At 59.0% G+C, this 57,671-nt stretch carries 52 protein-coding genes and 1 pseudogene (2 of these 53 running past the window's edge); 34 read left to right on the top strand and 19 right to left on the bottom strand.

From position 1 onward, the window contains the following. Window positions 1-192 carry the 5' portion of a hypothetical protein gene (locus G9C83_RS15370; RefSeq protein WP_167247530.1) on the bottom strand. The gene continues 174 nt to the left of window position 1, outside the view, so the window shows 192 of its 366 coding nt (coding positions 1-192); the start codon lies at window positions 190-192; its stop codon lies beyond the left edge, outside the window. A 230-nt stretch (window positions 193-422) separates the two neighbouring features. Here G9C83_RS15370 and G9C83_RS15365 point away from each other — a divergent pair, with 230 nt between their 5' ends. From G9C83_RS15365 to G9C83_RS15335, 7 genes are all read left to right on the top strand, one after another. Next, on the top strand, window positions 423-1,328 hold the full coding sequence (locus G9C83_RS15365; RefSeq protein WP_167247528.1) for a phosphatase PAP2 family protein: 906 nt from the start codon (window positions 423-425) through the stop codon (window positions 1,326-1,328). Window positions 1,329-1,514: 186 nt separating this feature from the next. After that, window positions 1,515-1,781: a hypothetical protein gene (locus G9C83_RS15360; RefSeq protein ID WP_167247526.1), complete on the top strand. Its 267-nt coding sequence runs from the start codon at window positions 1,515-1,517 to the stop codon at window positions 1,779-1,781. Between the two features lie 279 nt (window positions 1,782-2,060). After that, window positions 2,061-2,648 carry a universal stress protein gene (locus G9C83_RS15355; RefSeq protein ID WP_167247524.1) on the top strand — a complete coding sequence of 196 codons (588 nt, stop codon included), beginning with the start codon at window positions 2,061-2,063 and terminating at the stop codon, window positions 2,646-2,648. Window positions 2,649-2,866: 218 nt separating this feature from the next. Then, on the top strand, window positions 2,867-4,246 hold the full coding sequence (locus G9C83_RS15350; protein ID WP_167247522.1) for an MEDS domain-containing protein: 1,380 nt from the start codon (window positions 2,867-2,869) through the stop codon (window positions 4,244-4,246). 360 nt (window positions 4,247-4,606) lie between these two features. Next, window positions 4,607-4,993 (top strand): hypothetical protein, encoded by a 387-nt coding sequence (locus tag G9C83_RS15345; RefSeq protein ID WP_167247520.1) that lies wholly within the window; start codon window positions 4,607-4,609, stop codon window positions 4,991-4,993. A gap of 83 nt (window positions 4,994-5,076) precedes the next feature. Continuing rightward, window positions 5,077-5,604 carry a hypothetical protein gene (locus G9C83_RS15340; RefSeq protein WP_167247518.1) on the top strand — a complete coding sequence of 176 codons (528 nt, stop codon included), beginning with the start codon at window positions 5,077-5,079 and terminating at the stop codon, window positions 5,602-5,604. Between the two features lie 336 nt (window positions 5,605-5,940). Continuing rightward, complete coding sequence (locus tag G9C83_RS15335) at window positions 5,941-6,210, top strand: hypothetical protein (protein ID WP_167247516.1); 270 nt, start codon at window positions 5,941-5,943, stop codon at window positions 6,208-6,210. A 187-nt stretch (window positions 6,211-6,397) separates the two neighbouring features. On the opposite strand, the gene G9C83_RS15330 is transcribed toward G9C83_RS15335, so the two are convergent. Further along, window positions 6,398-6,715 (bottom strand): hypothetical protein, encoded by a 318-nt coding sequence (locus tag G9C83_RS15330; protein ID WP_167247514.1) that lies wholly within the window; start codon window positions 6,713-6,715, stop codon window positions 6,398-6,400. 118 nt (window positions 6,716-6,833) lie between these two features. On the opposite strand from G9C83_RS15330, the gene G9C83_RS15325 reads away from it, so the two are divergent. After that, the gene (locus G9C83_RS15325) at window positions 6,834-7,064 is read left to right on the top strand and encodes a HalOD1 output domain-containing protein (RefSeq protein WP_167247511.1); all 231 of its coding nucleotides are present in this window, start codon (window positions 6,834-6,836) and stop codon (window positions 7,062-7,064) included. A gap of 45 nt (window positions 7,065-7,109) precedes the next feature. Here the strand turns inward: G9C83_RS15325 and G9C83_RS15320 are convergent, their stop codons facing one another. From G9C83_RS15320 to G9C83_RS15305, 4 genes and pseudogenes are all read right to left on the bottom strand, one after another. Continuing rightward, window positions 7,110-7,454: a hypothetical protein gene (locus G9C83_RS15320; RefSeq protein WP_167247509.1), complete on the bottom strand. Its 345-nt coding sequence runs from the start codon at window positions 7,452-7,454 to the stop codon at window positions 7,110-7,112. A 77-nt stretch (window positions 7,455-7,531) separates the two neighbouring features. Further along, on the bottom strand, window positions 7,532-8,182 hold the full coding sequence (locus tag G9C83_RS15315; RefSeq protein ID WP_167247507.1) for a helix-turn-helix domain-containing protein: 651 nt from the start codon (window positions 8,180-8,182) through the stop codon (window positions 7,532-7,534). Window positions 8,183-8,426: 244 nt separating this feature from the next. Continuing rightward, a pseudogene (locus G9C83_RS15945) lies at window positions 8,427-8,561 on the bottom strand (IS6 family transposase); the annotation flags it as partial. Window positions 8,562-8,877: 316 nt separating this feature from the next. Then, complete coding sequence (locus G9C83_RS15305; protein ID WP_167247505.1) at window positions 8,878-10,392, bottom strand: amidohydrolase family protein; 1,515 nt, start codon at window positions 10,390-10,392, stop codon at window positions 8,878-8,880. A 96-nt stretch (window positions 10,393-10,488) separates the two neighbouring features. Here G9C83_RS15305 and G9C83_RS15300 point away from each other — a divergent pair, with 96 nt between their 5' ends. From G9C83_RS15300 to G9C83_RS15250, 11 genes are all read left to right on the top strand, one after another. Beyond that, window positions 10,489-11,151 (top strand): helix-turn-helix domain-containing protein, encoded by a 663-nt coding sequence (locus G9C83_RS15300; RefSeq protein WP_167247503.1) that lies wholly within the window; start codon window positions 10,489-10,491, stop codon window positions 11,149-11,151. A gap of 649 nt (window positions 11,152-11,800) precedes the next feature. Then, window positions 11,801-12,595, top strand: a complete 795-nt coding sequence (locus tag G9C83_RS15295) for an IclR family transcriptional regulator (protein ID WP_167247501.1) — start codon at window positions 11,801-11,803, stop codon at window positions 12,593-12,595. A gap of 140 nt (window positions 12,596-12,735) precedes the next feature. After that, window positions 12,736-14,760, top strand: a complete 2,025-nt coding sequence (locus G9C83_RS15290; RefSeq protein WP_167247498.1) for a hydantoinase/oxoprolinase family protein — start codon at window positions 12,736-12,738, stop codon at window positions 14,758-14,760. Between the two features lie 92 nt (window positions 14,761-14,852). After that, complete coding sequence (locus G9C83_RS15285; protein ID WP_167247496.1) at window positions 14,853-15,713, top strand: uroporphyrinogen decarboxylase family protein; 861 nt, start codon at window positions 14,853-14,855, stop codon at window positions 15,711-15,713. 43 nt (window positions 15,714-15,756) lie between these two features. Beyond that, window positions 15,757-16,113, top strand: a complete 357-nt coding sequence (locus tag G9C83_RS15280; protein ID WP_167247494.1) for an acetone carboxylase subunit gamma — start codon at window positions 15,757-15,759, stop codon at window positions 16,111-16,113. After that, window positions 16,110-18,257 carry a hydantoinase/oxoprolinase family protein gene (locus G9C83_RS15275; RefSeq protein WP_167247492.1) on the top strand — a complete coding sequence of 716 codons (2,148 nt, stop codon included), beginning with the start codon at window positions 16,110-16,112 and terminating at the stop codon, window positions 18,255-18,257. Before G9C83_RS15280 ends, G9C83_RS15275 begins: the two co-directional genes overlap by 4 nt. Next, entirely contained in the window at window positions 18,254-20,314 is a 2,061-nt protein-coding gene (locus G9C83_RS15270; RefSeq protein WP_167247490.1) for a hydantoinase B/oxoprolinase family protein, read from the top strand. The genes G9C83_RS15275 and G9C83_RS15270 overlap by 4 nt, the downstream gene beginning before the upstream one ends. A gap of 463 nt (window positions 20,315-20,777) precedes the next feature. Then, complete coding sequence (locus G9C83_RS15265) at window positions 20,778-22,232, top strand: amidohydrolase family protein (protein WP_167247488.1); 1,455 nt, start codon at window positions 20,778-20,780, stop codon at window positions 22,230-22,232. A gap of 121 nt (window positions 22,233-22,353) precedes the next feature. Beyond that, a complete protein-coding gene (locus G9C83_RS15260; protein WP_167247486.1) occupies window positions 22,354-23,250 on the top strand; it encodes a helix-turn-helix domain-containing protein in 897 nt (298 codons plus the stop codon). Between the two features lie 188 nt (window positions 23,251-23,438). After that, window positions 23,439-24,083, top strand: coding sequence for a class I SAM-dependent methyltransferase (locus G9C83_RS15255; RefSeq protein WP_167247484.1), 645 nt, complete (start codon window positions 23,439-23,441; stop codon window positions 24,081-24,083). A gap of 6 nt (window positions 24,084-24,089) precedes the next feature. Beyond that, a complete protein-coding gene (locus G9C83_RS15250; RefSeq protein WP_167247482.1) occupies window positions 24,090-26,639 on the top strand; it encodes an MMPL family transporter in 2,550 nt (849 codons plus the stop codon). 428 nt (window positions 26,640-27,067) lie between these two features. Here G9C83_RS15250 and G9C83_RS15245 read toward each other — a convergent pair whose 3' ends face one another. The 4 genes from G9C83_RS15245 to G9C83_RS15230 form a co-directional block, all read right to left on the bottom strand. Next, window positions 27,068-27,637, bottom strand: coding sequence for a hypothetical protein (locus G9C83_RS15245; protein WP_167247480.1), 570 nt, complete (start codon window positions 27,635-27,637; stop codon window positions 27,068-27,070). Then, entirely contained in the window at window positions 27,637-27,999 is a 363-nt protein-coding gene (locus G9C83_RS15240) for a hypothetical protein (RefSeq protein WP_167247478.1), read from the bottom strand. The genes G9C83_RS15245 and G9C83_RS15240 overlap by 1 nt, the downstream gene beginning before the upstream one ends. A 128-nt stretch (window positions 28,000-28,127) precedes the next feature. Further along, a complete protein-coding gene (locus G9C83_RS15235; protein ID WP_167247475.1) occupies window positions 28,128-29,123 on the bottom strand; it encodes a hypothetical protein in 996 nt (331 codons plus the stop codon). 330 nt (window positions 29,124-29,453) lie between these two features. Further along, window positions 29,454-30,092, bottom strand: a complete 639-nt coding sequence (locus G9C83_RS15230) for a phosphatase PAP2 family protein (RefSeq protein WP_167247473.1) — start codon at window positions 30,090-30,092, stop codon at window positions 29,454-29,456. Window positions 30,093-30,652: 560 nt separating this feature from the next. On the opposite strand from G9C83_RS15230, the gene G9C83_RS15225 reads away from it, so the two are divergent. The 5 genes from G9C83_RS15225 to G9C83_RS15205 all read left to right on the top strand — a co-directional run bounded on the left by G9C83_RS15225 (window position 30,653) and on the right by G9C83_RS15205 (window position 35,207). Continuing rightward, a complete protein-coding gene (locus G9C83_RS15225) occupies window positions 30,653-31,423 on the top strand; it encodes an IclR family transcriptional regulator (protein WP_167247471.1) in 771 nt (256 codons plus the stop codon). 268 nt (window positions 31,424-31,691) lie between these two features. After that, window positions 31,692-32,768 (top strand): ABC transporter substrate-binding protein, encoded by a 1,077-nt coding sequence (locus G9C83_RS15220; RefSeq protein ID WP_167247469.1) that lies wholly within the window; start codon window positions 31,692-31,694, stop codon window positions 32,766-32,768. Between the two features lie 50 nt (window positions 32,769-32,818). Further along, window positions 32,819-33,613, top strand: a complete 795-nt coding sequence (locus G9C83_RS15215) for an ABC transporter permease (protein WP_167247467.1) — start codon at window positions 32,819-32,821, stop codon at window positions 33,611-33,613. Next, on the top strand, window positions 33,610-34,353 hold the full coding sequence (locus tag G9C83_RS15210; protein ID WP_167247465.1) for an ABC transporter ATP-binding protein: 744 nt from the start codon (window positions 33,610-33,612) through the stop codon (window positions 34,351-34,353). The genes G9C83_RS15215 and G9C83_RS15210 overlap by 4 nt, the downstream gene beginning before the upstream one ends. A 2-nt stretch (window positions 34,354-34,355) precedes the next feature. Then, the gene (locus G9C83_RS15205) at window positions 34,356-35,207 is read left to right on the top strand and encodes an MBL fold metallo-hydrolase (protein ID WP_208288922.1); all 852 of its coding nucleotides are present in this window, start codon (window positions 34,356-34,358) and stop codon (window positions 35,205-35,207) included. Window positions 35,208-35,435: 228 nt separating this feature from the next. Here G9C83_RS15205 and G9C83_RS15200 read toward each other — a convergent pair whose 3' ends face one another. From G9C83_RS15200 to G9C83_RS15165, 8 genes are all read right to left on the bottom strand, one after another. Further along, window positions 35,436-35,789 carry a hypothetical protein gene (locus G9C83_RS15200; protein WP_167247463.1) on the bottom strand — a complete coding sequence of 118 codons (354 nt, stop codon included), beginning with the start codon at window positions 35,787-35,789 and terminating at the stop codon, window positions 35,436-35,438. Between the two features lie 81 nt (window positions 35,790-35,870). Next, window positions 35,871-36,782 (bottom strand): HNH endonuclease, encoded by a 912-nt coding sequence (locus G9C83_RS15195; protein WP_167247461.1) that lies wholly within the window; start codon window positions 36,780-36,782, stop codon window positions 35,871-35,873. A gap of 150 nt (window positions 36,783-36,932) precedes the next feature. Then, entirely contained in the window at window positions 36,933-37,601 is a 669-nt protein-coding gene (locus tag G9C83_RS15190; protein WP_167247458.1) for a hypothetical protein, read from the bottom strand. Beyond that, window positions 37,598-38,611, bottom strand: coding sequence for a hypothetical protein (locus G9C83_RS15185; RefSeq protein ID WP_347877813.1), 1,014 nt, complete (start codon window positions 38,609-38,611; stop codon window positions 37,598-37,600). The genes G9C83_RS15190 and G9C83_RS15185 overlap by 4 nt, the downstream gene beginning before the upstream one ends. Before the next feature lie 79 nt (window positions 38,612-38,690). Continuing rightward, window positions 38,691-39,548 carry a hypothetical protein gene (locus G9C83_RS15180; protein WP_208288918.1) on the bottom strand — a complete coding sequence of 286 codons (858 nt, stop codon included), beginning with the start codon at window positions 39,546-39,548 and terminating at the stop codon, window positions 38,691-38,693. Then, window positions 39,535-39,831 (bottom strand): hypothetical protein, encoded by a 297-nt coding sequence (locus G9C83_RS15175; protein WP_167247456.1) that lies wholly within the window; start codon window positions 39,829-39,831, stop codon window positions 39,535-39,537. Before G9C83_RS15175 ends, G9C83_RS15180 begins: the two co-directional genes overlap by 14 nt. Then, window positions 39,824-40,771: a hypothetical protein gene (locus tag G9C83_RS15170; protein ID WP_167247454.1), complete on the bottom strand. Its 948-nt coding sequence runs from the start codon at window positions 40,769-40,771 to the stop codon at window positions 39,824-39,826. The genes G9C83_RS15175 and G9C83_RS15170 overlap by 8 nt, the downstream gene beginning before the upstream one ends. Next, complete coding sequence (locus G9C83_RS15165; RefSeq protein ID WP_167247452.1) at window positions 40,761-41,312, bottom strand: hypothetical protein; 552 nt, start codon at window positions 41,310-41,312, stop codon at window positions 40,761-40,763. Before G9C83_RS15165 ends, G9C83_RS15170 begins: the two co-directional genes overlap by 11 nt. A gap of 186 nt (window positions 41,313-41,498) precedes the next feature. On the opposite strand from G9C83_RS15165, the gene G9C83_RS15160 reads away from it, so the two are divergent. The 5 genes from G9C83_RS15160 (at window position 41,499) to queC (ending at window position 44,447) form a co-directional block, all read left to right on the top strand. Further along, window positions 41,499-41,729, top strand: coding sequence for a TrmB family transcriptional regulator (locus G9C83_RS15160; protein WP_167247450.1), 231 nt, complete (start codon window positions 41,499-41,501; stop codon window positions 41,727-41,729). 190 nt (window positions 41,730-41,919) lie between these two features. Next, window positions 41,920-42,375, top strand: coding sequence for a 6-pyruvoyl tetrahydropterin synthase family protein (locus G9C83_RS15155; protein WP_167247448.1), 456 nt, complete (start codon window positions 41,920-41,922; stop codon window positions 42,373-42,375). Next, window positions 42,375-43,148, top strand: a complete 774-nt coding sequence (locus G9C83_RS15150; protein ID WP_167247446.1) for a 7-carboxy-7-deazaguanine synthase QueE — start codon at window positions 42,375-42,377, stop codon at window positions 43,146-43,148. The genes G9C83_RS15155 and G9C83_RS15150 overlap by 1 nt, the downstream gene beginning before the upstream one ends. A 1-nt stretch (window position 43,149) precedes the next feature. Further along, the gene (gene folE / locus G9C83_RS15145) at window positions 43,150-43,758 is read left to right on the top strand and encodes a GTP cyclohydrolase I FolE (protein WP_167247444.1); all 609 of its coding nucleotides are present in this window, start codon (window positions 43,150-43,152) and stop codon (window positions 43,756-43,758) included. After that, the gene (gene queC / locus G9C83_RS15140; RefSeq protein ID WP_167247442.1) at window positions 43,755-44,447 is read left to right on the top strand and encodes a 7-cyano-7-deazaguanine synthase QueC; all 693 of its coding nucleotides are present in this window, start codon (window positions 43,755-43,757) and stop codon (window positions 44,445-44,447) included. Before folE ends, queC begins: the two co-directional genes overlap by 4 nt. Window positions 44,448-44,495: 48 nt before the next feature. Here the strand turns inward: queC and G9C83_RS15135 are convergent, their stop codons facing one another. Beyond that, window positions 44,496-45,080, bottom strand: coding sequence for a VWA domain-containing protein (locus tag G9C83_RS15135; RefSeq protein WP_243838092.1), 585 nt, complete (start codon window positions 45,078-45,080; stop codon window positions 44,496-44,498). 505 nt (window positions 45,081-45,585) lie between these two features. Here G9C83_RS15135 and G9C83_RS15130 point away from each other — a divergent pair. The 5 genes from G9C83_RS15130 to G9C83_RS15110 form a co-directional block, all read left to right on the top strand. Then, entirely contained in the window at window positions 45,586-48,273 is a 2,688-nt protein-coding gene (locus G9C83_RS15130) for a helix-hairpin-helix domain-containing protein (protein ID WP_167247439.1), read from the top strand. Between the two features lie 136 nt (window positions 48,274-48,409). Next, window positions 48,410-53,074 (top strand): DEAD/DEAH box helicase, encoded by a 4,665-nt coding sequence (locus G9C83_RS15125; RefSeq protein WP_167247438.1) that lies wholly within the window; start codon window positions 48,410-48,412, stop codon window positions 53,072-53,074. Next, window positions 53,074-54,006, top strand: a complete 933-nt coding sequence (locus tag G9C83_RS15120) for a hypothetical protein (protein WP_167247437.1) — start codon at window positions 53,074-53,076, stop codon at window positions 54,004-54,006. The genes G9C83_RS15125 and G9C83_RS15120 overlap by 1 nt, the downstream gene beginning before the upstream one ends. Next, complete coding sequence (locus tag G9C83_RS15115) at window positions 54,003-54,842, top strand: hypothetical protein (RefSeq protein WP_167247436.1); 840 nt, start codon at window positions 54,003-54,005, stop codon at window positions 54,840-54,842. Before G9C83_RS15120 ends, G9C83_RS15115 begins: the two co-directional genes overlap by 4 nt. Window position 54,843: 1 nt before the next feature. Next, on the top strand, window positions 54,844-57,671 hold the 5' portion of the coding sequence (locus G9C83_RS15110; RefSeq protein ID WP_167247435.1) for an ATP-binding protein. It continues 85 nt past the right edge of the window; the window shows 2,828 of its 2,913 coding nt (coding positions 1-2,828); the start codon lies at window positions 54,844-54,846; the stop codon falls past the right edge of the window.

The following is a 57,671-nucleotide window of genomic DNA, read 5'->3' as shown; positions in this document are numbered from 1 at the left end:
CCGACCTGCCGAATAGACCAGTTCTTCACCCTGACTAATTTCAACCACGACCGCATGGCTGGTATCATCTTGGTTGACAAGCCGGACGGTGTCGGTTGGCGTACTGCTGTTCTGGAACGCACTACAGCCCGCGGAGACGACGAGGAGGGCAACCACAAAGCCGAGTGCGATCTTTCTAGTTGGAGGGCTCACAGGCCAAGGACACCCACGACGCAAAAAAGAGTTGCGCTCAAATCACGTCGGTCGCTACTGAGACGACTTGCTGAAAGTTGACACCAAGTGAACGCTCGCCTTGCAAGTAGACTTCCCGACCTAACGGCTGTTTCGATAGATAGCTGACCGAGAACGCGAGATATTCGGGCAGTATCAAGTACAGGGCGAGGTCTTAACGGTACTACAGCCGAGACGTCCCCAATACGAATATGATCGGAGGTGATCGCGGTCTCGGGGTGGCCGAAGTACTTCACGGATGGACCTCAGAGCCGGCTCTCATCGTCTTCGCTCTACTAACCCAGCTCGGCGACGTTTGGTTTCTCTTCCTGTTGGGGGGTCTTCTGTACATCGCCGGCGATCAGTTCCCGCGATGGGGGATCGATCGGCGGCGTGGTCTGTTCGTTCTTGGTCTCGTACTCACGTATGTGGCTCTCATCGGGGTGCTCAAGAATTTCTTCCTGCTCCCTCGGCCCCCGGGTGCGGGTGAGGCACCCGTCATAGCATGGCTTCCAGCCATCTTCCAGGGCGTGTTAGCTTCGATTGCAACTGGGTCGGGCCCCGGATTTCCGAGTGGTCACGCCTTCGGGAGTACGCTGGTGTGGGGTGGATTCGCACTCGTCGTCTTCGAAGACGAGCTCTGGCCGGGATGGCTCGGAGCCGCAGCTGTCGTCGGTCTCGTCTCGCTGTCACGACTCATCTTGGGTGTCCACTATCTTGTTGACGTCGTGGTCGGGGTTGGTCTCGGAGTGGTGGGGCTGGGCGTGCTCTACGTGGTCGCCGACCGAGGTACTGCCCCCGGTCGAGTGCTTCTCGTCGCGGTTGGCGCCGGCGCTATCGGGCTGATCCAGGGAGTTACCTTCGAGAGTGTGGCCGCGCTTGGAAGTGGCGTCGGCGGGTGGCTCGTCTGGCGTGGTATCGCCGACGCAACGCCCGCTCATCCGTCAAACCGCCGAGAGGCAGCTGCTGGATTCGGTGTGTTCGGATTGGCAAGCGGTTTCTTTGCGGTGATGTATGCCGTTGAACCGCCACTGTTGGCCACGTTTTTCGGCTCCACGATCGGCGTCGGTGGGGCCATTGTCGCCCCGCTGGCCGGTGAGAAACTCCTTGATTGGTAACGTGACTGCGTAGCTGAGAGGTGGCCAGGGTGGTCGTATCCCTCTGGACGAACAATACGCATACCTACTGGGCGGCTGTTTCACCCAAAATCAGCTGGTGAGAACCCGCTTCAATGGGTTGAGTACCTTTAGTAAGTACAGACGAACGATTTAGCATTTCGTCCCGTTCCTGTCGGATGGTTTTCCTTGGAGGAACTCCGGCAGCTCGCAAAGATGAGAATGGAGGAGTTCGAGAAGTGGTTCAATTTCCTCCCATTGAGGGCCTTTCTGTATCGTCTTCTCGGCTTCGTCCCACCTGATGTATCCAAGTGTTTCGAGTTTGGGGAGATGGGAGTGATACAGTTGTATGTGGTCCCTCTCAGCGTCGTGCGGAGTGATTTCAGTGTAATTGATAGACTCCTCTTCCTCCGCCTCATAAAGTCCGAACAGCAACCGGCGACAGCAAGTATGTGATAACGCACCCATTACTCGGTCCGTCTCGTCCGCGTTAGGCCTGTGTCCCAGCACTAAATTCGTGTCTCCCAAGATACATTATAAACTTTTGTGAACGCTCTAAAGGTTTAGTAGGTGATTGAACATACTAGACTGAGGTATCAGATGGAAGCCGAGAAACAATTATACCGGCGACGCTTAGGTTTAGATGAACCATCTATCGCCCATCGTGGGCGACAAAAACCGTCGCCCGATCTATTCTGGCGAGTAATCAAATCCGACAGTCTCCACCCACGAGTAATGCCAGCATTCCCAACCAAATCACCACCGTTCAAATTCGCTATCACCTATCCGACCGGCCTAAGTAGAAGCAATCCGCTGCTACGCCACGTCAATCGACAAGACGCCTATACTGGGGACGCAATCGTTCGCCAAGAATTCGGCTTCACTGACGTAGAAGGCCTTGAGGACGTGACAATCAACCACTACGGCCCGGGGACAAATCAGGCTATCAGCTCGATTTTCGTCCCTGTTGCGGGTGGCCCAAATAGCGATGCTGCTGTGACGCTAGCCAGCAGTATCGCCTCTGAGTGGGCCGCCTCAATTACGCTGCTGACAGTCATCCCAGAGGGCGCAACTGATAATCAAAGACAGGTAGCCGACCAACGATTAGATACGTATGCCGAGATGGTGGCTGACAGTTCGGTTGTGACAACCCTCGTTCGCAGCGACGATGTTGTCCCGACGATAGCAAAGGAAAGCGTCGCGCATGAACTGCTCGTCATCGGAGCGTCCGAACGGTCACTATTCAAACGCTTTTTTGGTGGGACGATTCCCGAGCAACTCGGGCAAGAGACACACGCACCAATCTTCGTCATCAGCCAGTAAGCTACCACCGCTACACAGTCGTTGCTAGCGCGGATTCTTTATTCAGGTTCACGGCTGAAATTGCACGACTGAATCGAGAAGGAGGTTCAAATCGAGCGCCACCAGTTGTCTACTAGCGACTCACGGCCTTGCGCCGTGAGTTCGACACCGCCTCGATGAATCTAATTATAAATTATCTATTAACACAGTTCTTATACCTCCATCTCAAAGTGGCGGCAATGACGGAGGGACGACCCGAGTCGCCGTTGGCAACAGAAACAACGCGCCAAGCGACCACCGCAGACCTCCGAGCAGAACTCGGGTCCCAGAAACTACCACGTCACCTCGCACTCTTCTACCGGTCGAACGAATCCCAGCTAGCTGCTACCACAGCCTTCCTCGTCGAAGGCCTCCAGTCCGGCCACCGCTGCATCTACCTGCTTGACGTCAATACCGCTGCCGAAATCAAAACTGCACTCCGGCGAGCCAACATCGACGTCGAGGGACGTATCGACGCTGGCGATCTCGTCATTCGAGATGCGGAAAATATCTACCTCGAATCTGGCTTCGACCCCGCCGAGATGATCACGACGCTCGAAGACGAAGCCGATGCTAGTGTTGCGGATGGCTACGATGGGTTGTGGGTTGCCGGTGAGAACTCGTGGTGCTTTCATACGGACCAGTCATTTGACCACATTCTCGACTTCGAAGCGGACTTCGATGCAGCCTGCCCAGACCTCCCCGTTACCGCGCTCTGTCAGTACGATCTCGAACGCTTCAACGAGACTTCGGTCGCGAAAGCTCTCCGGACCCACGAACAGATTATCTACCACAACCAGCTCTGCACGAACCCTTTCTACATCCCACCCGAGGACTATCGCTCGTCTGGTAGCCCGGAGTTGAACGCGCAACTGATGCTCGAGCAGGCGTATTCGCTGACGAACGCCCGCCGCGACATCGACGAACGCGAACAGCGGTTGGGTATCGTCAACCGCGTTCTCCGGCACAACATCCGCAACGACCTCAACCTCGTGAAAGGGATGCTCGAACTACTGGACGAGACGGAGTCGTTGTCCGCCGAGAGTCACCAGCGACTGGCGATAGCCATCGAGCATGCTGAGTCGGTCGTCGAAATGGCGGAGAAAGCCCGCTACATTCAACAAACAACGGGCGATACTGCGGTCGAGCCACAGGACCTTGGCCCAGTCCTCAGGACAGCCGTCGAAGGGGCGACAGACGAATATTCGAGTGCAGCGGTGGAGTTTTCTGGGGCTAAGGGTGTGAGGGTGCTTGCTGGGGAGGATCTGGCTGTTGCGTTGCGTGAGGCCATCGAAAATGGGGTTATCCATCAGGAGAGGGACTCGCCACACGTTGTCGTGTCAGTCTCGACGCCAAGCGAAGACACGGCCCGAATCGAGATTCGGAATGCAGGCGTGATTCCGGACTCGGAACGGTATACATTGGAGAAGGGCGAGGAGACCCCGTTAGAGCATTCGAGTGGGCTTGGCCTCTGGCTAATCAAGTGGATTGTCGAGAATGCTCACGGGTCGATTAACTTCCCAGACTCGAATGCAGGAGAGACGTGCCTCCAGATCGAATTGTATCGGGTCCCCTCATAGGAACGGAACCATTACGGGATGGTCAGGACGCACGTAGCCGACAAGACGTAGATTGGAACGTCCCTATTCTTATCTGTGCGACTCAATTTCCGTCTCGTCGTTGTGGCGCTGTACGTAGCCAGCGAACCGTTGGAGTGCGTCCCAGCTGCGGAAAGAAGGACTATCTCGGAAGCGATGAGGCATCAAGAACACGATCATATCTGAAAGCCAACGAGCAGCGCAAGAGGTGTTCGCTATCGGCCCGGTCAACTGACTGAATGTCACGGACGCCCAACGGGTCAGAGAACCCATGACAATTCCAGTGGTTCGCCTTCAGTAGTAGGGGCGTCACCTATACAGGATGGTTGGTATAGACTGGATGTGGCTAAGTCCCCTCAACTCCATGATTTCCCAATCGAGAAACTCGTAGATGATCTCGGTTCAAACTTGCAGATCGTCGCCGAATACAACACGGACACCTACAACGATCTCTACGTTTCCGATGACGTAATCGACGAGTTTGGTGGCTCTGACAACTATGAAGACCAGCGGCAGAAGATAGAAGAGTTCCTCCGGATGGATTTTCTTGACCGGCATGCGTATGGCGATATCGTCCCCGGCGCAGGGGATTCAGAATTATTTGTCACACTGGCAGCTAACGTCCTCTTGGTTCGCTTCTTTCAGCATGACGATGCGCTATTTGTCTCTGTCGAGCGGAACGGGTCTGTCGGCCATGTGATCGACACAATTGAGGAGCGATTCCGATGACTGGCCATAATCGCGATTCAACTACCGGTGTTGATTCGACTGCTTTACGAAAGGCGTCCTCTGTTCTGGTGGTCGCCCCACAGATGAGTGAAGCCACAGATCAGGTCTGCCACGATTTACTTCGACCAGAGAACCCCGCAGAAACAGGCGTCATCAAGATGTCCTATCATTTTTCACTCTCTGAGATTGCTGATAGATGGCTTGAGAGAAATCCCGATGCTCAATCGAGGTTACATTGTCTGAGTATCACTGATAGTGATAGTCCGACTCCCCAGGGATATGGCGAAAATGTCTCGTTTGCGACTGCTCGGGCAGATGATCTGACTGGGGTTGGTATGAAAGTCAATCAAATTGTTGGGGAACTAGGGGTGAATCAAACAGATATTTTGGTCTGTCTTGATTCACTTGATGCGATGTTGATGTATACGGATACACGAACTGTGTTTCGGTTTATCAGAACAATCTCGAACTTCCTTTCGGCGAACGATGCACAGATTCATTTTCATATTGATCCATCACGGGACCAGCAGGAGCTTACCACGCTGAAATCAGCGGTCAATGCGATTGTCGAAGTAGATGAAACTGGGGAGGCAAGTATCAAAGTACGGTGATTCCCATGAATAGTTCTCGTATCGTCTGAACCACTCATCCACTCTATAGGACAGTGAGTTTCGAAAGGCGTAGAAAACTCTCGTAGCAGTACAGACCGCCCAACAAGACACTTATCTGGGGGAGCAAGAGTCTGAGATATGCCGCGAACGGTGACGGTTCGCGTTTGGACGGTTCTCGCTGTGGTTTTGGTCGCGAGTGGAGCCACACTCTACGCTGTTGGCACGCAGGAGTCAGCTCCCTCTCAGCCGGACGCTGAACGTATCTCTGTCGCTCCAGTCGAGGGCGAACCAGCGTCAGTGGTGAACAGCTCTGCACTCCCACCCAAGCAACGTGGCGTGTTCCTGCTTGCCATCGACCCCGGGGAGTTCGGGAGCTTCTCCACGACAGATACCGAACTCAAAGCCGCGTCGGACGGGCTCCCGGACGCCGTCAGATACGACGGCACCGTCTACGAAATCCGTGATGGAGTCGGTGGGGGTGCCGACCACGTCTACCTCCCCCTCAAAGAGTGGGCAGGAATCGCGCTTGTAGGGCTCGGAGCCGTTCTGTTCTTCACCTTCGAACTCCCAGCACAGCTAAACCAGCCCGAGAACAACAGCCCGTGACCGCTAAGTTCAGGAAATTCAGTTAGCAATCTGCTCATCTGGACGAATTATTTCGTCTCAGAACGACGGGGATCGTCAACACTCCGGGTGTGCATTGGCTTCCGAAGATACTCAACCATCTGCTCGATGTCTTCGTCTGTGATGCCGTACTCCTCGGTTGACGTCTCTGCACTGTCGCGTTTCCCACTCATAGTGCCACCTCGTCTGCGAGAAGGTCGGCGTCGTGTTCAGCGAGTGAGTCGAGAACTGATTCAGTCATCTCGAAATTCGGGCCTTTCGTAATCGTGTCCGCGTCTTTCTCCCAGACGATGAGACCGTAGTCAGCCATCTTCGGCAAATGAAGATGGTGCATCGCGCTATCAGCACCGTCGACATCAATAACGGAGAACGTCGCCTCGTCGGGTGGGGAGTCAGCAATGAGCGAGGCCAGCAGTTCGCGTCGATTGGAGTGGCTCAAGACAGCGAGAACGTCATCTACGGAAATTTCAGCGCCGGAAACCATCATACTGTATATGGCCACCCTGAACGGTTAAACCCCATATACACCCAGAAATCTTCTATCACAAGAGATTCGATGGAATAATCGAGGAGGATTAAGTAATCACTCGTGTTTATAATAACCAATGAGCGCTTCTCCCTCAGAGCAGATTGTCACCAAGATAGCAGAGGAGAATAATGCCGGCGTGACGGCGTTGCCACCCCTGTACGACACGATTGACCCAGAAAAACTAGATGCTCTTATCCAGAGTCTGGAAGACGGGAGTATTTCCTTCACCTACGCGGGCTATGAGGTGACAGTTACCAGCGAGAAGGAAGTCACGATTGCTGACCCAACTGTGGCCAAGCACTCGTGAGAATCTGGTTCTCACTCACAACACGACAAGTTTCTACCCGGCTGTTTATTGAACCGCCACTACGTACTCGGGTTCCGACTCCCCGATGCGGAGCTGCCCCTCCAGATGGGAGTGGCCAAGATAGCTGACCGTCTTGTTCGCCGCATCGTAGTCAACGACACCGATACTGCTCAGTTTCGGGAGCGCTACATGATGGAGCCGTACCACTGCCTTGTCTTCGTCCGTGTCTTTCTCGTGGGCGACGGCGGTTGAGAGATCAGCGACCGAAGCAGCGCTTTCGGACGCATCGCTGAAGTAGTGCAGGACGAAGCGACAGTACCGGTTGGAGAGCGCGGCGTGGAGTTCATCTTCCGTCGGCGTACTGGTTCGAGCGGTATCTTGAGAGAACATGCGGATACCTGAGATACGACCCGCATCGGATTCAGGCTGACCTATGACTATCCAACCGCTTTTTACGCCGTGGTGGGTCAGGCGTCGAGTGATGTAAGGGTGCTACCGAGGATGCGGCGCGTCCCCCGCCGTATCCGGGAGGCCACCGCCTGCTGGGAGATACCGAGTTCCTCACCAAGTTCGGTCATCGTTATCTCGCGTGGTGTATCGAAGTACCCCCGCTCGTAGGCGAGGGTCAGTGCCTCCTGCTGTGAGTCGGTGATTGCGGCCTCGGCTCCGGTTTCGAGCGGTGTGAGCGCGTGCAGCGCCGTCAGTTCGATGGGAATGTTCTGCTGGCGGCAGCGGTGCTGGAACTCCGCGATGTCGCTGCGGTCGTCCCCGCGAATCTCGAAGGTCCACTGCTCGGCCGTCCCCTTCGCCTCGATAAGCGGGACCTCCGTCCTAGCTATCGTCGAGAGAATGTCCTCGTAGTCCGAGACCCACTCGACGCGGAGGAGGTACTCGTCCTCGACGGAGTCAATCAGTTTCATGTCCCGGATGCCCGGGTGGTTAGAGAACGCCGTGACGATGTCATCTGAGTGCGACCCCCGCACCCAGAAGTACGGAATCACCACGTCGGCCCCCGGCACGATGCGTTCGAGTTCGACCGTCGCGTTCGGTAATTCCTCGAAGACGGTGCCCAGCGGGAACTCGTCACCGGGAACGCGGAACGTCGCTTCTGTTGCCATTAGTGAATTTCGCGTGTCCAGCCGAAAAAGTCTGGCTTCGGGGTTCGACGTACACAACTGACGAGCGTGGACGAAGCTCACCATCAGAATGTTCCAATAACGATTACGAGGTTCGCAATTCTACTGAGCGGCTATTGCACTCCGTACTCTGGTGTAAAAGAACGCGCACCCAACGTCGAAAATACGGTAGATTTCACACGCTACGAATCTCCTAGCAGTACTATATCCGCACAATGGGCACTGTCTAGTTCTGGACCGCCTCGATCGGCGCTTTTCCATCGAGAGCTTGATACGGTCGTTGGCGCCTGTAGTAATACATGAACTGTTCAAGCCACTCGCGGACGCTTGCCTGACTGCCCACCCACGAGTTATGGAGGCGGACGGCAAACGTCCTGACGGGCGTCGCCGTCCGCTCATTCTTCCAAGATTCTTCTAAACCGTGTTCATAGCCCCCGCTGAGCAGGTCTGCGAGTATCTTGACCACGTAGCTCAACGACCTGTTCGCTTCTCAAACTAGCTCAACTTAGACAGTGCCGGTTACGACAATGGGTGATAGAGATTACAGAGCATGGGTTCAGCAAGTGGTCATTGCCTAAATTTGGTCATCCTTGGTGGGACAGCAACCGAGTGGACAGCTCGTAGTATCGGCGGAAACTGAGCGTGTCGTTGCCGAGCACCCCCTCGCGTATCTCGTATTAGGAGGGCAATCTATCCTTGATCGATTGGAACACGAGTCGCCCGAGCAACTGAGCGGGGCCACGCTTCGGCACATCACGGGCGACATCCAACGTACTCGGTGGCTCACTCTCCCCAAGCCCGAGGTCCCAGTCCGTCTCCGCCTCGAAGCGGTCCACCGCGGTCCCGACGCGGTCGCGCACGGCGTCAGCGTCCATTGTCTTCACGTCGCCGTCTTCCATCAGCACGTCGCCGTCCACGATGACTGTCGCTACGTCGGCGGGCGCGGCGTTATTGGTTACCTGCGCTGGGATGTTGGTCAGCGGCGTGAACTTCGGCTTGTCTACATCGAGCAGGATAACATCGGCTCGCTTGCCGGGTTCGAGGCTACCGACCTCGTCGCCGATGCCAAGCGCCTCTGCACCCTCGACAGTGAGCATCCGCACCAATTCCATCGAGGAGTACTGGCCGGCCGACCGCTTGAGGTTGGCTGCGAGTCGGGCCTGCCGCGCCTCACCGAACATGCTGTAGGAATCATGCCAGTAGTGGTCGTCGATGCCGAGGCCGACGTCGACGCCGGCCGCGCGGAGTTCCGGCACTGGCGTCCACTGCACGTCACCATCTGTGTTCCAGTAGCAGAAGATCGACGGGCAGTGCGCGACCGACGCGTCCGCCTCCGCCGTGCGCCGGATGTCCTCGTCGTCGGCGAGCCGGAAGTGGGCGGCCACCAGCCGATCGTCGAGAAGGCCGACGTCGTCGAGCAGGTCGAGGGAGTCCTCGGCGCCGTTCGCTCGCGCCATCGTGTTGCTCTCCTTGAGTTCGAGCAGGTGGGTGTGTACGAGCAGGTCGGGCCGCTCCGCGGCGAGGGCGGCGGTGCGCTCCCACAGCTCGCGGGTACACGACCAGTCGTCGTGGGGGTTGATCGTCGCCCGGATGCGGCCGCCGTACGTGTCGTGGTACTCGTCGATGAAGTCGCGGGCGCGGTCGAACTGCTCGTCGACGGGGACGTCCCAGAAGAGGTCGGAGAGCGCCGGCCCGAAGAACCCGCGGAGGCCCGCCTCACCGAACGTCTCCGCGCCCGCGCTCGGCCGGACGTCCATCGAGTTGACTGTGGTGACGCCGCCGGCGAGGAAGTTGAGTGCCGCCAGTTCGTAGCCGGCTTCGGTGAGGTAGTCGTAGTCGCCGTCGGCGATCTGGCCGTAGATGGCTGTCATCCCGCTCATCATCTCCATGAGGTCGAGGTCGCTGAACGCGCCGAGCAGCGGCGTCAGTTCGAGGTGGGTGTGGGCGTTGACGAGCCCCGGCATTACGAGCCTGCCCTCGCCGTCGATGACGCGGTTGGCGTCACAGGCTCGGTCACGGTCTCGGGTCGTTCGCACGTCGGTGAGGACACCGTCTTCGACCACAACTGTGCCATTCTCGTAGATTCTGTTGTCTTCGTCAACGGTTAGAACGACTGCATCGTGGACCACGAGGTCGGCGTCAGATATCGCGCCTTCAGTGGTATCTCCCAACTCACCGGTAGTTACCGTCATAGATGTAGGTAGGACCGTGTCTCCGGTGAGCGTTCTGCCGAGTATCGTCATGGGGTTTTTACACGAAGGTGGTGAAACGGCAGTCACGCTCAGTCGATGTCGTTGACTCGCCTCCAGATTTCGGCGTCGTTGGCTCCGGTAGTTCTTCCGGCGTTCTACGTCACGGCCACGGAGTCGTCAGCGATCTCGCAGTTGCGGCTCGTTGACTGGAATCTCGCAGCAGATGACGTGGCAACCGTTCTGTACGATGTTGACGGAGACACGAGGGTGTTCGTCGATGCCGCCCGTGAAACCGACGGGATTGAAGATGTAGAGGTACCGCGTTCTACCGGTGGCTCGGGTTTCGTGCTGGTTACGGCTACTCCCGACGCACTGCCGTTCTTCAGGACCTTTCTCGTGTTGACGGCACGGGCGGGGTTGCTTGTCAGGTCCCCAGTCACGTACAGCGACTTTGAAACGAGAGGTGAGGTAGTGGGAGACGCTGAGGCACTTCAAGCCGCAGTTGACACCGCGCCACAGACCATCGACGTGAGTATCGAAGAAATCGGGTCGCAACCTTCGGTACGGATGGACCCATTGTCCGCGTTGAGCATTCGGCAGCGTGAGGCTGTTCGTACTGCGTTTGAACACGGGTACTATCGGCATCCTCGGGAGACGACGCACGCAGAATTAGCCGATGAACTTGGGTGTGCGCCGAACACGGTCAGCGAACATCTCCAGAAAGCCGAAGTGAAACTCATCAAAGCCCTTGTTCCGTAGCGTGATTTTTGACGTAATATCGATTGGACCTACTCCAGCGCAATAGTTCCGCTCCTCGAACGTCCCGCTGAGCGGTTGGCCATACTACACTGAGCTTCTACTAGCAGTCATTCACTACTCGACGGTACAGATCGGTTGCTTAGTCACCTGCCGATGATTCGGCCAGAACGAGAGTCCACGCTGAATCCCACCCGTTTACGGGTGGGCAGCTCAATGTGTGCGAGATGCCAATTACTGCACCGGCAGATATTGTTACGAGACCGCTTGACGGGATTGATCGCTGAGGGTGTCTATTGGCATCGGAATTATTTGGATATGTCAAAGAAACCTTCCGCAATTTGATTTGAGATCGGGACCGATGATGCTTTCATCGTCCTCACGGGTCCTATTATTGTTCTATGGTATCGCCATGTTTGGATAATTGAAGTGGCCACTGGGTTCTATTACGTACGCTCTGCTATCTTGTGGCTATTTGAAAAAGACAGCTGATAATCCCGCAACCGATGGGGATTTAGACGATTATATTCTCTTATTATGTTGAATCGCGTGATATTCTCGTTATTATCCGGCGTACTATCTACTACCGAATCCTCTACAATTCATTTGATATATACAAACCACTAAGTACATCGGACAATGGGACAATAGCATGACAAGAGATGCCCCAACACGCCGAATCAAATCGGTGCGTCGAGCATGCTTGTTGCTAATTCATCTCCGCGAGGAGGGAGAAACTACTGTCACCGAACTCGCTGAGGAGTTCGACTTATCGCCGGGCACGATTCATACGTATCTAGCGACGCTTCGAGAAGCAGGATTCGTCGAACAACACGGTGACGAATATCGCTTGAGTCTGGAGTTATTGCCCCTTGGTGAACGTGTCCGCATGCAGCACCCACTCTATCAGGCAGCCCGAGACGAGGTTGACCGGCTTGCTCATGCGTGTGATGGTGTCGCTCACTTACTCATAGAGTACGAGGGCCAGTTGCTGATTCTCTACGAAGTGTTCAGCGAGAAGGCAGTCGGGAGGGACTTCCACGCACGGAAGCGTGATCAACCACAAGAACACATTCACTGCACGGCAGGTGGCAAAGCGATTTTGTCCCGGCTATCAGCCGAGAAGATTCACGACATTGTCGAAACGCAGGGGCTCCCGGTGTTCACTGACAAGACGATTTCTGAGACGTCGCGCCTATTTGACGAGCTGGAGAAAATCCGCGAGGAGGGCTACGCGCTGAACGATGAGGAGCAGATGCGCGGTATTCGTGCGGTTGGTGCGCCTATTGTTGACAGCAAGAACGGGATTATCGGGGCGCTAAGTGTCTCAGGGCCGGCGACTAACTGGCGCAGTTCGTATTTCCATGAGGAACTCCCCGATCTCGTCACTCGGTCTGCAAATAACACGGAAATCAACCTTCAGTCCAACTTGGACCGCCAGTACTGAACTCGAGGTGCCAAATTCACCACGCAACTCAGTAAACCCACTTCCGTACCCGGGTTTTGATTATAACGAATGTCGGGCTGATTAGTCGACCCATTCAGTGCGAACATTTATTATAGATATTGTTTACCACGTGGTGTGGCATGACAAGCCAAAGCAAATATTACGTCAGTATCGACACTGGCGGGACGTTCACAGACGGGTACGTATCGTATCCTGAAGGATCCACGACGGTTAAGGTCCCGACGACAGATCACGACTTGACCGTCTGCTTTCGAAACTGTATCGAGAAAGCAGCGGAGAGTCTCGACCAATCAACTGAAGGATTCCTCGTCGATACCGACGTCATCCGGTTCTCGACGACGATTGGGACAAACACGATCATCGAGCGATCTGGACCGCAGGTCGGGATGATTGTGTCCGAAGGACGAAAAGACGATTTGTTCGACGCAGAAATCGCAAGCGATGGTGGCGTCGCGGCACTGACCGACGAGAGCCTCGTTGCCAGTATTGACGAGCGTGTCGACGCACACGGTGAGGTTGTAGATCCCGTGGAAAGAGCGGATATCCTCGATGCCGCGAAGACGCTGATGAACCGCGGCGCGAAGCTGCTCGTCATCAGCCTCTCAAATTCCTTCTACAATACGGAAAATGAGGAACGGGCACGTCGCATCATCGAAACAGAGTATCCGCCACACTACCTGGGGCCGAATCAGGTGTTGACTGCTAACGAGGTCAGCAGTCGACCCGGGTATCTCGCTCGCTCCTATACCGCACTCATCAACGCGTACATCCACCGGCCGATGGCCCGTTCACTCTATAGGGCTGAGGACGACGTTCGCGACAGCGGTTACGCTAACCCACTTCTTATCGGTCAGTCAGCCGGCGGCGTCTCGGGCGTCTCGAAAACGGTCGCACTCCACACGTACAACTCCGGGCCAGTCGCCGGCGTACTCGGGGCGAAAGCGTTCAGTGACCTGTACGACCTCGACAACGTCCTGAGTACCGATATGGGTGGAACGAGTATCGATATCGGGCAAATAGACGATGGAACGGTCGAGCGAAATCTCGAACCATCGGTCACTAATATGCCAGTGCACATTCCGATGGTTAACGTTCACACTGCTGGCGCGGGTGGCGGTAGCATCGCCTCCGCAAACAACGGAACGGTCACAGTCGGTCCAGAAAGTGCAGGCGCTGAACCTGGCCCGGCATGCTACGACCTCGGCGGATATGAACCAACGACCACCGACGCCGACGTCGCGCTTGGTTACATCGATCCGGACTATTTCCTCGGGGGAGACCAGGAGTTAAATGCCGACCGTGCACGCGACGCAGTCGAGCGTGCAGTTGCTGACCCCCTTGATATCTCCATCGCGGAGGCCGCCTTGCGCGTACGGGAGACTGTCGACCAGAACATCGCCGACTCCATTACGGACCAGCTCGGCGACACCGATCCTGAGGACGTAACCTTGGTCGCATACGGCGGGGCTGGCCCAATGCACTGCTGTAGCTTCGCGGAGAAAGCGGGGGTAAGACAGGTTATCACGGCCCCTGCAGCCGCGGAGTTCAGCGCCTTTGGTGGTGCAACACTTGACGTCGAGCACCGCTACACGGCAGCCTTTGGCGACAAGTCGACGCTCGACGAACCGTCGGTGGATGTCAGGCGATACAACAACGTCGTTGAAGACCTCAAAGCTGAGGCAACCCAAGACATGCGTGGGGAGGGCTTCGAATCGGAGGAAATCACCTTCGACCTCACGATGCTCGTCCGTTCGGACCGCGGCGTTGAGGAGATCTCGATCCCATCCCGAATCGAACGCGCAGGAGATCTTGCTGACACCCTTGACTCGGTCGCGTCGGACCCCGAAGAGATAATCGATCTTGACACGATCGTCCTCACAGCAGTCGGCCCGGTTGCGACTGAGAAATTCTCGGAGGAGGACCTCCAAGGTGAGGATGCGAGCCACGCGCAAAAGGACTCTCGAGAAGCGTATTGGCCAGAGGACGGCTGGGTTGAAACTGAAGTCTATCAGCGTGAGGATCTCGAACCTGGGAACGAGGTTGTAGGGCGCGCCATCATCGAAGCCGAGGACACTACGTACGTGATTCCTGAATCCTGGGCGTTCGAGGTTGACCAGTACAATAACGGAATTATCGAACGATGAGCGCTCGGACCTCGCCAGCCATGTCGTATCTTCGCGGTCGTCAGTCGAAGCCGCGGCCGTACGTGCCGATTGTCGGGCAACTGGCTGCTAATGTGAGCCAGCTCCCCCCAGAGATTTTTCTGTCGAATGCCACTCAGCAGACCAACGCACTCCAGAGTTCCCAGCGGCTATTCGAGTCCGACGTCGTCTTCACGGGGGTCGATACCGCGCTTCTCGCGGAAGCACTCGGGGCGTCTGTCGAATGGGACGCTGCGACCGAGCAATTCGAGACGGCCGAACCGATTGTGTCGTCCGATGCGGTGAGTGACCCAACGACGGTTACAAACCGGGGGCGAGTTCCGACGGTGATTGATGTCGGGGAGCGACTCGTTTCGAGTCTCGACGAGCCCCTAGTCGTCGGTGTTGTCCCTGGACCCCTGACGACTATCGAGACCACCTTCGGGAACGCTGCAGCACTTGACGCTGAGTACACCAAACCAGTCCGGACAGCAATTGGCGAGCTTGGCCGTGCGTTCGGAAAGGCGGGTGTGGATGCTATCCTGGTGTATGAGGACGTTGGTCAACTGAACGGTGGCGAGGCTGCGGAGGCCATAGTGGAGACCCTGCAAGTGCTCGACAACATCACCGGGTTCTACGACACGCCACTGATGCTTGCTCCGAACGGCTACGACGAGACAACAGTCGACATCGTTCTTGATCAAGGAGAACCAGCGGCCGCGCTACTTGACACGGATGACCCGGCAGCGGTTGCTGTCGAACATCCGGACGTCCGTATTGGCGGCGGTATTACTGCCAACCTCCTCGACGCAGAGCCATCGGAGATTACAGCACGGGTCGAAGAACGGTGTCGGGATCTTCCAGCATCAGCGTTCCTCGCGAGCGGCCGAGAACTCCCGAGCGATGTACACCCGAACGCGCTCCACGCGGTCCGTGAGGGGTACACGGATGCATAGTTCGTCGAACGATCACTCACGAACGAGTCAAACAGCACGACAGATGCCAGACTCAAAATCCAGTACTGAAGCGGTGAAACGAGTTGCAGAGTACCTCGAGATCGATCTCGATACGGAACAGTGGCAGTGCCATAACTGCGGCGAGTCGCTAGGACCGGCAGAGGAGAACTACAAGCGTGGCTGTCTCGTTAACGAACGAGACCCCCGGGAGGTTCATCCGCCGCTTATCGACGATTCGGACTACACCTTTGCTCCGGATCCGGAGTGGGTTCGGATTGTGGAGTTCTACTGTCCTGGTTGCGGGACGATGGTCGAGAACGAGTATCTCCCACCTGGCCATCCGATTACGCACGACACAAACCTCGATCTTGAGAGCCTGAAGGAGGACTACAACCAATGACGACACAGATTAACATCGACGCTGGTGGAACATTCACCGACTGTTTCACGCTCCATGACGGCGAAGTCGTGTCAGCGAAGACGCCAACTACCGAGCATGACATGGCTGAGTGCTTCTTCCAAGGGATCGACAAGTGTGCTGAGCAACTCGGGCTGGGTCTCGATGACTTGATCAGTGACGTGGACTCGATTCGGTATTCGACCACGACTGCGATGAATCGACTGATCGAGCGTAAGGGCCCGAAACTCGGCCTGCTCACCACTGCTGGCGTGCAGGACTACCCCCAGATTGGGCGCGGTCCTCGATGGGCTGACGGACTCACTGATAGCGAGCAACGGAATATCTCGGACGCGAAAAAACCGTCGTATCTCGTCCCGGACTCCCGTACGAACGGAATCCGAGAGCGCGTCGACAGCGAAGGGAACGTGTTGCGCCCGCTCAACGAGGAGCACGCGCGCGAGCAGATTCGAGATCTCGTGGACAAGGGTGCTCGGGCCATCGTCGTGAACCTCCTGTGGTCATATGCCTACCCCGACCACGAACAGCGAATTCGCGAACTCGTTCGTGACGAGTATCCACCGTCGTATCTCGGGAGCATTCCCGTGTTCCTCTCCTCGGAGGTGATGCCGACCAAGAAGGAATACGAACGGACAAATACCACGCTACTCGACGCGTACCTCTCCGAGTTAATGCAGGAGCACATCGCAGATATCAAGGACCGCTTGGAGGCCCACGGCTACGAGGGCGATATCCAAATGCTCCACAACACCGGCGGAATGGCTGAGTCGTACAAGACTACAGCCGTTGAGACGTTTAACGGCGGTCCCGTTGCCGGACTAAAAGGCGGGGAGTACCTCTGTGATGTTCTCGGATACGACAAGGCTGTCGTGACAGACATGGGGGGCACGAGCTTCGACATCGGCATCCTCACCAAAGGAGGCGTCCAGTCCTACGAGTTTGAACCAGTGATTGACCGCTGGCGTGTCTCCGGCACCATGATCGAGTCGAAATCGATTGGTGCAGGTGGCGGATCGATCGCCTCGGTCAACGAAGAACTCGGCGGGCGTATCGAAGTCGGCCCGGAAAGCGCTGGTGCCGACCCAGGGCCGGCCTGCTACAACCGCGGTGGCACAAAGCCAACGGTGACTGACGCGGACGTCGTCCTCGGGTTCATCAACCCGGAGAAGTTCTACGCGGGCAACCAGCAGCTCGCGGTTGACCGTGCTGAAGAGGCGATTAAAACCCATGTAGCGGATCCGGCAGGGATGGATGTCACGGAAGCTGCGTCCAACATCCGACGAATCACGGATGGGAACATGGGGAACACCGTCCGCAAGGAGACGATGCTTCGCGGCCACGACCCGCGTGAGTTCATGCTGTACAGCTTCGGCGGCGCCGGTCCGCTCCACGCCGCCTCCTATTCGTCGTATCTCGACATCGACACGGTCGTCACGACGCCGTACTCGCCAGTGTTCTGTGCGATGGGATCAGCCACGATGGACACACTCCACATCTACGAGCAGTCCCACTCGATGTACCTACGCGACTCCGGCGAGGAAGCCGCGTACAGTGTAGACTACGACGCGTTCAACGAGGTTGTCGAGGAGCTGAAAGCGAAGGGGCGTCGCGACATCAAAAGCGAGGGGTACAACCCAGAAGACATCACCTATAGCCTCGAACTGGACATGCGCTTCGGGGGGCAGATTCACGTTGCTCGCATTCGCTCACCCCGTCTCGAACTCCACGAAGAATCAGATGTCCAGGCCATCTGCGAGCACTTCATCGACCAGTACAAGGACCGATTCTCGCCATATTCGGTCACGCCTGACCACGGCATCACCGTCGAAAACTTCGCACTCCGCGCCCGCGTCAAGAGTCCCGACATCGAACTCCCCACGTCGGAAATTGGCAGTCCAGACCCGTCGCCAGCACGAGCTGGATCACGTGACATCATGTGGGAGAACAGGGACGCCTACATCTCGACACCGGTCTTCGAGTACGAAGACTTGCACTCGGGAATGGAGATCGATGGCCCAGCGGTCGTAGACGCCGATTACACGACGACTGCAGTACCGGACGGCTGGACGTACAGCCTAGACGAGTACCGAAACGGCATTCTCGAAACCAACGGTGACACCCAATGACTGTTAACCGCGACCAACTAATCGACTGGCTCGACCTGGAAGAACCGTCCGCACAGGAACTGGCCTGCATGGACGAACTGCAGCACGGCGACTACGAGATTTACTCGGAACGCCTCCGCTTGATCCTCGACGAGGGGATGGACGTCTTCGTCCGATCGGGGGTATCGCAGTTCATCGCCGCCCGCGACCTTGCCGTCGCGGTCTACACGCCCGAAGGCGACCTCGTCGACTCGGCCGCTGGAGCGTACCTACACGTCGTCACGGGAGTTCCACCGCTCAAGTACGTGATTAACAACTTCGCCGACGACGAGACTGTCGGCGTTGAACCTGGCGACGTCTTCTACGCGAACGACGCGTTATACGGCGGTATTCACAACCCAGACCAAATCGCGTTCATGCCCGTCTTCCACGATGGCGAGATTATGGCCTGGATTTCTGCGGCTGCCCACACAACTGAGACCGGCGCTATCGAGCCTGGTGGGATGCCGATTTCCGCGCGAACGCGGCACGACGAGGGGATGAAGCTATCCCCCATCAAAATCGGCGAGGATTACAAGCTGAAAAGCGACCAGGTGGAGATGCAGAAGAACTTCATCTCCCGTGCACCGCGGATGCACGAGATTGACTTGCGGGCACGAGTTACGACCTGCGATCGGGTCCGCCGACGCATCAAGGACCTCATCATCGAAAAGCAGGGGCCAGACTTCTTCCGCGGTCTTCTCCGCCGAAACATCAAAGAATCCCGCGAAGGCGCGAAAAGACGCGTTGACGAGTGGAATGATGGAACCTTCCAATCGGTTCACTTCGCGGATACAGTCGGCTATGAGGACGGTCTCTGGCGGCTCAATGCGACGATGGAAAAAGACGGCCCGGAGATTCACATCGACTACAGCGGGACCTCACCGGAGAACGATGGGTCGTTCAACACGCAGCCGGTCGCTTCTATTGCCCACACTGCAAACTACCTATTCAGCGTTCCCTTCCATGACCTGCCGAAGAGCAACGGGACGTACGACCTTATCGACTTCAACATCCCGAAGGGGTCGATACTCTATCCGGACTCAGAAGCGTCCACAGTCCAAGCGGTCATGGTGAATCAGGTGATCATGGACTCAACGACCACCCTGTTCTCGCGATCGATGTACGATGACGACAGCGAGAACGAACACGTCACTGCACCGATGGCCAACACCGCACCCGGGTATGCCTTCGGCGGAGTGAACCAGCACGGTGAGCCAGTTGCGGACCTGATGTCGCACGCGCTCAACACGGATGGCACCGGTGGGCAAGCTCGACGCGACGGGGAAGACGAAGCGATTTTCCCGTGGTGCCCGTTCGGCCATGCCTCAAATATGGAGTTCGTCGAGAACGAGTACCCATTCACCCACCAGTTCTTCCGCCACGGCACGGACTCATGTGGGCACGGAAAACACCGCGGCGGTATCGGGATGCAGATTGGGTACATGATGCACCACGTCCCAACTGTCGAGTGGCTCTCGATCTGCCATAACTCCAAGCTGGTGACCGGGCAGGGTCTCTACGGTGGATACGCACCCCGCACCATTCCCGGCATCACTATCACCAACTCTGACCTGAAGGAACGAATGAAAAACGGTGATTACGTGCCCGACGATCTTATCGAACTCCTGCAGGACAAAACGCTAGACGCCGACTACAACATCACTAGCCACGTCCGTGAGTCCCAGCCGTACGAGAACGGCGACCTCTTCATCGGCCACTCGGGCGGCGGCTGTGGGTACGGCGACGTCCTCGAACGAGACCCCGATACGGTCATGGAAGACATTGAGGACAACCGCGTGACCCATCACTCTGCAAAGGAACTCTACCAGATTGAGTACGACGAAGACACCCTCACCGTCGACGAGGATGCAACAAAGGCACGACGCGAATCCTTCCGCGAACAGCGCCTTGAGGAGGCTGTTCCCTTCGAGGAGTTCCAAGACGAGTGGGAGGACAAGCAGCCACCAGAGGAAATCCTCGACCACTACGGGAGTTGGCCTGACGGCGAAAAAGAGAGTCCAGTCTTACGACAGTAACGCCCCGGTCCCAGCATTTTTCTGCCGACGGAAATGCGCGCAACAGAACGTCCGCGACGGAGCCATCAGCATCGCCATCAAGTAATCACGCGGAAACCAAGCCCTGGTTCGTCAAATTAGCAAGACACAACCACAAACAACGAAAAAGACACTCCCACACAGAACTACGACCACCGTTAACATAACACACAAAAGCGCCTAGGCGATTCTCCGACCAACCCAGCAGAAATCCAACCACTCACCCCAGGGTTCAGCGCCGCCCCGGCGAGTGTTCGAGGATCTCTCCCATTTGGGAATGGGGGATTGAGGACTGAGTACCATCGCTGTCCTTCGAAGCAATCAGCACACGGTAACTCGGGGCGTTCCCCACTTTCGGCATAAAAACCGAGTAGAGGCCCGATATGGCAGCAACCGTTAATAGTCGTCGAGACCAAATTCGTCACTCGACAGCCGGGTGGAGCGTATGAGCGATATAATCGTCCACGATGCAACAATCATCACGCTCGACCAGAGCGACCGGATCATAAAACGAGGGACGATTCGGGTAAGTGGGAACAGAATCACAGCAGTTGCCCCAACAACGAGTGCTGACCAGCGTAGTGAAGCCGCTCATGTGATTGATGCTGAAGGGAAAATCGCTATCCCCGGTCTTATCGATACGCATCGACACACCGATTTCGCCCTCGTTCAAGGACTGTTTAGCGACCTTGGCGGCGCAGAACTACTGAAGGAAGCGCTCGCGTTGTACCACACAGCAGAATCCACGCTCGGCAAGTCGTTCTTCGAAGCCGCTTGGGGTTTTGCCTGTCTCCGTCAGCTTTCACACGGGGTCACGACAGTCAACGCGATGGATTTCACCCCGGCAATCGGTGCAGAAGCTATCGGTCAGGCCGGTCTTCGCGGAGTCATCGGCCCCGAAATAGCGGATTTCCTGAAACCGAAGTCCGGACAGGAGCAGCTCCGCGATGCACGCCGGTTTATCGAGCGCTATCATGGTGCGTTTGACGGCCGCGTGCTGGCGAGTATCGCACCGGGTGGTGAAGTCGGCTGTTCGCGTGACGTCTGGCGTGGTGTCGCCGAGCTCAGAGACGACTACCCCGAGTTACGACTCCACACGCACCTCTATGATTCTCCCGCAGCCGAAACGATGGCTGCTGGGAGCGGTGCGGACGACCCGATCACTCTCCTTGAGCAGTTCGGGTTGCTTGATGACCGGACGCTACTAACGCACTTGCTTCATGCTGACCGGCGCGACGCACGTCGAATTGCTGAGGCGGGTGCGCACGTGGTTCACTGTCCGACAGTGTACAGTTACTTCCAAGCTGGTGAACAGGCGTGGTTTCCGCTCCCCGCACTGCGAGAGCACGGCGCGAACGTCGTCCTCGGTCTCGACGATCCGTTTTGGTTCGATTGTTGGGACCTCTTTCAGGAAGCCAAACACGCTCGGCTGTTAGCGAATTTCGAGTACAGAGCTCAGCAGTGGTCGTCTTACGACCTCCTGAAGATGCTCACAATCGACGCCGCCCGCGCGCTCGGGCTTGACGACCAGATCGGCAGCCTCAAACCGGGTAAACGAGCGGATTTGCTGCTCATCGACATCGATTCGCCGCGCCATCAACCGATCAGTAATCTCCCCGCTGCCCTCACAAATACGGTGACTGCTGGAGACGTGGAAACTGTAGTCGTCGATGGGGAACTCCTCGTGGACGGCGGGACAGTCAAAGCGATGGATGTCGAGGCTGTTCAGACGACTGCGGAGCACGAACGGGAACGCTTACAGCAGAATGCGGGATGGGAGACATCGATTTCGGGTAGCCGGCCGCCCGAGACGTCAATCCTTCGCCGCGTCTCACCTCGACCGCTAATTCGCGCAATGAAGCACTGGGGACAGGGGTCTGTAAACGAGTTTTTCCAGTGACCGGTCAGCGTCTCGTGTGAGAGCCGGTTTCAGAGCGAATGACGTTACCTGCAAGTGGTTTCGGTGAGTTACTTGACAGACATAGCGTTAAAGGCGGTTGGTGCGGTCAATGAAGGCGAGGATGGCTGAGGATGCAGCGGATGTGTTTGCGTTACTGTCCGACGATACTCGTGTGGATGTGCTGCGGGCGGTGGCGCAGGCCGAACGGGAGACGGAACTTGGGGAGAGTGGACCGGTTGAGCTGTCGTTTTCGGACATCTACGAGCGCGTTGCGGTGGACAATACGTCGAAGTTGTCCTACCATCTTGGGGAGTTGACGGGGACGTTTCTGCGGAAGTCCGAGCGTGGGTACGCGTTGACGCACGCGGGGGAGTACATGGTCCGGTTCGTGCTGTCGGAGAATTACGGGACGCCGGAGGCGTTCGGGCCGGTTGAGGTGGCTGGGCGGTGTCCGTTTTGTGCCGGGACGGAGTTGGTGGCGGAGCTGTTTGAACAGCAGATATTTCTCGTGAAGTGTCGGGCGTGTGAACGGCCGGTTGCGGGGTTACCGACGACGCCCGCGCAGACGAGAGATTGGGGGCCCGAGGAGTATGTGGAGAGTATGGCGACTGCGTATGTGGCGCAGGTGCGGCAGATGCGGCGGGGGGTTTGTCCGACGTGTTTTGGGCGCGTGATCGGTGAAGTGGTGATGATGCCGGAGAATCCGACGGACTACGATTACGTGGTTGAGTTGGCGTGTGAGTCGTGCTTGCGTTCGTATTCGATGGCGTTACCGTACGCAGTAGTGGGTCATCCGGCGTCGGTAGTGTTTCACTGGGAGCGGGGCGTGGACGTGACTCAGTTGGGGTTCTGGGAGCTTCACGACCGTGCGTACGTGGAAGACTGGGCCGTTGAGGAGCGTGCGGGCGGGGAAGGGTACGAGGTGTCGATGGAGCTGGAGGGCGATTTACTTCGGCTCGTTGTCGATGGGGCGGTTGGTGTGGTGGAGTCCGAGACGGTGGTGCGCGGGCGGTCCTAGCGGAGGTTAGTGATGTTTTGGTTACAAAATAGCGGTTGAGTGAATCCGGTGTCTGCGCGGGGTGTTTCTCGTTACGGGGTTAGTTTCCGGGTTGTGGTGGTTAACGCGAGTTTTGAAACTGCCCCGATAATATATCAATTATTCTATAATACTTATGCCGGGCTCTACCGACTACTCAACACGGAGCCATGCCACCCACAACGCACCAACCACAACCCGACTACGACGCCCGAACACACTCCACCGACGACATCAGGGACATCTACGCCGACCTCGCCGACAAATACGCTCGCTACGCATTCATCGACCGCCACACAACCGGTCGCTACCGAAAACGCCACTTCCGGAACGCCACCGGCCGCGTCCTCGATGTCGCCTGCGGCACCGGGACGAATTTCCCGTACCTCACAGCAGCCACCGACCTCGTCGGCATCGACCTCAGTCCAGAGATGCTCGCAGTCGCCGAGAACCGCGACCGCGACGCCGACCTCTACGAAATGGACGCCCAAGACCTAGAGTTCCCCGACAACAGCTTCGACACCGTCATCTCCGCGCTCTCCACATGCACGTTCCCCGACCCCGTCGCGGCCCTCAACGAGATGGCGCGCGTCTGCCGTCCCGACGGCCGTATTCTCCTCCTCGAACACGGCGAAAGCGACGCCAGCCTCATCGCTCGCTACCAACACTGGCGTCGTGACGCCCACTACGCTACCCAGGGCTGCCGACTCACGCAGGAGCCGATGGACCACGTCAAGGCAGCCGACCTCACCGCTGGAACAGTCGACACCGCCTTCTTCGGCATCATCACCACTATCGAAGCAACCCCGAACTGACACCCCATGGCCCTCCAACGATTCCTCAACACCACCGCCAACATCGTCACCACACACAACATCGCCGTCATCGTCGTGATGCTCGTACTGACAGCCGGCGTTGGCGCGGGCATCACGACTCTCGGCAGCGCCAGCGACGGCGAAAGCGCCGTCGATTTCCCGCCGACCACGCCCGCCGAGAAAGCCGACTACATCACCGAACACTACACCACCGCCTCAGACAGCGCCAGCGAGCGCGCACACGTCCCGGTCTACGTCAACGCCGGCGACGGGGAGAACGCGCTTTCGAAATCGTCGCTGCTGGCAAGTCTACGTTACCAGCAAGCCGTCCTCGAGAACGAGTCGGTCGCCAGCACCGTAGCCGCCGACAGTAGTCGTACTGGCGCCGGCATCCACGGGATACCGAATCTCGTGGCGGCACAGCTCGCCGACAGCGACACCCCCTCGCTGGACACCCAGATCGCGGTCCTCGCCGACGCCACCCCCACAACCGTCGAACGCGCTACAAAGACCGCGCTCGCCGACAATCAGGAAGCCCGCCAACTCCTCCCCCGGTCCTACGAGGCCGGCTCCGCCACCGCCGAGAGCCACCGGATGCTGTTCACGTTCACCGCAACTGACAGCGAGGGCAACGCCCCAACGGACGCCACAAAAGCCCTCTACGAGACGGCCGCCACCCACGAGAGCCCCGACGTATTCACCCTCGGCGAGCACGCGCTCGCGGAGTACCAAGCCCAGAATATCTCGAACACGATCGCCCTCATCGTTCCCGTTGTACTAGCGCTCCTGCTGGTCGTACTCACATTCACGTACCGGGACCTCGTCGACGTCGTCGTCGGCATGCTCGGCGTCGGCGTATCCATCCTCTGGATGTTCGGCATCCTCGGCTGGCTCAACGTCGACATCGGCACCACGATGATCATCGGCCCCGTACTGATTGCCGGGCTCAGCATCGACTACGGCTTTCACATCTTCACCCGCTACCGCGAGTACCGGCGCCCGGACGAAGAAGTCCGCGCGCCCATGGCACGATCCGTTCGGTCAGTCGGCGTCGCCCTCGGTCTCGTCACCGTCACGACCGGTATCGGTTTCCTGTCGAACGTCACCAATCCCGTCGAAAGCATCCAGACGCTCGGCATCGGCATCACACTCGGCGTCGCGTCTGCACTCGTCGTGTTCGTCACGCTCGTCCCCGCCCTGAAAGTCACCGCTGATGCCGCACTCGAACGCCTCGGGTTCGACCGCCAGAAGCCACCGCTCGGCGAGAGCGCGCTCCTCAAGCCGCTGCTCCGGGGAAGCGTCGGCTTCGCGAAACGCGCCGCTCCAGTCGTCCTCGTGCTCGCAGTCCTCGCCGGTGCTGCCGGCGGTGCCGCGTGGACGAGCCTCGACGAGAAACCGTTCGACCGGCAGCGCGAACCCACAGCCGACTGGAAAACCGACCTCCCAGAACCCCTCGGCTGGGAACGCACCGACTACAACCGCCAAGACATCTACGTCCAAGAACACTACCGCGGCGTCGCCGACGACACCAGTCAACGCGTCCAACTACTCGTCGAAAGAGATGTGACAGACGACGGCGCGCTCGATGCCGTCCACGATGGCACCAAGACGCTCGTGGACGGCGGCCGCGTCCTCTCGCCAGTCACGGTCATGCATCGTGTCGCCGTCCGCGACGACGCGTTCGCGGAAACGCTCGCCGCCGCGGACACCGATGGTGACGGCGTCCCCGACGAGAACCTCGCTACCGTCTACGACGCGCTGTACGCAGCTGCGCCGAACACTGCCGAACGCGTCATCGAACGGTCGCCCGACACTGGCGAGTACACGTCGCTACGCGTCGTCGGTCCCGCCGACGGCGGCGGCAGCCTCGCGGAACGCGCCGACCAACAGCGCACCGCCGCCACTGCCATCGAAGACGCGGCCGGACAGGGTGTTGACCTAGATGCGACGGCAGTTAGCCCCACGACCATCCAGCAGGCCGGCATCGAAGCCGTCACCGCGGGCATCCTCCGCGTGATGGTGCTTGCGCTCCTCGCCATCACACTCACCTACGTTGCTGTTACGGCGCTCTCGTACGGCAGCGCGACACTCGGCCTCATTACGGTCACGCCCATCGCGCTCGTCGTCGCGCTCGTCATCGCCGGCATGGCCATCCTTGCTGTCCCCCTGACGCTCGTCACAGCCCTCCTCATGAGCCTCACTATCGGCCTCGGCGTTGACTACAACATTCACGTCACCGATCGGTTCGTCGAAGAACTCACCTCAGGACTCGACCCAGAGAAAGCACTCGAAACAGCCGTCATCGGTACCGGCGGAGCGCTCGTCGGCAGCGCCCTCACTACCGCCATCGCCTTCGTCGCTATCCTCCTCCACCCGTCACCACAACTACAGAACTTCGGCACGCTAGTCGTACTCGCACTCCTCGCCTCGTTCGCCACGGCCGTACTTGTCCTTCCAAGCCTCCTCGCAATCTGGATCAAACACGGCACCCCAGAGACCGTCACCGACCAAACACCCACCCCAATTCAACAGACAGCAACCAGCAGCCACGACTAAACGACTCATCAAGCCACCGCCATCAAAAAATAGTACTACCCTCCTTTCATCCTCGGCCACTTTTACATCCTCAAAAGCATCGACCCTTCGACGTACGAGCCCCTAGAACCCGCTACCAACGTTCGAAGTAGCCAAAGTGATCACCCAACTCAAGGCATTTTTCGCGCCGCCAGAGACTGCCCACAGCTCAAGCCATCAACACCGGCTCGGCCACAATAATCCAGGACGCTACCGGCTCCACCTGCTCTCGTCGATTCCGTCCGCAATCCCCCATACATCGCTTTCGATAAGCTCGCTCTCACTAGTGAGTTCATCCATCACTTTCAGCACATCGCACACCGAGAACCAGAGCTGTCTAACTCGGCCAGTACCGGGTAAATACGAGGTACACTCCCACTGTAACTCCGCTATCCTACGGAACGGCTGTTTTACTCGAGGCGCGCTCGCAGCTTGGCAACGTAGGGGCTGTTATCCCAACTTCGGTGTGGACTAATCGTCGCCAACAGCGTTCGCGCATCATCGTTGCTCATGTAGCCGTTTCGGGCGTAGTCACAGATGAGTCGTGGCGTCGGGACGATCCGTGGCCTCTGCAAGACCGCGTGGATGAGCGGGAAGTTCGTTCCGCCGAACTCGTCGGTGAGAAACCCATCGACGCCGCGTGCGTTCGCAAGGACGATCCCATCAGTTTCGCCCTCATCGAGACCGAACGTCGGCCGCGAATCCGTGGTATCCTCTCGCTTGTAGGGGTCTTCGACGGTGTAGTAGTCCCGCGCCGCGAGAACGTTTGTCGCTGCAGCGCCGTGGATATCCTGATACTGCGTGATCTCCTCAAGCTCTGTGCGGACCTCCGACGGGACGAACACGTCACAGGAGGTAAGCAGGTACTGCAGTGGGTCCGGGGCTGCGTCGGTATCGTACGCGCTATCGGCACGCGGTACGGCCAGACTGACGAGCGCGCTCGTGTCGGCGACGACCGTCCGCAGTCGCTGCCCGGTCATTACTCGTCGTCACCGGTATCAACTTCCGTCGCGTCGTCGCCATAGATGTCGACGTCCGCCGGCGCATCAAGGTCCAGCGGCTCGTCCTCGAGGTCCGCTTTCAGCAAGCGGAGCCGCTGGGCGGTTTCGGTCCCAACGAGCTGCTTGACGGTCTCGAACTCGAGCTGGTCGTCGTAGTATTTCGTCGCAACCAACTCCTGGAACGACTCACTGTCAGCCGTCTCCTCAAGGTACTCGCGAATCGCGTCGACAAGCAGGTCTGTCCGGTCCGTATCGAAGAGATCCGCAACCGCGTCAAGCCGCTCCACGAGGTACTCCGGAGACTGGAAGTGTACCCGTCGGGGCTTGTCGCTTGCACCCATCTCATGTGCATCTTCTGCACATAGATACATAACCATTTCGGCGACTGCACACAGCTTGCACATAGATATCCTCGATGAGCTAGCAGTCCTGGCTCACGGTATCGGCATGTCATCACGTACCATCCAGCTCAAGATAGCGCAGAGACTGACACCTCTGTGAGCACCACCAGCGTCTCTAAGGTGTCTCGCGTGGAGGCCACAGAAAAGCCCAACCCGTTGGGAGGAGAGGTGTTCGATGATGTCGTATCCGGTTCGACGAGACGGATCGTTAGGTCGGCACCGGCCTGGAGTTGGAAGCGATAGCCTTGCTCGACGAGCGACTTGATCGCCGTTCGGGCACGACGGATCTGCGCCATAGCGCGGTTGTACCAAAGGCGTTCGGTGGGTTCGCCCGGAGCGTCGGCGAGTTGGTCAAGCGCCTGCACGGCAGACCGGTATGCAGCGATCGGGTCTTCGTCGGCAGGATGTGCTGCATAGCCGGTTCCCGTCCTCGCCAACTGTGCGAGTGTGAGCTCTCGGCCATTGAGCAGAAACACGAAGTCCGCGCTCCCGCCATCCCGTCGGAAGGCCACAAGTTCCCCATCGATCTCATACGCATCGCCGTACCCGGGATTCCCGGTGAACCCTCGAATGACGGTTGCGCCCGTGTCGTTATCCGTTGACACCGCGTCGTTCGTTCCGAGGGTCGCGCTCACAGTGTTGCTTAGTTCGGCACCGTCGACACCTCCCTGGACGATCAACTCATAATAGAGTTCGCCCTGACCTGGGGTTTGAATGCCAAGCGTGCTATCGAGGTCTCGCTCGATGTACGTTGGCCGCCTAGGGATAGTCGGGTCAGCCTGGCGAGGAAGTTCATCTCGGAGAATGCGTCTGCCGTCAAGACGAACGAAAAAGTCACTCGTCCCACCGGTGCGGGCAAAGAATATGAGGTCGCCATCGATGTGATAGGCGTCACGGTATCCTGGATTACCGGTGTACCCGCGAACGACCTGTGTCTCCTCGTTATTCCCAGCTAGAATGACGTCGTTGTCCCCCGAAGACTCGATTTTGTCGCTGACTGTCGCCTTCTCAACGGTACCCCGCACGACGAACTCGTAGTAGAGTTGCGCCTCTTCCGTGCTCACGATTTCCAGGAGTTGCTCGGGTTGTTGAAGAGCGGGGGAGCGCAGGGGGAGTAACCCACAACCGACAGCTGCGGTACCCGTGAGGAACGATCGCCGGTGAAGGGGATCAGGTGAATTGGACATACAATCTAGAATGGGTAACATCTCTCACAAGGGGTGTTGTTGCTAGATTCGAGAATCCCGGCAGGGAATTAGTGACAAGGTTCTATTCAGATCCACTTGCGCCCGCATCGGAGCCGCGAATTTTCGTGTACAAAAGCACTTCATGATCAACACGGGGAGGGCGGATTCTCCTTTTCGATCCGTTCTCAGCGGAAGCCGAGGCTCCACTCAGGTGGTCGTTGTGCCCAGTTCCGGTTGCAGTGACCCGGAGGCCTGCACCCAGTAGACGCCCCCGACGACGAGTGCCGCGACGAGGAACCCGGCGATGGACTGTTCCCACGTGTGTGCGTCCAGGTAGATTCGGTTCGGGACCATGATGATAGGGAAGACGAGGAGCGGCCAGAACCGTCGGTTGACGAGAGTGAGATAGAGCGCGGGCATCAGCGAGATGATGACGTGGCCCGAGATGTCCCAGAACGGAGAGACGAGGGCGTAGGGGACGGTCACTACGGCGAGCGCCTGCATCGCACCCGGCACGAGCGGCCCCCAGTCGAAATGCCGCCACACGGCCCACGTCAGTGCAGCAGCAATCAGGAGGCCGCTGGCGACGAGCCCGTCCATGACGGCGCTCTTTCCCTGTGTCGCCGCTACAACGCCACTGCCGACGACGAGAAAGTACGCGACGGTCGGCACGAGCGAGAGCACTCCGACTCCGAGGAACGCACCGATACGACGCCAGAGCATCGACCGCTCGAGGCCCTGCCTGGCCCACTCGTGGTGGACGAGCAGGACGATGCCGACTCCGAGGACGGTAATCGGATGGACGACGTACGGGTAGTACTCCATCGTCTGCGAAACCAGTCCCATGTTGTGTACTACGGTACCACGGGGGAAAGGGTCTGTGTAGGGGCCTATCCGACGATCTCGTCGACGAAGCCGAGTGAGCACCCTGCGACCACCAAACGGCGGCGGTTGTCGAGCCGAGGCTTCCGACGGGTGTGCTGGTGGCCGCGAGGGCCACACGAACTGCCGTGACTATGTTCGGCCGGGTAACCGGCGGTAGATAGTTCACCCTAACACCGAACGACAATCTACTAGTAGGCTCAGTGAAAGTGGAATGGCGTATTCAACATCAAAACGCGCTCGGACCGATTAGCTCCCTGACAGCGTCACAGAACATGTCATCTTCCAGTACAACCCGGAGAGCAGATTGCTAAGTACAGACGGGTTACGGATATATCTCCTCGATGGTCGAAGGCCCGCGCAGCAAAGTATGCAGTCAAGTACCGTGTAGGTCTGGGGGCGAAATATAAACGAAGCGAGGGTACGAATTCTACGAGAGTTCGAACTCGCTCCGATCTACTCCCCTGAACTCATGGGGCAGTGCGGGGGAAGAACTATGATTAGCTATCTTCGTTTACTGTCGCATGGGAAGTGATGGTGCTGGTTCGGGGCCAGTTCGGGCTACGTTGAAGTCGTTCGACATCCTGGCCAGTGTGCGAGAAGAAGGTCCCGCCACGGTGACCGAGCTCGCAGACCGTCTAGAGTACTCAAAGAGCACCATCCACCGGCACGTGATGACGTTGACGGAAGAGGGGTACTTGGCGGAGGGTGACGAAGGGTACCGGATCGGGTTGTTGTACCTAGATTACGGCATCCATACGCGGAACGAGAACGAGCTCTACCGAGTCGCGGATTCGAAACTTGATGAGATTGCAGCTGAACTCGATGAGAAAGTCTGGTGTGTCACCGAGGAGGATGACTACGGGGTGTTCCTTTCGAGTTCGTCGGGGAAGCACGCTGTCAAGACATACACTCGAGTCGGCTATCGGATTCCGCTGCATGCGTTCGCGGGTGGGAAAGCAATTCTTGCGTTCATGGATGAGAATCGCGTCGAAGCAATGATTGAACGACGCGGATTGTCGCCGTTCACAGATGACACGATCACATCACGTGCCGAATTGTTCGAACAGCTCGAACAAGTGCGCGAGCGAGGGGTGGCATTCAATTACGAGGAAGGAATTGAAGGGATTCATGCGGTTGCTGCACCCGTGTTGGACCGCAACGACCGACCTCGAGGTTCAATTAGTGTGGCTGGACCTGCGAACCGCATCAAAGGAACATACATGACTGAGGAAATCCCCGAGTTGTTACTTGGGTTCGTCAATGAATTAGAGGTAAGACTGGCATATGAGTAGTTATTCGGCGACAATCAAGTTGTTCGGCCAGTCCGAATTAACGTGAGTGCGACCGCGTGGGAAGCAGCAATATATCAAATATAGTTGGCTTGAGGAGGATGACAATCGAAACCGCCAGACAGGAGCGTCCTCATACGCTTTAATATAAGACAAATTATTCATATAAATAATATTTTTAGTAGGTTCGTGCTGCCTGCTGCGGTTCTGCCTAGTAGAATAATGATTAATCAATACATTTATTGAGCTATGTCTATAGTAATCGTTTGGTATGTCACAAGGTGACACGACAGGCCGAAGACGATTCCTCCAGGCGTGTGGCGGCATCGCTGCGGTTGGCGTAACTGGTCTGGCCGGTTGTACAGGCAACAGCAACAGCGGTAGCGACGAGACGACAACTGCAGGCACCCAGTCCGGTGACGGAACACAACAGACACAGCAGACAGAGCAACCCCTCTCGACGGTCGTTCACGGCGCCGTGGAAGGCGGAACGACGGGCGTACTGGTTGAGGTGATGAAAGAACAGGGCTATGACAATGAGTACGGCATCAACGTCCAGCCGGAGTTCTTCACGAGTCCGCCACAAGTTCAACAACAGATCGTCCTCAGCCAGGACATCCCCACTGGGTTCATGGGTTCGATCGTCGCAACCCGGCTCAATGCCAGCGGACATAATCCAAAGCTCGTCGGTCCCTACATGCTCTACCACATGTACGTGCTCACACGCTCGGACAGCGACATCAACGAGCCCGCTGATCTTGCCGGGAGCAGAGTCAGCTGGGCGAGCCGTCAGGCCGACGCTTGGCTGAAGTTCAACGTGATTCTCGAGATGGATACAGGCGTCCAGCCGGACGAACTCGAGTTCGTGCAGACTGCTCCACCCGCGAGTATCGACCTGCTCAGGCAGGGTGAACTCGACGCGATTCTGCTGAACGAACCCCTCGTCACGAAAGCCCTTGCTGAGAACGATTTCGAAGTCGTGTTCAATCCACGGCAGGTCTGGGAGGAGAGTGAAAACCTCCCACTTACGACCGTCGACCTAGCGTGGGACGGCAACTGGAGTGCGGACAATCAAGAGTCTGCCGTTGCGCTCGCTCAGGCATCCAGAGATACGCAGGCGTACATCGAGGGCAACATCGAATCAACCATTGACACGTACACGGATGCATTCGGCTTGGAGAATGAGGCGCAGATCTCGCTCGCAAAGGAACGGTTAACGCAGATCTACCCATCCGAGTGGGACGAACAGGGATTCCTCGATGCAGGGTACAACATGGCACAGCGTGCAAATGAGATAGGACTCATCGAGGAAGAACCGTCAGAGGACATCTTCAGTTGGGTTCTCTAAGTAGATTCATGTTAGAAGCATTCACTTCCGGAAAGTCGTCTCGGGCCTCGTTGGGCGACCTCTTCCACCGCTTTGACCGGTTCGCGTACTACCTATTCTCGATCCTGGTGTTCCTCGTCATGTGGGAGGTCGGGGCAGCACTCTTCGGCCGCAACCTCCTGCCGGGTATCGCGCCAGTTGCTGTCGAAATGGTTGCTATCATTGAGACTGGCGAATTCTTCGTTCACCTCGCGGATACTCTGCAGCGGGTTGCGGTTGGATTCAGTATCGCCTACGGGGTCAGCATCCCACTCGGTATCGCAATGGGACTCGACCGTCGAGTCGAGTATCTCTTCGATATTCCAGTGTTGATCGGGATTTCAGTCCCGGGGTTGGCCGTAGCAATCCTCGCCATCATCTGGTTCGGGCTCTCCGAGTTGACTGCGTACGTCTCAGTGTTCCTGCTCGCGACGCCGATGATTGTCTTCAATTTCTGGCAGGGCACGAAATCCATCGACGCGGACTTGCTCCAGATGGGACGAGTGTTTGAGATGTCGAAGATAAACCGCGCACGTCATATCATCCTGCCGTCGCTGCTACCACACCTGCTGGCTGCCGCACGGTTCGGGCTTGCGCTGTCGTGGAAAATCATCGTCATCGTTGAACTACTCGGTCTGACGTCCGGAATCGGGTATCAGATAAACAACGCGTTTCAGCTGTACTCGATTACAGGTGTCATCGCCTGGACACTGAACTTCACCATTGTCATGATGCTCATCGAATTCGGGATTCTGAAAACTATCGAACGCCGGGCAACGGCCTGGCGCGGTGATTCGGACGTACAAGGAGGGGGGAAACGCGAATGACCGAAATCGTTCTGGAGGACGTATCTAAGGGATACGCCCAACGCGACGACAGCTACCTCGACGTCCTCGACGACCTCTCCTTTCAGACGTCGTCGAACGACTTCGTCTGCGTCATCGGGCCTTCTGGTTGTGGAAAATCCACGATGATGAACCTCATCGCCGGGCTCGAAGACCCCTCAGAGGGTAAAGTCCGAGTCGGTGACGACACCGGTACGGCGAATATTGGGTTCGTGTTCCAAGAACCGCGGCTGCTCGACTGGCGCACCGTGCGCGAGAACCTAGAGCTCGCACTTCAGGGGAAGGGCGTGCCGAAGTCGGAGTGGGACGAACGCGTGGATCGATACCTGGACCTCGTCGAACTTGTCGGATTTGAAGACGAGTATCCGCGGTCGCTGTCGGGGGGTATGAAACAGCGAGTCGCTATCGCACGCGCGATGGCAATCGACCCGGACGTCATCCTGATGGATGAGCCGTTCAGCAATCTCGACGAGATTACAGCCCGTCAGTTGCGGTCCGACCTGGTCGAAATCTGGCAGACGGAGCCGAAGACGATCGTCTTCGTCACGCATAACGCCCTTGAAGCTGCCTACCTCGGAAGTCGCGTCCTGGCGCTCTCCCAGCGACCAGCGAGTTTGGTTGCGGACCGTGAGGTGACGATTGAGCGACCGCGCGACCTCTCGGACCCGGAACTCGTGTCGCTGTCCGAAGAGCTAGTCGACGCTTTGGAGGTCGGCTGGTAGCAATGGAGGTTGTACTCCTCGGGACCGGGAGCCCGGTGCCACTTCTCGATAGAGCAGGGACTAGCACGATGCTGAACGTCGACGGAGAACGGTTGTTGGTCGACTGCGGTCCGAGGACAGTGTACCGGCTACTGGAACACGAGGTGAATCCGGGAGCTGTCGAACACCTGCTGTTCACACACCAGCACATGGACCACAACGCTTCGTTCTTTCATTTTGCCATCGCTGGCTGGTCGGTGGGCGGCCGCGACGAGCTGACGGTCTACGGCCCCGAAAACACTAGTCGATTGCTCGAAGCTCTCGAACACGTCTACGAGGAAGACATCGAGTACCGGCAGCAGGTCGGCTACTCTGGTGAAGGTATTGATGACATCGAGTTCGTGTGTGCAACGCCTTCGTTCGAGGTGACAATCGGCGACGTGCGGGTATCCGCGTGTCCCGTCGAACATTCCATTGAAACCTATGCGTACCGATTCGACGATACGCAAACCGGTGCTTCAGTGGTAATCTCTGCGGACACGAAGCAGGTCCAACGACTCGCAGACTTCGCGACTGGTGCAGACATCCTCATACACGAGGCCTGCATTGCGCCGGTGGACAACTCGGTATCCGAGGAGGACGTCATGTGGTCGGAGTTCGCGGAGCCTATGAACGAAGGGAAACGTGACCGCCTCGCTGCAGTGCACGCAAGTGCAAGCGAAGCCGGCGAGATTGCGTCCAGTGCAGGTGTCGAAACACTTGTCCTCAACCACTTGCTTCCGTACCGTGACATCGGAACAGTTCGGAGACAGGCAGAATCGACGTTTGACGGCCGTGTCGTGGTTGCCGAGGACGGCGATACCGTAACTCCGTAATCTCGTTCAGGGAAGGGATCATCGGATCTCACAGTTTTCATAACGAAAACGAAGAGCGAAACATCCGCTATGTTCGCAATCCAACTTACCATCGATTTCATCACAAATAGTATCTACCGAATATAACCCCATTAGATCCGCTGTACGTCAATTTCGCGGACATTCACACCGCTCACAAACCCCACACTACGGGGTGGATGGATACGGGAGACGGCGAGGACCCCTTAGTTAGTAGCTGTCCTGGATCTTATCCAGCTTACACTGCGTGCAGAGATCGTCGGCGATACAGCCAGCACTATCGTAGGGACATTTCCACTCGTCGATGTCCACCGAGAGCCGTCGTTTTGCTCGCGTCCACTCATTCGCCCACTCCTGAATCGCCATCTCATCAGAACGGAACACAATCTCACCATCCTTCGACTCAATCTTTGCAACGGTCGCCGACTCCGCTCTCTCCTTCACTGTCCCCACCGCCGCCTCATACGACGCATGACGAACCCGCTCATTCTCCGCCTCATCATAGAGCAGAATGACTGTAACCGCCCGCTCACTCTCCTCAGACGGTTCATGCCCGCGCGCCATTACACAGCAAAACACGAGCAACCGCAAAGAAGCTACCCCAGCCACAAACCCCCTCCCCAAGGAGAGTGACCCCAGGCCCAGTTACGAACTAGACCCCCAGGTTTCTACACGCCCGAGCTCACCCTCAACGTCAGGCGTAGCATCATCAAGTCCTTGCTGGCCGTCACTGCCAGCGCCTGCCCCAGGCTGAGTAGTGGTCTTGGTTGGCGGTCGGCCGCCACGGTTGAATGCGTCGAGTGGGAAATCGTACGCCTGCGCGCGCTTCTCCTTGTAGAACGTCGAACGACGCGACACGCCGAGAACGTCCATAACGGCCTGCCGATCACACCCACGCGCAAGCGCCCGCCGCACCTGCTCGTCCTCCATGCGCTGCAACAACACCCCCGGATCGCTAGGAATGTGGCCACGCGCCGACGTCTCGATGTCCCCCGGGAACCCCCACTGTCCGGTCTGCACGTCTTTGTCAACGAGCGGCGCCTCCCGGCCCTGGACCTTGTGGTCGAGGCCCATGAGCACCCACAGGCGTTCGCGGACCGCGCTCACCGTCAAATCCGCGGTGAGCGCAGCCGCGATCTCACCCGTCCGCGCCGGCCCGCCACGATCGAGCACCCGCAGAATCTCAAAATCCTGCGGCAACAACACGCTGAGATCCCCATCACTCAACTCAACCGGCGCATCCGTAACGGTCGGGCGGTCGTGCAGCCACCGGTGACACGGCCGACACAACGTCGTCAAATTCTCGATCGCGTGCACATCAATCTCCTTGGGATCACGGTCGATGTGGTGGGCGTGTAGCGTCGCCAACCCACCCGCACCCGGGCCACGCCGCCCACACACCTGACACCGCCACCGATCCTGCTCTAGCAACGCCTCCCGTGTCACCGGATCCACTGTCTCATGACACCGCGCCGGCGACCCAAACCGCGCCCCACTACTCGCACTACTCGATTCACCACCACTACCGTCGTGACTGTGTTCGTTCGCTGCTGGCATCAATAAGGTACGTACAGTCGCTCGCTGATCATCCAGTGACACTCTCCGGGCTGTGGGTGATGTATCGCTTCAAGACCGCACACCAACGCCCGCGTACCCGAACCACACCGCTGACCCACCCCACGACCAACGACGGTTGTCGCGACGGTGTCAATCATGGATGGTGGGCGTGAGGGACTTCAGTTTGAAATCCGATTTACTGCAGTACCGCTCCGCCAACCGTCCCAGCGAGCGGGTGCGGAGGATGTCGGCGACGTTGTGCAGCACTAACTCCTCGAACTGTCCGTCCTCGTAGGCGGTGACTGCCTCTTGGCTGTCCTCGAAGGGATCGAGGCCACTGTACTCGCCATCACACAACACCTCGTAGACGTTCACGAGGTCACCGACGGTCTCATCAGCATCGACGGTCGTGTTAAACCGATTCGTCACCACCGGTAACAAGTCCGCGTACGGTACGTCCTCGAACGGCCAGACAACATCCGTGGCTGCCAACCGTGTCCGCAAGAACGGCAAGTCGAACCCCGCCTTCCACCGCTCCCCATTGTACGCCACCAACAACACCTCCGAGTCACGAAACCGCTCCCCAGCGAACTCTCCCACCGCCTCCAACAACCCCGCCTCCGACTCGTGCGTTGAGACCACCACGTGCTCACCTACCTGCTCACGCACCCAGGTCTCCAAGTCCGGCGCTGATCGCCCGCCTGTCTGGCAGAACACCCGACACCCCAACGGCACCACAAACCCAACCACCGTCACCTCATCCTCAACCGTGAACCCAGTCGTCTCAATATCAAACGCCACCAATTCCAAGTCAGTCACACTCCCTCACCCCCATCCAGTTGACCGGCTCGCCGCCACCAATTCACCCGCTTTTTCGCTGGGCGTCGCTTCGGCACCCGATCAGTCTGAGGTGGCCGGAGGCGTACCTCGCCAAACCCGTACTTGGCGTGCGAGCCGACGCGCAACACCCCATTGATCGCCGTCCCCACCACGTCACTCCCCGCATACGCAACGATTTGTCCGTGATCGACGACTGAGAGTGCGTGGGTGTCGCCATCGACGGCGAGCCGGGTCTCCCGCCGCCGCAACCCATCCTCGCCTGCAGGGACCGACACGGCTGTCTGGTCGACGTTCCACCACCACGGCACCGATTGGTCGTCCGCCCCCGGAAATCCGCTCTCGAGCACGTACGGCGACACCAGCTCTACCTGGCACGACCCACTGCTCGCGGCACCCGCCTCTAACCGCGAATAATCCAACGCATCCAAATCCACCAGCTGGGTGTCCGTCACCGACACTTCCCCCAGCCCGTAGTTCCGTCCACCACCCACTCGCAGACCATCTAACACGGACTCGTCGAGCGGCAGGCAGTCACTGGGGCCGCGGCCGGTGTGGAGGTAGCACTGCAGGTACCAGGAGACCGAGCGCTTCGAGTTCCGCGTCTCCGGCGGCCGCCCAAAATAACACTCCGGCGCGAACGCCAACCGCCCACCCAACGACTGGACTGGATGTACGTTATGGGCGTCGCGTGGCCGCCCATTCTGCAACCACCGCTGTGCAGGGTCCCGATACACGAACAAATCCTCGTACGCCTCCACGTCCGGCAACGACCCGCCAAGCTTCCCCGCATACCCCGACTGCGAATGCTCGCGTGGATATTCCGCGAACTCCTTCGGCGTAAACACCCCATGACTCACCTGAAGGTCACGCCGCACTGGTTCGCCGACACGCCGTGCAATCGCATTGAACAACGCGTGTCCCGTGACGGCGTACGGATGCCCGTAGTATGGGGCGTCCAACTCGAACAACACCTGCTGAATCACCGTCACCACAACCACCCCACTCTGCTAGTGTTCTCCTCACCCACGCCCCCGAGAGGTGCACGCGGTCTCCGGCGAGAGAGGGATCTCATGGGCCTTCACCCCGTGATGGGCGGCGGGCGTCCCCTGATGGTTCGTGAGGCTTGTACGCGGCGGTGAAGTCCCTGATGTACGCGAGGGCGGTCGACCACGCTCGGATGCGGCGGAGCTGTGCGTCCAACACGCGCCACCGCCGCCCACTCCCAACATCGAACGGATACACCGGGAGGCGCGCCCACACATCACCAAACGACCGCACCGCCCGCTCACCAAGCCGCACCCCAGGCCGCCCACCAGGCGCACCCGTCACATGCAACGCGAACGCCGGCGTCCACAACACCGTCCGAAACGCCTCCACCACATCCGAGTCCTGCGCCGCCCCAGGCCACCGCTCAAACTCCCCCGGTTCAGTCGCCACCAGGTAGAGATCCTCGAGGTCGTACCCCTCGCGGTAATTATCCAGCAACGCCCCCGCCAACAACACGTGGTATTGCAGGGACGTGTACGGGTAGTACACCGTCTCGTTGTACGCGCCCGCCACCGTGCTCGTCAACCACCGCGCATGCAACACCTCCGGCTCCGAGGGCGTCACCAACCACTCAATATCACCCCGCCGATTTGCCACTAGGCGTGGGTCATCAACGGCACGATCACCCGACACCAACGACAACCGATGCGGCGTCGCGTGGTTGTCGACGGACTGTTCGGGATTCCCACGCGGCCGACTCAACATCGACGCATCCGCATCCGCCCCCAACGGCACTCGCTCATTCACCCGCACCCCAGCAAACTCACCAACCCCCGACCCATGCTGCCGCCCCCGAAACTTGTGCACATCATGCCGATACACCCCCACCATCTCATCCACGCCGACCTCCTCGTCGGCAGTAGCCTCACTCATTGCCATCACCAGCCTCGTCAACCGCTTGCAGTTCCTGCACCGTCCGGAGCTCCATTACCGGCTCCGCCAACTCATCCAACTCATCGCTCGCCAACCCAGTGGTGCCCCCGGCTTCATCAGAGCCACCAGCAGCAGCGTCGTCCACAGCCGCCTGCTCGTCGTCTTGCCCCGTCCCCACGTCAACTGACGGCTCCACTAACTCATCCAACTCCGCCTGATCAACCGGGTCAGGTTTGACTGCCTCAAGGTGCTCCTCCAACGCCTCCTCGTCCTCGAACTCGTCAGTCATCACCCATCACCCCCACAGTCGCCGCAACACGCGACTCCAACGCCCCAACAAACGCCCCACGGCATTCGTCGCGCCACAATTCGTCTTTCTCCTCCATCCGGTTGGTCGCCGCCTGCGCACGGTTGTACACTCGGCGTAGCTCATCGTCCGTGTACAACGGATTCACGACGTCTGCGTCGACGATGCCGGCACCGAAATTCCGCGCTCCACCGAGCTGCATTTCGTATTCCGCACTATGCCTATCGAGGTAATCGACCGCCTTGACGAGCAACCCGACGTATTCGGGCTTCAACTCGCGCAGCGTCAACCGCCACGTCCCCACGAGATTTCCGACAACGTCTCGGTCCGCCTGCCGCAACGGTTGGCCTTCGTCTTCCTCGTTCCGCGACCGAACCTGCGTACTCAACTGCCGATAATGCGCTTCAGCTTCACCCTCCACCACATCGACCTGCCGGCGAATCGGCGAGAACCGAATCGGCCGACGAATCACCCGCCCCGCACGATCACCAAACCCACCAAACAAATCATACACCATGCAACCCTGGTCATCATCACCCGCATCCACACACGCACCCTTCTCATGGTACCTAGCGTTGAGGTCACGCTCGTACACATCCTCAAGCATGAACTCCGCATTCGCCTCTCCAGGATGGCACGCCGACCCACCTAACTCCTGCACAACCCGCTCACAGCCGTGACGGAGCCACCCACTGAGGGTGAACGGCGAAATCTGCCCCGCAATCTGATTCTGCGGATCATCCGCCTCATACCGGTCAGCTGAAGCGTGGTGTCTGTCCGTTACGATACCATCACCAGGCGCTAACAACCCAGCCTCTAAGCCCACGTAGACATCTGGGAACCCGAACTCATCAACCGACACCGGCACATCGAACCCACAGTCAAGCTCGGCCGTCTCGAACACCAACGAATCACTCGCCATCCCCACTCACCCCCTCATCATCAGCCGCAACAGCTGGTTGTTCAACCCGGCACCCCACCGGCAACTCCATCACCACCCGCATCCGCGGCACCACCCGCCCTTCACCACTCTCACGCTCGCACACCAGTCGATCACCGAAGTCAACACTAACACCCTCACGATCTGAGATTTCTCGGATTGACGTCGTTGACGCCTCACTCACGCCAACAATCGTTGGCGACACCACAACCGGACACAACCTAGACTCGTCCACCGAGTACCAGCCGAACTGACCACGAACCACCACCTCACGCACACCCAACGTAAACTCAGTCGAGTACCCGTCTAAATGATCATCACACAACACGTACTGCACCTCAAAAGCGGGCGACCCCGCCCCGCGGAAGACAACCACACCAACCTCCATGCCTTCCACGACATCTTCACCGCACACGTGACACGAACCCGCCCCTTCCCCGAGCGCAGTCCGTTTCAGTTGGATTATATCTTCAATTAATCCTTGGGCGATACTCTCTTCATCCTGTGACTCTGATTCTCTCATGGGTTCTTTGGCAGTTGCATGAGAACCTGGTCCGGGTGCCCTAACACCCGGGCGTTCTTCGAATGAACGCCGTGTTGTACCGGGCCTCAACCATTAGTCAAGGGTCCAATGGCATAAGCCTTTGGCTGTTCGACTAATGGAAACTGCTCCAATAGCCATTAGTGAAACCACATCAACGCCTGTGGCATGGGTGACCGGGAACGGGACAAGGAGAGTGGGAAATTCGTGGAGGAGTACCCACGGGAAGATTTTCTCCGGGCCCTTGAGGAACTTGGTCCTGCTGGAACAACCGAAATTTCGACCCATATCGGCTGCGATCGGCGAACTGCGTATCTCAAATTACAATCACTTGAAGACGAGGGTAAAGCAACAAGCCGGAAAGTGGGCAATGCCCTCCTGTGGGAATTAGTAGAGTAAGTTCAGTCGCCTTCTTCGTATTACAGCTCTTCGTCTGATTTTTGAATTAGAAGTCATTCCTCCTGCTCAATACAGGGATAGCACATGGAGTACCCCATTCCTGACTGTCTTGTTATTTTCTCGAAAACTATCATCGGCCTTTCGATATTCTTCCGATAATATTTAGTTCATACCTGGAGAATGAGTTTCCGTGCCTTTAGAACAACAATCCTCATCATCGCTCGCTGATGCCGGCGAGCGAACGCTCCAAGTTGGGAGCGATCGCCCTATCCGAATTAGCACCGGGCATCGGCTTCTCCACCACGATGGAAAGTGCAGTCGTCCGCACGGCCACAACTACGAGATTTCGGTTGAGGTCACCGGATCTCTCACTCAAGATGGCTGGGTCGTAGACAAAGGGGATATTACCTCAGTAATAGATGACTGGGATCACCGATTCCTCCTCGAAGAGGACGACCCTCTCATCGAAGCCTTCGAGCAGAGCGGTGACGGTGATTCACTCGTCGTTCTTGAACACCCGCCAACTGCGGAAGTGATGGGGCTCGTTTTGGAACGAAAACTCCTCGAGACACTCCCTGAATCGGTCTCTGAGGTCGCAGTCACCGTTCGCGAGACGTCGGAACTCTGTGCGGGGGCAACTCACTAATGCCGGTCAGCTCTACCGCCGACGAGAAGCAAGCAGACGATGTCAATGGTGCGACGCTGCCAATCAATGAGCTCTTCTACTCGCTCCAAGGCGAGGGCAAGCTCACCGGGACGCCATCAGTATTCGTCCGCACGAGCGGCTGTAACCTCCGCTGTTGGTTCTGTGACTCCTATCATACCTCCTGGGAGCCGACCCACGCCACCATGAGCGTCGACGACATCGTCGAGGAAGTCCAGTCACACGACGACGCCGACCACGTCGTCCTCACTGGTGGTGAACCGCTCGTCCACGAGGAAGCGGTCACCCTCCTCGAACGCCTCGATAACCTCGGCTACCACAACACCGTCGAAACCAACGGCACCATCCACCGCGACGCCCCCATCGATCTGGCGAGCATCAGTCCGAAACTCGTCTCCAGCACACCCACCCCCGAGAAAGATCCGAAGGGTGACGGCGAGTGGGCGGATCGCCACGAGGACCGCCGCATTGACCTCAACGCGCTGGGCGCGCTCGTCGACGACTACGACGCGCAACTCAAGTTCGTCGTCACTGGCCCCGACGACCTGCCCGAAATCGAATCACTCCTCGCCGACGTCCGCGAGGTGACCGCTAGCCAAATCCTGGACTCCGACGTGCTGCTGATGCCCGAAGGGACGACCCGGGACGAACTCGACGCCCGCCGGAACGCGGTCGCCGACCTCGCGATGGAGTACGGCTACCGGTACACGCCCCGCTTGCACGTCGACCTCTGGAACGACGCCCCCGAAACGTAACATGACGAGCACGCACTCACAGATCGCGACTGACGAAGCCGAATCCGACATCGACTACGAGAAGGCACAGCGCGGCGTCCGCCTCCTGCTAGAGGCCGTCGGCGAAGATCCGGATAGTGACGCGCTGGCTGAGACCTGGCAGCGTCGTGTTCCCGACGCGTTCGCGACACTTACAGAATGCCAACGCGAGAACGCAAAACCGACCATGCGGACGTTCGACGCCGAGACAAATAACCTCGTCGTGAAAACCGGTATTCCCGTGTACTCGCTGTGTGAGCACCACTTGCTTCCGTTCTTTGGAACGATCAATCTCGCGTACAGGCCGACAGACGAGGTTGTGGGGCTCTCGAAGCTAACGCGGTACGTCCGCTGGCAGTCACGGCAGCTCACGATGCAGGAGCGGCTGACGAACGATATCGCGTCGGGACTTGCAGAGGAGCTTGACGCAGCTACGGTCCTCGTCGAAATGAATGCAACACATCTCTGTGAAGCGATGCGCGGCGTCGAAACGGAGAGTACGACTACCACCAGAGCGACGGTCGGCGAGCCGACTGAGGCCGAGCGTGAGCGGTTTCAGGCCGCAATCAACCACACGGAGGGGAAGCAATGAGTGAAAAGCGGGCGGTCATCCTGGCGTCCGGGGGAATGGATAGTGCAACGGCCGCAGCTGTCGCGCAAGATGCTGGCTATGAGTTGTACATGCTGCACACGTCCTACGGCCAGCAGACTGAGAGCAAGGAGTACGAGTGTGCGAAGGCCCAGGCTGAAGCCTTCGACGCCGCTGACTTTCTGCACCTGACGACGGATCACCTCTCGAAGATCGGTGCGTCGAGTCTCACTGACGAAGATATGGACGTCGAGGAGGCTGACTTGGAGAGTGACGAGATTCCGAGCTCGTACGTGCCGTTCCGGAATGCGAACCTGCTGTCGATGGCGACGTCGTACGCGGAAGCAAATGACTGTGGGGCGGTATTCATCGGCGCACACAGTGAAGACTTCTCGGGGTATCCGGACTGCCGGCCGGAATTTTTCGAGGTATTTCAGCAGGTCGTCGACGTCGGCACGAAACCGGAGACGGAGATCAGCGTCGAAGCGCCATTCGTCGAGTCGTCGAAGACGGACATCGCCGAGCGCGGCCTCGAACTCGAGGTCCCATACGAGCACACCTGGAGCTGCTACCGGGACGAGGCACCAGCGTGTGGCACGTGTGACGCGTGCGCGTTCCGACTGCAAGCGTTTCAGAATCTCGGCGAGCGAGACCCGATCGAATACGCCGAACGGCCGGAGTACACCGCGTAGCGATTCAGGTCACGCTGTTACGGTTGTTCAGTACGGGCGGTCCAATGCTCAGGCCTGATCCTGGCGCTCGCGGTTATCGTCGTCGAACCCGCCGGTCGATCCCTCTCGCCGCGCCTCGCTGATTCGCTCGGACGTGGACTCGTAGGCGGCCTGCGTGCCCTTGCTGCTGTGCGCCATGTCCAGAGAGTTATCGGCGTCCATACCCATGCTGGTGGCAGTGAGGGCGGCGTCCTGGTTCGCGCCGATGAACAGGAATTCCCAACCGTACTCTTCGCGCCGCTCGGTGACTTGCTCGCGGACGCGGCGCTGTGGCGTCTCCGAGGCGTTCTCCTTGCCGTCAGTCAAGACGACGACAATGACATTCTCCGGGGACGCGTCCGCGTCCAGCTTCGACAGGTAGTCCTCCGCCCCCGCAATCGCCATCGAAATCGCGTCGTAGAGTGCCGTCTGACCGCTAGGACTGTACGTTTCCGTGTCCAGCTCTGGTGCGTCCTCAATCGGGTACCCGTGGTAGACACGTTCCACGCCGGTGTCGAAGTCGTATAACGATACGGTCGCCGTTCCCGGTTCCGATCGCTGGTCGTCTAGGAACGAGTTGAACCCGCCGACTGTATCGCCCGCGATCTTCGCCATTGACCCCGAAGAGTCGAGAACGAACGTGACGTGGGTGTTCATGCATTCGACCGAGGTCCACGATTACACATAAACTGACGAACAGCTGAGTGCCGCGACTGATTTCCAGCCGGCATTCCGTGAACTCCGCTAATCAGTGTCCTGAATTGTTCACCAATCGGCCCGGTGTGGTTGTTCAATCTGGTAATTACCTCCGGATACTTGACGACGTCGTGCGGCCCTATCTGGAACTGCTGTCGCTTCGTACGCACGGGGATCAGACAGACTGGTGATGGCTGTGTGATAGTCGGCAACTCCGAGGTGAATACGTGGTCTTCCTCACTATTTTTATGTCAAGGTTGGCCACAACTGGGTGAAGGGGAGCGGACACATCCCAGCCAATCAACACAAATGATAACGGTCATCAGTATGCGTCACACTCTACCACATACGATTCACCGACTACGTTATGAAACCAGATCCTAACACGCTTGTTTCGCGGGCTGAGGGATCGATCGCGTCCAGCGTGTTCACCGACGACGAGTCCGGGATTTTCTCATCCGAATACCTCTCGGATACGTCCGCATACGACCTGCTACAAGAAGACGAACAGATCCACTATCTCTTATTCACTGGCTCCAACAGTGTCGAAATCGAGTCCGGCACGTCCCCGGAGCCGGAAACCGTTACGCCGGACAGGGGGCTCAAGGGGGTAGTGGCAGTGACTGACCAGCGGATACTGATCGCAATCGGGCGTAGGGGTGGCGATAGAGTCATTGAACTCGAACCGCCCGCTGTTACGGCCGCTAAACGAGAAGGGGGGCTGTTGTCGACGAAGGTCGTCTTCGAGACGACGGCAGAGTCGGTGAAGTCTGCTCGTGCCGACTCCAGGAAGACCTACTCAGTGAGCGTCAAGAAGATGAGGTCCTCGGACGCTGATGACGCGGTTGAGTACGTTCGGAAGCAATTCGTTCCCGTCACAACTAACGGGCCCGAAGACGGAACAAGAAGCGCTGAACTACGAGCGAACGGCGGAGTCTCGACTAGTGCCAAGGCCGTCGACGTTATTGACACTGACTTCGTCGAAGACGCCACCGCTGTTTCAGAAAAGGCTCTCCAACAGCTGGCCGAGGCAGTCGGAACAGTCCGCCACCTCGACTTTGAGGAAGCAGAACTGAACGAGGCGATTTCAGCACTCGAGACTGCTCGTGACCAGCTCTCATCGATCGCCGACGAGCAAGGGTTGTCTACGGAGTCAATCAGGAGAGCGATCGAGTACGTCGAATCGACACTGGAGTCACTCCAGGAGATTCGCACCGTGAAGGCGCAAGCTGACCGGAAGCTCGTGCTGATCGATAACGGTAACGAAGTCTCCAACTCGACCCTCACTGACCTCCTTGACTCGATCGAAGACGCGAAAGGTGTCGCGGATGACCTCGGTCTCGGAACCGAGAGTCTCGACGAGCGCCAGACAAGCTTGGCCGAACAGCTTGACGATGATGGTTCGGTTGAATCCAAAAACGGGGCGAACGACCCGGTACAAGCATCTGGAGTTGCGGACTCAAGGGAATGGGAGTGGGCAGGCGAAGACGAAGACGAGTCAGACCAGTCTCCCAACGACAGTCGGCCAGCATCCAGTAGAACCAGTGAGGGGACGGGAGCGTCGGACGACTTGCCGAACGACCCTGCCAGAGAAGATCTAATCGAAGAGCTGCACCGCATCGAATCGGAAACAGGAAAGAAGCCCACACCATTCTTCGTCAAGAAGTACGCACGATACGACAAGCAGGCGTTTCTGGAGGAGTTCAAGAGCTGGAACCGCATCTCCAATGTCGTCTCCAACGACGCCCCAGATGAGTCAGCGTCCAGCGAGCCGGCCGCTAGCGAGGCGACACGGTCGACCGCTTCGAGTTCGGGAATCACGACGGCGGACGCCAGCAGTTCGTCCGGTGCGAGCAGCGAACCGAGCCGCAAGGCCGTCCTTGAGGACATCGAACGGGTCGCCGACAGACTCGGAAACTCTCCAAAGCTCGCGGAGTACGCGTCACACGGACTTTACACGAAGGGAGAGGTGTACGCACACTTTGATTCGTGGGAGGATGCGCTCGATGCGTCGGAAGCAGGAATCCCGTCCCGGAAGGAGTTACTCGCCGAACTAGACCGGTTAGCGTCCGAGCTGGGGTTCCCACCACGCGAATCCCACATTGACGAACACGGCAAGTATGCTTCGTACCCCTACCAGCTCAAGTTCGGTAGCGTGAACGCTGCTCTCGAGGAAGCGGGTCTCGACGTAGAGTCGCACGTCCGGGAGTGTCTCGCGGACGTCGTCGCCAGCACGGCCGGACGACCCACGATGAGCGACTTTGCTGAGGATTCGCCGTACTCGGCCAACGTTGTCTACAAGTACTGGGACAGCTGGGGCGACGCTCTGGACGACATTCGGTCGGTGAACTCGGAGGATAACTCGGACGCAGAGTCCGAGGTCATCCAAAATGAGTTGAGCGAGCTGTACGAGCAGGTCCGGAATCTACGGGTGCTTTGCGATGCTATCGTGGACGCTAGGTGGGATGTTCTTGATGACGATAATAAGATCGGGCCGATAGACATGTGGGTAAAGCGCCTCAGGAAGTACCCTGCGGACACATCTAGCGATGCAGCAGCGTACAGCGTACAGCAGCGGGACCGGAACCCGTTTTCGATGGCGGAGTACCGGGAGAAGTTCGGGACAGACGGCCGTGTCACAGAGTTCGCTGAGACTGAAGCTAGGCGGCCGCCAGCGGCCGTGCGGTCACTGTTGGGGGACATAATCGACGGCGACCCGGACAAGTTCTACCTGCCGGTCGACTCACAAAACGGCGCCCGGCTCCCGGTGGTCGTAGAGTCGCAGTCGGAGCTCGACCGTGCCGTCCAGATGCTCGAACGTCTCCCGGAACGCCCCGCCTCGGCCAGCGCGAACACTGATCCGGAGCCCGGGGCGGAAGATGGAACAGAGACTTCGGTCTCGACGACGAGTCGTTCGTCCTCACATACCACCACAGCCGTAGACTCCCTCACCGAGGTTAACGGCGTGACCGAGGAAATTGCTGAGGCGCTCATCGCCGAGGGTCACAAGAGCCCCGACGATCTCAAAGACGCGTCCATCGACGAGCTGGCCGCAGTTGATTCGATTGGGCGCCAGATCGCGTTGCGAATCAAGTTGAATGTGAGCGACTAACCGGCCGACGGCACCGAGATAAAGCAAAAAGACAGATCAAGCACGCATACGGACGCCAACGAAAATGCACTCGCCTCAACAGACGCTCGACGAAGCCATAGACCGCGCAGCAGAGATTACCTGGTGGAACCGCCAGATGACCCGCCTCAACGAGGTGGTCAGCGACGAGGAAGCGACCTCGTTCGTCCAGAACGAGGTTGTCGAGCAGAAAGGACCCTACGTGGAGTTTGTCGATGCGCCGCAGTTCCACCACCAGCCGGCAGCGGAGTTCCTCGGCTCGCTGGGCTACAGTGACGAACTCATCGACGCCGTCACCGCTGAGCTATTCGACGGCGACCCTAACGGGTCGCTGTACGAACACCAGGCAGAGACGATCGACGCCATCGAGGGCGATACGAACGACAATATCCTCGCAGTTCCCACGGCGACCGGGAAGACGGAAGCGTTCTTCCTCCCGGTCCTCGAGCATTGCCTCTCTACAGATGAGCCGGGTTTGAAGTCCCTGGTCGTCTATCCAATGAAGACGCTCGGCGTCGACCAGCTCAATCGGTTCATCTCGTACCTCGACCAGATCAACCGTTATCGGGACCCCGAGGACCGCATCACCATCGGTATCTGGGACTCCGACACACCGACCCGGGTCGGCACCCGAGACTACGAAATTGAGGAGGGATCCTATATCCGCGGCCTCGAGTGTCCGCGCGAGGACGGCGAGAAGCTCCGGATTCTCGGGGATACCACCGTCGGCACCGAAGACAACCAGTACTCATGGATTCGTGTCACGCGAGACGCGATCCGAAACGGTGCGGACATACTGCTGACGAACCCGGAGGCACTGGATCACATGTTCGTCAGCGACAACCCAGAGACGCGCCAAATCCTCGGGGAGTCGCCGGGCGAAAATCCCGTTGAGCACATCGTCTTCGACGAGGCACACGTCTGGAGCGGTATCTCGGGTGCGTCGATCCGGCTGTTGTCGGAGCGCCTGACGGACTTCTACGAGTCACGAGACCCCCAGATTACGATGGTGTCGGCGACGGTGGACAATCCAGCCGAGCTCGCCCACAGTTTGACGGGCACGCCGGAGGACGAAATCAACTCCTTAGGGTTCACGAGCCGCGAGTTCCCCGTCACCGGAACGCCGAACTTCGACCGGTTCACGCCGTGTTCTGCCGCGGAGCTCGCCGGCGTGCTCGCGCTAGCACGGCTCGAACGGGTGTCGGTCGAGGAGTTCGAGGAGTACGGGCTCGGTGACGCACTCCAGACGGCTGAAGAAGTCGGGCTGGTGGCCGGATCCGATGGCGGCGGCGTCGTTCTGACGCAGGATGCGGCCTGGATCCGCGACACACTTGCGGACGAGGTCGAGTCCTTGCTTGAAACCGACGACTACGACGATCACGAGGATGTCGCTGCCGCGCCGGAGGCTCGCGACCGACTGTCCGAAGCCCTTCTGGACGCGGGCGGGCTCTACAGCGAGTGGTTCGAGTACGTCGTCGACGCCGTCCCGGAGGCAGCGGAGTTCGCTCACTGGTTCGACGAGGACACCACCGGCGAAGTCGGATTCAAGCACTACGACGACCTTCTCTCGCGACTCGACGACGAAGGCGTCGACGACACAGAGGGCATCCTCCGGACCGTGATGATGTTCGGCCGGCTGGCGGGCATGGTCACCGAGAAGTACCACGTGTTCCTGAAACCGCCGCACCGGGCGTACCTCTGCCAGAGCTGCCAGACCGTCACCCGAGACAAACACTGTGCGGACTGCGGCGGGAAGAACAGCGAACTCCAGTTCTGCAAGCGCTGTCACTATCCGTACGTCGAAGTCAAGTCCGCGGACGGCGAGTCCGCGGACGAGACGGCGTTCCGACCGTACGACCACGCCGGTCCCGTCGAGAAGTGCCCAGACTGCGGTAAGTGGCCGAAATTGACTGACGTTGGCGTTCCCACCTCGAGCCTGCTTTCGTACATGCTCACTGAGGTCTGTCGGACGTCGCCGTCGAAGAAGACGCTCGTGTTCTCGGACTCCCACAGCGCCGCCGAGTCCGTCGGTGACAGTATAATCAGCACGGAGTACGGGCTGATGGCGGAGACGCTGTACGTCCAGGAGCTGATTGAGCGCGGCGGGACTGCGGACAACTACGACGTGTTCAGGGACGTCTCCGACCGCCTCCGCGCGGAATACTGGGAACCGCTGATTCAGAACGAGATTGACGAGGATGGCACCGCGTACAACTTCTTGCGCACGCTCCTCGACGACATTGAGGGGCACGCGATGTTGCACAACGTCGAGAACCTCCTCGACAGCGCACTAGTCACGGCAGAGGCGCTGACAGAGATCAACGACCCGACGGAGCTTGTAATCGCCCACGAGACCTACAAGCTCTTCGTGAAAGACCCCGGTGTCGGCTTCAAGAAGAACAAAATCGGCATCGAGGGCCTCTCAATCCCGAAAATCGTCGACAGAGTCGCGAGCCGGTCCGGATTCGACCACGAGACTGTCCGAGAGGTTCTCCCTGGCGTTTTGGAGCGCCTGATTGCCGAGTCGATCGTCGTCGAGCAGTCCTGGGAGGAAGTGCGGCAGACCGTCGCGAACGCCAGAGTCGGCGACGAGAAAAAGGAAGACACCTTCGATTACCTCGAAGATGCACGAGCGGAGTTCGAGAACGCCGGACTCGGAGACTCCGAGAGCGGAATCCTTACACGGGTTCCGCGTCGCGACAGTTCCACGCTGGCGTTGCTCGAACGTGCAGCGTTCTGTTCGTCCTGTTACCGGTCGTTCCCCGTTACCGAGGCCGGTGGCCTCCGCGACTGTCCCGGGTGTGGGTCACCACTAGAAATCTACCGTCGGTTCACGCAGGACGACGACGGTGATCTCGTCGCGGCGCCGGGCTACGCGGACGTCGACTCCGGTTGGCCGTTCGCCGTCGACCACTGGGCGCACGACGTCACTGACCCGATCCGCGACGGTGCCGAGCCCGAATTCATCACCGTCGGCATCCACAAGGGGAACATCCCGCACACGCTCCGCGGCGCCATCGAGGAAGGGTTCCGGAAAGACGACCCGGACGTCAACATCGTGAGCGCGACGCCGACGATGGAACTCGGCGTCGACATCGGGACGCTCGAAACCGTCGCTCAGGTCGGTATCCCGCCAACACTCACGAACTACGTGCAGCGCAGCGGGCGTACTGGCCGGACGCGCGGTAGCTCGTCGCTGGTGATGACCGCGGTGCGAGGCGAACACCCCGTCGACGGACACTATTACGCGAATCTGGATACGTTCCTCGACGACTTCGAACCGGTTCGCGTCCCCAACCCCTACGAGTTCGAAGAGCTACTCGCCGGCCACGTCGTCACGGAAACGTTCGCGTACCTCGCGCGCAACCCCCACCCGTCGAACGTCTTCGAGCGGATGTACCAGCTGAACGAGGTGAACCAGAGTCTGGACGCGTTCGTCGCTGACGTCGAGAACAACCTAGACATCCTCGGCGAGTTCCTGCTGTCCGAACGCCGTGAGGCGCTCGAGGACCACCTGGAATCGGTGTTCGGTGACGCTGGCGTGGAGACGTTCGCGCACGTCTTCGAGGGCGACGGTCCACTCTCGCTGTCGAGCCGGGTCGAGAAGACGTTCTCTCGGATCACGTCGATGTCTGGATCCGCGGAGACGAATAAGGCGTTCACGGAGAACAACAATCGACTCGATCGGTGGCTGTCGCGGCTGGGCTACCTCGCGAACTACCGGAGCTTCGGCCAACAGTTCCCTGTCAAGTTCGAGGGGTACAGCGAAGGCATCGAGTTCGAGGGGGCGGGCCGGCTCTACGACATGTATCCCGGCGAGGAGAACGAGCTTGGCGCCGTTATCACGCTTCACGGTACTGATTATATCGTCGACGACGTCCATGGGTCGTCCACGCCGCTGGCGACCCTGCACGTCTGCGACAACGAGGAGTGTGACCGCCCATTCGAGGGATACGACCGCAGTGTCGAGCACTGCCCGTACTGCGGAGATGACCTCATCGAGACGAACGTGCACGGCGTTAGCTCCGTCGAGTGTAAGCCCGCTCGGGGCGGTCAGAAAATGTACAACACGCACGGGCTGATGACCACGTCAATCACCTCAGACGGCTCACAGTCCGTCAGAACGTCGACCACACGGGACGTCTTCGGCCTATCGTGCGAGGCGACGTACGGAGAGCTCGACGTCACGGACTTCGTGTACGCCTTCGAACGGCGGCACTCCGCGAGCCCGGACAAGGAAGTCCTTCGATCTGAGGCCGTCATTGAGGGCGACTCAAGTGCGTCAACAGCGGGGCAGTCCTGGGAGGAACGCCTAGAGGAAGCAGATACTGAGGAGTACGCCCCGGTCGGTCAGCAGTATCACACGCAGGGAATCACGCTCCGGTTCGACGCTGATGACATCCAGGAACGGGTAGAAAGCGTCGAGTCGGAGACGGCCTCCTGGCCGCAGGCCCTAGTCAGCCTCGAACAATCGCTCGACAAAGCCATCGCCGTCGTCGCGCAGTGCGACCGGTCGGACTTCCGAGTCCAGGCGGACCGTACTGGCGGCGAGGTCGTCGTATACGTCATCGACAGCCGGCAGGGTGGTAACGGTATCTCGTGGCAAGTCTGGGAGGAGCTGGCCGACGTCGAGCGGCGCGTCGCCGAAGTCGCGGACTGCGAGCGGTGCAACGACTACTGCGACGAGTGCCTGCTGTTGTCGCGCACGCCGGCGTACTACCTCGAAAACGATCTCCTGAACAACCGAACGCTCGCTGCCGTCACCGGCAGCGGAGGAAATTGATGCAGGAGCCAGCCACATTCAAACGGCTTCGAGACGCCGACGTTGCAGTTGTCCACGACGATGTCGACGAGACGTACTGGTGGCTACTCCGATCAATGCCCGCCATCCACTACCTCGGCTACTCGACGTTCACGTATCCGACGTCGTGGCGAACGCTCAACACGGGCGGCCAGTTCCAGTCGTACACGGACCAGTACGACTACCTCGAGTACGATTACAAAGTGCTCGGCGAACTGGAGGACGAGGCGTTCGGCGACGACCTGGTCGTGGTCACCAACGAGTACTACGAGTCGGAAACCCAGTACTCGATCGATCACCTCATCAGCCGGTACTCCTCGAGTCCGGAGACGCTGCTCGTAGTGACAGACTCGCCGCGATTTACGCCTCGGGGCGGCCAACGTCCACTCTACCAGGAGCAGTTCGTGGAGCGCGTCGGGTCCTACCAGCGACTCTACGTGGCCTTCGAAACGTACTACGAGGACGCCGGCTGGGGACTTCCGCTGATCGACACCAAGAACCTGTTCTTGCACGACAACGCGAACCTCTACCAGTTCGTGAGCGGCGATACAGTCGAGACGACGACGGAGCTGTTCGACGTCCTCCCAGACGCGCCCTACCTCCCACTGTACGACGTGTTCGGCGACATCTTCTCTCGACCGGACGAGTACGGGACGGTCCCGCTGGACGAAGACGACGTGACCGGCCTCCAGCGCTGGCTCCGCCGCCGCGTCGAGTGGGACCGCGGCACCGCGACGGACGTCGCGGAAGCGCTGAACAAAGCAGTCGGCGAGGACGGCCGCACGTTCGACCCGTCGTACGCGGCGCGGAGCCCGAAAGTGCGGGACGCGATTGAAGCAGGCAAGGAACTAGACGCCAATGAGTCATCAATTCATAACAGATACCAGACCTGGTTACAACGGAACAAACCATGAGTAGTGCCGAAGGATACATTCTGAACGCGGTACAGACGCCCGGGCCGCTCTACCCAGTCTACAAATCCGTCGCGAGCGGTCAGCGGACCAAGGAGGCCATCAAGGCGGACGCCGGGATCGACTCCAACCTCGACGCAACCCTCGACGGCCTGCGCCTCCTCCGGCTTGTCGGCAGGGAGGACGGCGAGTACTACACGAGCGACTACAAGTGGGACACCGGCAGCGACGAGCGCGACTTCAAACTCACCGCGCTGCACAACCTCGCCCAGGAGTGCGACGAAGGCGAGTGGGGAAAGCAGGCTGTCGCCCTGCTGAACTACGGCTACCTCCTCGAGGAAGACGTCCAGTACTTCGAGAACAACGAGGAACCGCTCTACGACGCGATCGACGACTGGTTCTCGTCGATCGGCTACCAGCCCCAGTCCCAGCAGGGGCGGATTACGCACAACGACAACAAGTTCGCCAACTGGACGCGCCTGATGCACTTCCTCGGGCTCGTGCACAAGGTCCGCGGCCGGGAGCACACGGTCTACCCAGACCCTGATCTGGTCCGGACGTCACTCGAACTGGCAGTCGACGACCGCGGCATCGACGTCGACGGCGCGCCCGGCATCGAAATCGAACAGTACCTCCGCTGGCTCCGCGGGAACCTCCTGTACGTCACGACGACGTCGGACGGACAGGTCCCGGAGGGGCTGGCGCGAGTCCTCTTCGAACTCGTGCGGGACAACGAGATCGAAGTCGTCGAGTACGGTGACGCGGGCGCGATCGGCCTCGGCGGTGTCCCGCCGTACGACGGCATCGACAACGAAGCGAACACGATCAAGCTGGTCTAACATGAGCACGGAACAAGAACAACAGACCGACGATTCAGGCCTCTACTGTCCACACTTCCAGAACGTGGACGAGGAGACGCTCCGCCGGCTGTTCTCGAAAGTGGCGGCAGTGCGGTCTGACGACAAGGAGCTGTTCGACTTCACCCACCGGCCGATCCAAGTGTTCCGGTCGCCGCAGGGGACCCAGACGGAGGAAGAAGTCGTCAGCGAGGAGCAGGTGTATCGGGAGTTCTCGGACGAACGCGTCGGGAACTTCACTGTCGTCATCGAGGGCGAAGTCGGCACGGGGAAGTCAGAGCTGTGCGCGTACCTCGCGCACCGGCTGGAGGAAGACGAGCGACCGATCCTCCACGTCGACAAGGACGACGACCTGATGACGCTGCTCTCCGAGCGCATCCCAGAGTTCTACGAGGGGCAGTTCGGCGAAGAGCTGCCGGGCGCGTCGAACTTCAAGCAGCTCCGGGAAGACCTCGAGCAGAACGGGAGCGTCGTGGCGAACAACGCGACGTCGGGCGCCATCCTGAACCTCAGCGCGCGTGGGTACGACATCGACGTCGGGGACGACGATGAGGAGAAGATCAAGGAGTTCGTCCAGGACCAGCTGTCGCTGCTCGTGGAGAAAGGCGAGTACGCCAAGGAGATCAAGTTCGTCACCGAGCAGGCCTACCGCCGGAACGACTTCCTCCAGATCGTCGCGGACAGTGTCGACGAGTCGGAGGCGGTAACAGCGTTCAACGAGGAGCTGTGGCGGGAAATCCGGGACCGTTACCAGACGGCTTCCCTCGACGACGTCCTCGAGCGGGTCGGCGACCGGTTCACCGACACGCGGCCTGTAATCGTCTTCGAGGACTTCGCGATTACAGCCATGGAAGGGCAGCGGCTCCGCAACTACATGGAGCGGGACAAGAGCAGCGACAACTGGGACTTCGTCGTTGCGGGCACACGCGACTCCACGCAGGTCCTGCACACGCAGACCGCCGAGGACCGCTTCGAGTTCTACCGGACGAACCGGCAGAACTCGAACAGCGTGCTGTTCCTCGACGAGGACTCCGCGGTCGACTTCATCCGCCCGTACCTCGGATACTTCAAGTCGTTCGACGGCAGCGTCCGGTACGACCGCAGCGGAGAGGGCCTGGAGATCGAACTGGAGCCTGCGCCCGCAGATTCGACCTGCGCGGACTGCGGGTTCTGCGACGAGCCCTTCCGCGACCTGTTCCCGTTCAACGAGCCGTTCCTCGAGCGCGTCTACCGCGGCCTTCGCGAGGATGAACAGTCGCCCCGCGAGTACGTGATGGCCGTCTTCGACGTGCTCCGCGACTACTACGACGGGTACGTGGACGCGCCATCCGACGCCGAGCGGCTGTCCACGCTGACGAACAGTGTCGACCCCGCCACCGAGATCTACGAGCAGGCGGATTCGGTCGCGAACCTCGCACGCTGGTACGGCGTTCCGACCGAGGACGGAATCGAAGTCGACTGCCGGTTCGTGGACGTATTTGGACTCCAGGATACGGTCGCCGCCCTGGATGGAGTCGAGGAGTCCGGCGGCAGCGTCCTCGTTCCGACGGATAACGACGTGGATGTACCGCCAACCAACGGAGGCACGACCGGTGGTGGCACCGGCAACGATATCGGAACGTCGGGAACGACGGTGGAGCGGAAGTCCAAGGCGCAACGGCTGATCGAAGAACACCGCCCGAACGTCCAGCCGTGGCAGCAGAACCCGGGCGACTTCCCGGAGATAAGCCGGTACTTGCGCGTCGGGCTTCGTGACGCCATCGAACGGCTGACGAACGACTACCAGCTGTTCGACGGGACGACCTTGCGCTACAACCTGAGCAGCCAGAAGGACCCGTTCGTGTTCCGGTCGATGGCGCGGGCGCCCGACGAGGACCAGATCGTAGTCGATCCCGAGGCGTTCCGCATCTCGGACCTGAAAAAGCTCCTCGAGTTCGGTGTCTACCGCGAGGAGGACAAGTCGGGCGCGGACTACGCGGAGCTCCTGCGCGAGATGGGGACCCACTTGACGGGGTACGCTCGCCGCTGGCGCACAAAGGTCATCGAGGCGAATCTCCGGTCGGAGACGCGGTTCTTCAAGAAGTCCGCGGATTACGAGTTCGAGGACTTCGCGCTGGCCGGCTACGCGCTGGTCGCCCTGCTGGACTCACCGTTCGAGGGGCTGTCCGCGGAGACGCTCAGTGAGCGGTTCTCTGACGGGACATCGTACACGATGGACTCGGACCTCCGCGCCGAACTCCAGGCAGAGCTACCGCCGGACGAGTTCGAAGACCTCAGAGCATTCGTCGACAACGGCCAGTGGTTCGAGGACCTGGTTGAGGGGTTCTACGGCGCCAACGCGAACACACTTGATCTTGCGGCGGTCCGCGACCGGATCGCCGAGAATCCGCCGTACGAGGTGCTTGCCGGGCTCGGACGCGGACAGATCCAGCGGATCTCGCCGCGCGTCCGGTTTGACACGGACAGCAAGATTCGGGACATCGCGGACGGAGCGTACGACGCACAGGCGGCGCTCGAGGAAGTTGAAAGCGAGTACCGCGCCGACACTGTGAGCGTGTTCACCGATGAACTCGACGCCGTCTCACTCACGGAGATCGAAGACATCGTCACGACGCTTCGCACCTACGACAGCGCGGACGCCGAGATGATCGAGTCGCTGAGCAAGTTCGTCGCGCTCGACCAGACGGACATCGACGATGCGGTCGCGGCCGCGGAGCTCGCGTCCTCGCTTCGCCACGGGTCCGATCAGGACCGGCTGCACGCCGTACTCGTCAGCATGAAGCTCGTCGCATCCGATGTCTACCAGCGCTA

Origin of the sequence: Halobacterium sp. R2-5 (genome assembly GCF_011734195.1) — an archaeon.
GTDB lineage: Archaea > Halobacteriota > Halobacteria > Halobacteriales > Halobacteriaceae > Halobacterium.
Note: the sequence above shows the minus strand (reverse complement) of the source record. Positions and strands in the feature narration are given on the sequence as shown.

Coding starts and splice junctions, on each gene's coding strand:
- G9C83_RS15365 (WP_167247528.1), top strand. CDS start 423: ATGATCGGAGGTGATCGCGGTCTCGGGGTGGCCGAAGTACTTCACGGA.
- G9C83_RS15355 (WP_167247524.1), top strand. CDS start 2,061: ATGCCAGCATTCCCAACCAAATCACCACCGTTCAAATTCGCTATCACC.
- G9C83_RS15350 (WP_167247522.1), top strand. CDS start 2,867: ATGACGGAGGGACGACCCGAGTCGCCGTTGGCAACAGAAACAACGCGC.
- G9C83_RS15340 (WP_167247518.1), top strand. CDS start 5,077: ATGAGTGAAGCCACAGATCAGGTCTGCCACGATTTACTTCGACCAGAG.
- G9C83_RS15330 (WP_167247514.1), bottom strand. CDS start 6,715: ATGATGGTTTCCGGCGCTGAAATTTCCGTAGATGACGTTCTCGCTGTC.
- G9C83_RS15325 (WP_167247511.1), top strand. CDS start 6,834: ATGAGCGCTTCTCCCTCAGAGCAGATTGTCACCAAGATAGCAGAGGAG.
- G9C83_RS15320 (WP_167247509.1), bottom strand. CDS start 7,454: ATGTTCTCTCAAGATACCGCTCGAACCAGTACGCCGACGGAAGATGAA.
- G9C83_RS15315 (WP_167247507.1), bottom strand. CDS start 8,182: ATGGCAACAGAAGCGACGTTCCGCGTTCCCGGTGACGAGTTCCCGCTG.
- G9C83_RS15305 (WP_167247505.1), bottom strand. CDS start 10,392: ATGACGGTAACTACCGGTGAGTTGGGAGATACCACTGAAGGCGCGATA.
- G9C83_RS15300 (WP_167247503.1), top strand. CDS start 10,489: ATGTCGTTGACTCGCCTCCAGATTTCGGCGTCGTTGGCTCCGGTAGTT.
- G9C83_RS15295 (WP_167247501.1), top strand. CDS start 11,801: ATGACAAGAGATGCCCCAACACGCCGAATCAAATCGGTGCGTCGAGCA.
- G9C83_RS15290 (WP_167247498.1), top strand. CDS start 12,736: ATGACAAGCCAAAGCAAATATTACGTCAGTATCGACACTGGCGGGACG.
- G9C83_RS15280 (WP_167247494.1), top strand. CDS start 15,757: ATGCCAGACTCAAAATCCAGTACTGAAGCGGTGAAACGAGTTGCAGAG.
- G9C83_RS15275 (WP_167247492.1), top strand. CDS start 16,110: ATGACGACACAGATTAACATCGACGCTGGTGGAACATTCACCGACTGT.
- G9C83_RS15270 (WP_167247490.1), top strand. CDS start 18,254: ATGACTGTTAACCGCGACCAACTAATCGACTGGCTCGACCTGGAAGAA.
- G9C83_RS15265 (WP_167247488.1), top strand. CDS start 20,778: ATGAGCGATATAATCGTCCACGATGCAACAATCATCACGCTCGACCAG.
- G9C83_RS15260 (WP_167247486.1), top strand. CDS start 22,354: ATGGCTGAGGATGCAGCGGATGTGTTTGCGTTACTGTCCGACGATACT.
- G9C83_RS15255 (WP_167247484.1), top strand. CDS start 23,439: ATGCCACCCACAACGCACCAACCACAACCCGACTACGACGCCCGAACA.
- G9C83_RS15250 (WP_167247482.1), top strand. CDS start 24,090: ATGGCCCTCCAACGATTCCTCAACACCACCGCCAACATCGTCACCACA.
- G9C83_RS15245 (WP_167247480.1), bottom strand. CDS start 27,637: ATGACCGGGCAGCGACTGCGGACGGTCGTCGCCGACACGAGCGCGCTC.
- G9C83_RS15240 (WP_167247478.1), bottom strand. CDS start 27,999: ATGGGTGCAAGCGACAAGCCCCGACGGGTACACTTCCAGTCTCCGGAG.
- G9C83_RS15230 (WP_167247473.1), bottom strand. CDS start 30,092: ATGGGACTGGTTTCGCAGACGATGGAGTACTACCCGTACGTCGTCCAT.
- G9C83_RS15225 (WP_167247471.1), top strand. CDS start 30,653: ATGGGAAGTGATGGTGCTGGTTCGGGGCCAGTTCGGGCTACGTTGAAG.
- G9C83_RS15220 (WP_167247469.1), top strand. CDS start 31,692: ATGTCACAAGGTGACACGACAGGCCGAAGACGATTCCTCCAGGCGTGT.
- G9C83_RS15210 (WP_167247465.1), top strand. CDS start 33,610: ATGACCGAAATCGTTCTGGAGGACGTATCTAAGGGATACGCCCAACGC.
- G9C83_RS15205 (WP_208288922.1), top strand. CDS start 34,356: ATGGAGGTTGTACTCCTCGGGACCGGGAGCCCGGTGCCACTTCTCGAT.
- G9C83_RS15200 (WP_167247463.1), bottom strand. CDS start 35,789: ATGGCGCGCGGGCATGAACCGTCTGAGGAGAGTGAGCGGGCGGTTACA.
- G9C83_RS15195 (WP_167247461.1), bottom strand. CDS start 36,782: ATGCCAGCAGCGAACGAACACAGTCACGACGGTAGTGGTGGTGAATCG.
- G9C83_RS15180 (WP_208288918.1), bottom strand. CDS start 39,548: ATGGCAATGAGTGAGGCTACTGCCGACGAGGAGGTCGGCGTGGATGAG.
- G9C83_RS15175 (WP_167247456.1), bottom strand. CDS start 39,831: ATGACTGACGAGTTCGAGGACGAGGAGGCGTTGGAGGAGCACCTTGAG.
- G9C83_RS15170 (WP_167247454.1), bottom strand. CDS start 40,771: ATGGCGAGTGATTCGTTGGTGTTCGAGACGGCCGAGCTTGACTGTGGG.
- G9C83_RS15165 (WP_167247452.1), bottom strand. CDS start 41,312: ATGAGAGAATCAGAGTCACAGGATGAAGAGAGTATCGCCCAAGGATTA.
- G9C83_RS15160 (WP_167247450.1), top strand. CDS start 41,499: ATGGGTGACCGGGAACGGGACAAGGAGAGTGGGAAATTCGTGGAGGAG.
- G9C83_RS15150 (WP_167247446.1), top strand. CDS start 42,375: ATGCCGGTCAGCTCTACCGCCGACGAGAAGCAAGCAGACGATGTCAAT.
- folE (WP_167247444.1), top strand. CDS start 43,150: ATGACGAGCACGCACTCACAGATCGCGACTGACGAAGCCGAATCCGAC.
- queC (WP_167247442.1), top strand. CDS start 43,755: ATGAGTGAAAAGCGGGCGGTCATCCTGGCGTCCGGGGGAATGGATAGT.
- G9C83_RS15135 (WP_243838092.1), bottom strand. CDS start 45,080: ATGGCGAAGATCGCGGGCGATACAGTCGGCGGGTTCAACTCGTTCCTA.
- G9C83_RS15125 (WP_167247438.1), top strand. CDS start 48,410: ATGACCCGCCTCAACGAGGTGGTCAGCGACGAGGAAGCGACCTCGTTC.
- G9C83_RS15120 (WP_167247437.1), top strand. CDS start 53,074: ATGCAGGAGCCAGCCACATTCAAACGGCTTCGAGACGCCGACGTTGCA.
- G9C83_RS15115 (WP_167247436.1), top strand. CDS start 54,003: ATGAGTAGTGCCGAAGGATACATTCTGAACGCGGTACAGACGCCCGGG.